The sequence below is a fragment of the Acinetobacter sp. Ac_3412 genome, from assembly GCF_013072675.1.
In the GTDB taxonomy this organism is placed as follows: domain Bacteria; phylum Pseudomonadota; class Gammaproteobacteria; order Pseudomonadales; family Moraxellaceae; genus Acinetobacter; species Acinetobacter higginsii.
In genome coordinates this window covers 288,358-346,028 of record NZ_LXUJ01000012.1, presented here as the reverse complement: position 1 = coordinate 346,028, position 57,671 = coordinate 288,358, and the positions used below count along the sequence as shown (strand labels likewise).

53 protein-coding genes, 1 tRNA gene and 1 pseudogene (1 of these 55 running past the window's edge) are annotated in these 57,671 nt (G+C 40.0%); 40 read left to right on the top strand and 15 right to left on the bottom strand.

What is annotated here, in order from left to right; genetic code table 11:
* From bamB to A7P54_RS16805, 22 genes and pseudogenes are all read left to right on the top strand, one after another.
* Nucleotides 1-555, top strand: partial view of an outer membrane protein assembly factor BamB gene (bamB, locus tag A7P54_RS16905; protein WP_171550268.1) — the end only. Its footprint begins 588 nt before the window's first position; the window shows 555 of its 1,143 coding nt (coding positions 589-1,143); its start codon lies off the left edge, out of view; it ends in the stop codon at nucleotides 553-555.
* 176 nt (nucleotides 556-731) lie between these two features.
* Nucleotides 732-2,141, top strand: a complete 1,410-nt coding sequence (gene der, locus A7P54_RS16900; protein WP_004802653.1) for a ribosome biogenesis GTPase Der — start codon at nucleotides 732-734, stop codon at nucleotides 2,139-2,141.
* A 250-nt stretch (nucleotides 2,142-2,391) separates the two neighbouring features.
* Nucleotides 2,392-3,006: a beta-ketoacyl synthase chain length factor gene (locus tag A7P54_RS16895; protein WP_171550267.1), complete on the top strand. Its 615-nt coding sequence runs from the start codon at nucleotides 2,392-2,394 to the stop codon at nucleotides 3,004-3,006.
* Entirely contained in the window at nucleotides 2,991-3,812 is an 822-nt protein-coding gene (locus tag A7P54_RS16890; protein WP_085942831.1) for a lysophospholipid acyltransferase family protein, read from the top strand. The genes A7P54_RS16895 and A7P54_RS16890 overlap by 16 nt, the downstream gene beginning before the upstream one ends.
* Nucleotides 3,796-4,056 (top strand): phosphopantetheine-binding protein, encoded by a 261-nt coding sequence (locus A7P54_RS16885; RefSeq protein WP_005206340.1) that lies wholly within the window; start codon nucleotides 3,796-3,798, stop codon nucleotides 4,054-4,056. Before A7P54_RS16890 ends, A7P54_RS16885 begins: the two co-directional genes overlap by 17 nt.
* Before the next feature lie 11 nt (nucleotides 4,057-4,067).
* Nucleotides 4,068-4,316, top strand: a complete 249-nt coding sequence (locus A7P54_RS16880) for an acyl carrier protein (protein ID WP_004802664.1) — start codon at nucleotides 4,068-4,070, stop codon at nucleotides 4,314-4,316.
* Nucleotides 4,313-4,864 carry a septation protein IspZ gene (locus A7P54_RS16875; protein ID WP_171550266.1) on the top strand — a complete coding sequence of 184 codons (552 nt, stop codon included), beginning with the start codon at nucleotides 4,313-4,315 and terminating at the stop codon, nucleotides 4,862-4,864. Before A7P54_RS16880 ends, A7P54_RS16875 begins: the two co-directional genes overlap by 4 nt.
* Before the next feature lie 6 nt (nucleotides 4,865-4,870).
* Nucleotides 4,871-6,544 carry an AMP-binding protein gene (locus A7P54_RS16870; protein ID WP_171550265.1) on the top strand — a complete coding sequence of 558 codons (1,674 nt, stop codon included), beginning with the start codon at nucleotides 4,871-4,873 and terminating at the stop codon, nucleotides 6,542-6,544.
* Nucleotides 6,545-6,551: 7 nt separating this feature from the next.
* Complete coding sequence (locus tag A7P54_RS16865; protein WP_227505298.1) at nucleotides 6,552-7,295, top strand: glycosyltransferase family 2 protein; 744 nt, start codon at nucleotides 6,552-6,554, stop codon at nucleotides 7,293-7,295.
* Nucleotides 7,295-8,227, top strand: coding sequence for an acyltransferase (locus A7P54_RS16860; RefSeq protein WP_171550264.1), 933 nt, complete (start codon nucleotides 7,295-7,297; stop codon nucleotides 8,225-8,227). Before A7P54_RS16865 ends, A7P54_RS16860 begins: the two co-directional genes overlap by 1 nt.
* A 25-nt stretch (nucleotides 8,228-8,252) precedes the next feature.
* Nucleotides 8,253-9,794: an aromatic amino acid ammonia-lyase gene (locus A7P54_RS16855; RefSeq protein ID WP_171550305.1), complete on the top strand. Its 1,542-nt coding sequence runs from the start codon at nucleotides 8,253-8,255 to the stop codon at nucleotides 9,792-9,794.
* Between the two features lie 9 nt (nucleotides 9,795-9,803).
* Nucleotides 9,804-10,232, top strand: a complete 429-nt coding sequence (locus A7P54_RS16850; RefSeq protein ID WP_004802675.1) for an acyl-CoA thioesterase — start codon at nucleotides 9,804-9,806, stop codon at nucleotides 10,230-10,232.
* A 37-nt stretch (nucleotides 10,233-10,269) separates the two neighbouring features.
* Nucleotides 10,270-10,902: an outer membrane lipoprotein carrier protein LolA gene (locus A7P54_RS16845; RefSeq protein WP_252728632.1), complete on the top strand. Its 633-nt coding sequence runs from the start codon at nucleotides 10,270-10,272 to the stop codon at nucleotides 10,900-10,902.
* Nucleotides 10,877-13,189, top strand: a complete 2,313-nt coding sequence (locus tag A7P54_RS16840) for a hypothetical protein (RefSeq protein WP_171550262.1) — start codon at nucleotides 10,877-10,879, stop codon at nucleotides 13,187-13,189. The genes A7P54_RS16845 and A7P54_RS16840 overlap by 26 nt, the downstream gene beginning before the upstream one ends.
* Before the next feature lie 31 nt (nucleotides 13,190-13,220).
* Nucleotides 13,221-14,510, top strand: a complete 1,290-nt coding sequence (locus A7P54_RS16835) for an NAD(P)/FAD-dependent oxidoreductase (RefSeq protein WP_171550304.1) — start codon at nucleotides 13,221-13,223, stop codon at nucleotides 14,508-14,510.
* Nucleotide 14,511: 1 nt separating this feature from the next.
* Nucleotides 14,512-15,066, top strand: coding sequence for a DUF3261 domain-containing protein (locus A7P54_RS16830; RefSeq protein WP_171550261.1), 555 nt, complete (start codon nucleotides 14,512-14,514; stop codon nucleotides 15,064-15,066).
* A pseudogene (locus A7P54_RS16825) lies at nucleotides 15,063-16,250 on the top strand (beta-ketoacyl-[acyl-carrier-protein] synthase family protein); the annotation flags it as partial. The gene A7P54_RS16830 and the pseudogene A7P54_RS16825, both read left to right, overlap by 4 nt.
* 6 nt (nucleotides 16,251-16,256) lie before the next feature.
* On the top strand, nucleotides 16,257-16,688 hold the full coding sequence (locus A7P54_RS18860; RefSeq protein WP_216077155.1) for a 3-hydroxylacyl-ACP dehydratase: 432 nt from the start codon (nucleotides 16,257-16,259) through the stop codon (nucleotides 16,686-16,688).
* 14 nt (nucleotides 16,689-16,702) lie between these two features.
* Entirely contained in the window at nucleotides 16,703-17,428 is a 726-nt protein-coding gene (locus A7P54_RS16820) for a 3-ketoacyl-ACP reductase FabG2 (RefSeq protein WP_005322351.1), read from the top strand.
* Nucleotides 17,428-18,651: a beta-ketoacyl-ACP synthase gene (locus A7P54_RS16815; RefSeq protein ID WP_005206318.1), complete on the top strand. Its 1,224-nt coding sequence runs from the start codon at nucleotides 17,428-17,430 to the stop codon at nucleotides 18,649-18,651. Before A7P54_RS16820 ends, A7P54_RS16815 begins: the two co-directional genes overlap by 1 nt.
* 18 nt (nucleotides 18,652-18,669) lie before the next feature.
* Nucleotides 18,670-19,104, top strand: coding sequence for a hypothetical protein (locus A7P54_RS16810; RefSeq protein WP_004652495.1), 435 nt, complete (start codon nucleotides 18,670-18,672; stop codon nucleotides 19,102-19,104).
* Nucleotides 19,105-19,126: 22 nt separating this feature from the next.
* Complete coding sequence (locus tag A7P54_RS16805) at nucleotides 19,127-19,780, top strand: 4'-phosphopantetheinyl transferase superfamily protein (RefSeq protein ID WP_171550259.1); 654 nt, start codon at nucleotides 19,127-19,129, stop codon at nucleotides 19,778-19,780.
* 22 nt (nucleotides 19,781-19,802) lie between these two features.
* Here the strand turns inward: A7P54_RS16805 and A7P54_RS16800 are convergent, their stop codons facing one another.
* Entirely contained in the window at nucleotides 19,803-21,269 is a 1,467-nt protein-coding gene (locus A7P54_RS16800; protein WP_171550258.1) for an NCS1 family nucleobase:cation symporter-1, read from the bottom strand.
* A 192-nt stretch (nucleotides 21,270-21,461) separates the two neighbouring features.
* Here A7P54_RS16800 and A7P54_RS16795 point away from each other — a divergent pair, with 192 nt between their 5' ends.
* Nucleotides 21,462-22,175, top strand: a complete 714-nt coding sequence (locus A7P54_RS16795; protein WP_171550257.1) for an aspartate/glutamate racemase family protein — start codon at nucleotides 21,462-21,464, stop codon at nucleotides 22,173-22,175.
* 121 nt (nucleotides 22,176-22,296) lie between these two features.
* Here A7P54_RS16795 and secF read toward each other — a convergent pair whose 3' ends face one another.
* The 7 genes from secF to queA all read right to left on the bottom strand — a co-directional run bounded on the left by secF (nucleotide 22,297) and on the right by queA (nucleotide 30,084).
* Nucleotides 22,297-23,265, bottom strand: coding sequence for a protein translocase subunit SecF (gene secF, locus A7P54_RS16790; RefSeq protein ID WP_004802697.1), 969 nt, complete (start codon nucleotides 23,263-23,265; stop codon nucleotides 22,297-22,299).
* A gap of 10 nt (nucleotides 23,266-23,275) precedes the next feature.
* Nucleotides 23,276-25,177 carry a protein translocase subunit SecD gene (gene secD / locus A7P54_RS16785; protein WP_171550256.1) on the bottom strand — a complete coding sequence of 634 codons (1,902 nt, stop codon included), beginning with the start codon at nucleotides 25,175-25,177 and terminating at the stop codon, nucleotides 23,276-23,278.
* A 51-nt stretch (nucleotides 25,178-25,228) separates the two neighbouring features.
* Entirely contained in the window at nucleotides 25,229-25,558 is a 330-nt protein-coding gene (gene yajC / locus A7P54_RS16780; RefSeq protein ID WP_004802702.1) for a preprotein translocase subunit YajC, read from the bottom strand.
* Nucleotides 25,559-25,666: 108 nt separating this feature from the next.
* A complete protein-coding gene (gene tgt / locus A7P54_RS16775; RefSeq protein ID WP_004802704.1) occupies nucleotides 25,667-26,797 on the bottom strand; it encodes a tRNA guanosine(34) transglycosylase Tgt in 1,131 nt (376 codons plus the stop codon).
* 441 nt (nucleotides 26,798-27,238) lie between these two features.
* Nucleotides 27,239-27,808 carry a LemA family protein gene (locus A7P54_RS16770; RefSeq protein ID WP_004802705.1) on the bottom strand — a complete coding sequence of 190 codons (570 nt, stop codon included), beginning with the start codon at nucleotides 27,806-27,808 and terminating at the stop codon, nucleotides 27,239-27,241.
* A 31-nt stretch (nucleotides 27,809-27,839) separates the two neighbouring features.
* Nucleotides 27,840-28,868 carry a hypothetical protein gene (locus A7P54_RS16765; protein WP_171550255.1) on the bottom strand — a complete coding sequence of 343 codons (1,029 nt, stop codon included), beginning with the start codon at nucleotides 28,866-28,868 and terminating at the stop codon, nucleotides 27,840-27,842.
* Between the two features lie 178 nt (nucleotides 28,869-29,046).
* Nucleotides 29,047-30,084: a tRNA preQ1(34) S-adenosylmethionine ribosyltransferase-isomerase QueA gene (gene queA / locus A7P54_RS16760; RefSeq protein ID WP_171550254.1), complete on the bottom strand. Its 1,038-nt coding sequence runs from the start codon at nucleotides 30,082-30,084 to the stop codon at nucleotides 29,047-29,049.
* Between the two features lie 180 nt (nucleotides 30,085-30,264).
* On the opposite strand from queA, the gene A7P54_RS16755 reads away from it, so the two are divergent.
* A tRNA-Leu gene (locus tag A7P54_RS16755) sits at nucleotides 30,265-30,351 on the top strand.
* Between the two features lie 157 nt (nucleotides 30,352-30,508).
* Nucleotides 30,509-31,807, top strand: coding sequence for an integrase arm-type DNA-binding domain-containing protein (locus A7P54_RS16750; protein WP_171550253.1), 1,299 nt, complete (start codon nucleotides 30,509-30,511; stop codon nucleotides 31,805-31,807).
* 3 nt (nucleotides 31,808-31,810) lie between these two features.
* Here the strand turns inward: A7P54_RS16750 and A7P54_RS16745 are convergent, their stop codons facing one another.
* Nucleotides 31,811-32,212, bottom strand: coding sequence for a hypothetical protein (locus tag A7P54_RS16745; protein ID WP_004775576.1), 402 nt, complete (start codon nucleotides 32,210-32,212; stop codon nucleotides 31,811-31,813).
* A 148-nt stretch (nucleotides 32,213-32,360) separates the two neighbouring features.
* On the opposite strand from A7P54_RS16745, the gene A7P54_RS16740 reads away from it, so the two are divergent.
* The 3 genes from A7P54_RS16740 (at nucleotide 32,361) to A7P54_RS16730 (ending at nucleotide 34,425) form a co-directional block, all read left to right on the top strand.
* The gene (locus tag A7P54_RS16740; protein ID WP_171550252.1) at nucleotides 32,361-32,960 is read left to right on the top strand and encodes a hypothetical protein; all 600 of its coding nucleotides are present in this window, start codon (nucleotides 32,361-32,363) and stop codon (nucleotides 32,958-32,960) included.
* A 308-nt stretch (nucleotides 32,961-33,268) separates the two neighbouring features.
* The gene (locus A7P54_RS16735) at nucleotides 33,269-34,210 is read left to right on the top strand and encodes a phage/plasmid replication protein, II/X family (protein ID WP_171550251.1); all 942 of its coding nucleotides are present in this window, start codon (nucleotides 33,269-33,271) and stop codon (nucleotides 34,208-34,210) included.
* Nucleotides 34,207-34,425 (top strand): AlpA family phage regulatory protein, encoded by a 219-nt coding sequence (locus tag A7P54_RS16730; RefSeq protein ID WP_171550250.1) that lies wholly within the window; start codon nucleotides 34,207-34,209, stop codon nucleotides 34,423-34,425. The genes A7P54_RS16735 and A7P54_RS16730 overlap by 4 nt, the downstream gene beginning before the upstream one ends.
* 49 nt (nucleotides 34,426-34,474) lie before the next feature.
* Here A7P54_RS16730 and A7P54_RS16725 read toward each other — a convergent pair whose 3' ends face one another.
* A complete protein-coding gene (locus tag A7P54_RS16725) occupies nucleotides 34,475-34,804 on the bottom strand; it encodes a pyrimidine/purine nucleoside phosphorylase (RefSeq protein ID WP_171550249.1) in 330 nt (109 codons plus the stop codon).
* 242 nt (nucleotides 34,805-35,046) lie between these two features.
* On the opposite strand from A7P54_RS16725, the gene A7P54_RS16720 reads away from it, so the two are divergent.
* Genes A7P54_RS16720 through A7P54_RS16710 form a run of 3 tightly spaced genes read left to right on the top strand, consistent with a single transcriptional unit; the run spans nucleotide 35,047 to nucleotide 43,649 of the window.
* Nucleotides 35,047-36,750 carry a ShlB/FhaC/HecB family hemolysin secretion/activation protein gene (locus A7P54_RS16720; protein WP_171550248.1) on the top strand — a complete coding sequence of 568 codons (1,704 nt, stop codon included), beginning with the start codon at nucleotides 35,047-35,049 and terminating at the stop codon, nucleotides 36,748-36,750.
* 32 nt (nucleotides 36,751-36,782) lie between these two features.
* Nucleotides 36,783-43,283 (top strand): DUF637 domain-containing protein, encoded by a 6,501-nt coding sequence (locus A7P54_RS16715; protein WP_171550247.1) that lies wholly within the window; start codon nucleotides 36,783-36,785, stop codon nucleotides 43,281-43,283.
* 18 nt (nucleotides 43,284-43,301) lie between these two features.
* Nucleotides 43,302-43,649, top strand: coding sequence for a hypothetical protein (locus tag A7P54_RS16710; protein WP_171550246.1), 348 nt, complete (start codon nucleotides 43,302-43,304; stop codon nucleotides 43,647-43,649).
* Between the two features lie 88 nt (nucleotides 43,650-43,737).
* Here A7P54_RS16710 and A7P54_RS16705 read toward each other — a convergent pair whose 3' ends face one another.
* The 3 genes from A7P54_RS16705 to A7P54_RS16695 all read right to left on the bottom strand — a co-directional run bounded on the left by A7P54_RS16705 (nucleotide 43,738) and on the right by A7P54_RS16695 (nucleotide 45,626).
* The gene (locus tag A7P54_RS16705; protein WP_171550245.1) at nucleotides 43,738-44,319 is read right to left on the bottom strand and encodes a hypothetical protein; all 582 of its coding nucleotides are present in this window, start codon (nucleotides 44,317-44,319) and stop codon (nucleotides 43,738-43,740) included.
* 16 nt (nucleotides 44,320-44,335) lie between these two features.
* The gene (locus tag A7P54_RS16700) at nucleotides 44,336-44,845 is read right to left on the bottom strand and encodes a hypothetical protein (protein ID WP_171550244.1); all 510 of its coding nucleotides are present in this window, start codon (nucleotides 44,843-44,845) and stop codon (nucleotides 44,336-44,338) included.
* 190 nt (nucleotides 44,846-45,035) lie between these two features.
* Nucleotides 45,036-45,626, bottom strand: a complete 591-nt coding sequence (locus A7P54_RS16695; protein WP_171550243.1) for a recombinase family protein — start codon at nucleotides 45,624-45,626, stop codon at nucleotides 45,036-45,038.
* A gap of 337 nt (nucleotides 45,627-45,963) precedes the next feature.
* On the opposite strand from A7P54_RS16695, the gene A7P54_RS16690 reads away from it, so the two are divergent.
* The 4 genes from A7P54_RS16690 to A7P54_RS16675 all read left to right on the top strand — a co-directional run bounded on the left by A7P54_RS16690 (nucleotide 45,964) and on the right by A7P54_RS16675 (nucleotide 49,890).
* Entirely contained in the window at nucleotides 45,964-46,449 is a 486-nt protein-coding gene (locus A7P54_RS16690; RefSeq protein ID WP_171550242.1) for a hypothetical protein, read from the top strand.
* Between the two features lie 128 nt (nucleotides 46,450-46,577).
* Complete coding sequence (locus A7P54_RS16685; protein WP_171550241.1) at nucleotides 46,578-46,817, top strand: hypothetical protein; 240 nt, start codon at nucleotides 46,578-46,580, stop codon at nucleotides 46,815-46,817.
* A gap of 198 nt (nucleotides 46,818-47,015) precedes the next feature.
* Nucleotides 47,016-49,217 (top strand): ATP-binding domain-containing protein, encoded by a 2,202-nt coding sequence (locus A7P54_RS16680; RefSeq protein ID WP_171550240.1) that lies wholly within the window; start codon nucleotides 47,016-47,018, stop codon nucleotides 49,215-49,217.
* Nucleotides 49,198-49,890, top strand: coding sequence for a DUF2290 domain-containing protein (locus A7P54_RS16675; protein WP_171550239.1), 693 nt, complete (start codon nucleotides 49,198-49,200; stop codon nucleotides 49,888-49,890). Before A7P54_RS16680 ends, A7P54_RS16675 begins: the two co-directional genes overlap by 20 nt.
* Here the strand turns inward: A7P54_RS16675 and A7P54_RS16670 are convergent.
* Together A7P54_RS16670 and A7P54_RS16665 are read right to left on the bottom strand one after the other, a co-directional pair.
* Nucleotides 49,870-50,256, bottom strand: a complete 387-nt coding sequence (locus tag A7P54_RS16670) for a hypothetical protein (RefSeq protein ID WP_171550238.1) — start codon at nucleotides 50,254-50,256, stop codon at nucleotides 49,870-49,872. The two genes, A7P54_RS16675 and A7P54_RS16670, sit on opposite strands and share 21 nt — an antisense overlap.
* A gap of 17 nt (nucleotides 50,257-50,273) precedes the next feature.
* On the bottom strand, nucleotides 50,274-50,468 hold the full coding sequence (locus A7P54_RS16665; protein WP_171550237.1) for a hypothetical protein: 195 nt from the start codon (nucleotides 50,466-50,468) through the stop codon (nucleotides 50,274-50,276).
* A gap of 346 nt (nucleotides 50,469-50,814) precedes the next feature.
* On the opposite strand from A7P54_RS16665, the gene A7P54_RS16660 reads away from it, so the two are divergent.
* The 5 genes from A7P54_RS16660 (at nucleotide 50,815) to A7P54_RS16640 (ending at nucleotide 57,504) form a co-directional block, all read left to right on the top strand.
* The gene (locus tag A7P54_RS16660) at nucleotides 50,815-51,039 is read left to right on the top strand and encodes a transcriptional regulator (protein ID WP_171550236.1); all 225 of its coding nucleotides are present in this window, start codon (nucleotides 50,815-50,817) and stop codon (nucleotides 51,037-51,039) included.
* Between the two features lie 27 nt (nucleotides 51,040-51,066).
* Nucleotides 51,067-52,113 (top strand): hypothetical protein, encoded by a 1,047-nt coding sequence (locus tag A7P54_RS16655; RefSeq protein WP_171550235.1) that lies wholly within the window; start codon nucleotides 51,067-51,069, stop codon nucleotides 52,111-52,113.
* 342 nt (nucleotides 52,114-52,455) lie between these two features.
* Nucleotides 52,456-53,727: a HAMP domain-containing sensor histidine kinase gene (locus A7P54_RS16650; protein WP_171550234.1), complete on the top strand. Its 1,272-nt coding sequence runs from the start codon at nucleotides 52,456-52,458 to the stop codon at nucleotides 53,725-53,727.
* Between the two features lie 72 nt (nucleotides 53,728-53,799).
* A complete protein-coding gene (glnE, locus tag A7P54_RS16645) occupies nucleotides 53,800-56,547 on the top strand; it encodes a bifunctional [glutamate--ammonia ligase]-adenylyl-L-tyrosine phosphorylase/[glutamate--ammonia-ligase] adenylyltransferase (protein WP_171550233.1) in 2,748 nt (915 codons plus the stop codon).
* A gap of 30 nt (nucleotides 56,548-56,577) precedes the next feature.
* Nucleotides 56,578-57,504 carry a branched-chain amino acid transaminase gene (locus A7P54_RS16640; RefSeq protein ID WP_004652473.1) on the top strand — a complete coding sequence of 309 codons (927 nt, stop codon included), beginning with the start codon at nucleotides 56,578-56,580 and terminating at the stop codon, nucleotides 57,502-57,504.
* The last annotated feature ends 167 nt before the right edge of the window (nucleotides 57,505-57,671 follow it).

Below are 57,671 nucleotides of genomic sequence, written 5' to 3'. Positions count from 1 at the left end.
TTAATTGGTTCTGCCAATGCCTATGTTTATGCTTTGGATATCATCAGTGGTGTACCGCGTTTCCAACGTCGTGTGGCGATCAGTGAAGGTCGTTCTGACATTCAGCGACTAGTGGATGTTGTGGGTGATCCAGTGGTTTCAGGTCAATATTTGGTGACGACTAGCTTCCAAGGTCAAGTGACCGTGACTGATCTTGCGACACAACGTGTGGTGTGGAGCGAAGATGTGAGCAGTACCAATAGCGCTGAAGTTGCGGATGATAAAGTTTTCGTTGCGACCACAGATGGCAAGTTGAATGCATATAACTTGGCAACAGGTGAGCTAGTTTGGCAAAATGAAGAATTGTTGAATCGTAAGCTTAGCAATCCTGTGATGCTAGGACAAAACCTTGTTGTGGGTGATTTGGATGGTGTGATTCATCTGATTAATCCAGCCTCAGGTAAGCTAATTGGTCGTGCAAAAACCAGTGGTGAAGTTCGCTCATTACGTGTGATTGACAATCAGCTTTATGTCGCAACACGAAAAGGTGCATTAACCATTTGGCAGAATCGTTAATTTTGTCTTAGCTTGTGGTAAAATGCTCAATTAGCTATTGCTAATAAAAGAATGATCGGGGTATTTGTTTAAACAAAACCCCGAATTTTTATTGTGATTACTTGATCACCAAAATCTTCCATACTGTTTCTGATACGATGTCATCAACGATGGCTCGTCTGAATTAAGGTTAATCTATGAAACCCGTTATTGCGCTCATTGGTCGTCCAAACGTCGGAAAATCAACGCTATTTAACCAAATCACCAAAAGTCGTGATGCTTTGGTTGCTGACTTCGCTGGTTTAACTCGTGACCGCAAATACGGCGATGCGGTTTATCAAAATAAATCGTTCATTGTTGTCGATACGGGTGGTATTGGTGAGAACGAAGGTGGTATCGACTCTTACATGGCCGAGCAGTCGAAAACTGCGATTCATGAAGCAGACATCATTGTTTTTGTCGTCGATGCGCGTGCTGGTCTCTTGGCGTCAGATGAGCAAATCGCTCGTGAACTTCGTACTTTAGGCAAGAAAGTATATCTGGTTGCCAACAAAGTAGATGGTGTACATGCTGAAGCTGCTCTGGTTGAGTTTTATAAGCTTGGTATGGGGGAGCCATTACAAGTTGCGGCGAGCCATGGACGTGGCGTACAACAGATGCTCGAAGATGTCTTGGCTGAGGTTCCAGAAGATGAGAATCCAGAAGAACATGACAAAGCTACAGGTTTACGCTTAGCCATTATTGGTCGTCCTAACGTCGGTAAATCAACCTTGGTTAACCGCCTATTGGGTGAAGATCGTGTCGTTGCATTTGACCAACCGGGTACAACACGTGACTCGATTTATATTCCTTATGAGCGCGATGGTCGTCAATATACTTTGATCGATACAGCAGGTGTACGCCGTAAAGGTAAAGTAGAGGAAATGATTGAGAAATTCTCAATCGTGAAAACCTTACAAGCGATTAAAGATGCGCATGTGATTGTGGTGGTACTAGATGCCCGTGAAGGGGTGGTCGAACAAGATTTACATTTGATTGGTTATGCGCTTGAAGCTGGCCGTGCCATGGTGATTGCAATCAACAAATGGGACAACATGACCGAGTATGATCGCAAGCAATGTAAGTTGGATGTAGACCGTCGTTTTGACTTTATTCCTTGGGCCAAAGTTCATTTAATTTCGGCATTGCATGGCACTGGCGTAGGTGAAATGTACCCAACCATCCATCGTGCTTATGACTCATCACATTTAAAAGTTTCTCCTGCGAAACTGACTCAGATTTTGAATGATGCGACTGAAGCGCACCAACCGCCGATGATTGGTGGTAAACGTATTAAAATGCGTTATGCCCATATGGGTGGACAGAACCCACCAACCATCGTGATTCATGGTAACAAGGTAGACAAAACACCTGCGGATTATCGTCGTTATCTTGAGAACGTGTTCCGTAAAGTTTATAAACTGGAAGGAACGCCGGTTCGTGTAGATTTCAAAACATCGGATAACCCATTTGAGGGGCGTAAATCTCAAGTCGATGAGCGTGTAGCGGCACGTAAACGTCGTTACGTTCAGAAGTTCAAGAAAGCGGAAAAGAAATTCAAACGTTAAGCTAGTCTTGATGATACAAGCCCAAAGTTTGCTTTGGGCTTTTTTGATGCTATTCTTTTATTAGTTAATATAAACAATGCATATTTTTGTTTAGTTTGGCTTGGTTTTGGGTTTTATTTAAAATAAATAATATAAGTTGTTGAAATGTAATAAGAATTATTTTTTGTTAAATTTCGCACCAGTGCTATAATGCCACCGCAAAATTTCTACAAATTGATTATTTTTTAAACCATATTGGATTGTGCATTGCATGTTGAAACTCCATATAACGCAGCCTCAGTTGATTGATGCACAGCAAAACTATGCTGCGTTGGACGCTATTCCAGCCATGCAGCGTCGCCGTCTATCTGCATTGGCAAAAATGGCATTAAGCAGTGCTTTGACAAGCTTAAATGGTCAACATGTTGATTATATTGTATGGGTTTCCCGATTTGGGGATGAACAAAAAACCTTGGATATTCTCCAAGACGTATTACAACAACAAACACCATCACCAACACAATTTTCAACCTCAGTTCATAATGCAATTGCAGGCTTGTATTCGATTCTATGTCAGGATGCGACGCCCTCGACAAGTTTAAGCTGTGAATGGACGGAAGCATTGATTGAGGCTTATGCAATTTTAAAGTCAACAACTACCGCACAACGTGTGTTAGTGGTGGCATATGATCAAGCTTTACCGAATGTTTATGCTGATACGGTTGAGTTTCCCGCATTTGCTTTGGCGACCGTTGTGAGTTTAGAAAATCCCAATCTGGAAGTTTTACAGCTCAGTGGCTCGGAATCATTAGAAAGTTTAGCTTTTTACCAGTTTTGGCAGGCTACAGAAGTAGGTCAATCTGTGTTGAGATGGAAAAAATGTTAAAGCTGAATCAGATTAAACAGAAAGCCAATTATGCTTGGCGTGTTGCAGCAACAGGTTTCAGCTTTGCCAGTTTTGGTGCCGGTGGGGTTGGGATTGCAACCATTGTGGCACCCTTGGTTCATTTAAGCAGCCGCAATCCAGTTGTACGTCAGCAACGTGCACAGCAAGTCATTCATTACAGCTTTAAGGGCTTTACTGAAATGATGGTCAAACTTGGCGTCATGACCTATTCAGTCGAGGGGCTGGAAAAACTGCAACATAGCCGCCAAGAGTTGGTAATTGCCAATCATCCGACCTTGATTGATGTGGTGGTGATGATTGGATTGATGCAGCAGGCCAATTGTGTGGTGAAGCAATCGCTTTGGTCAAATCCGTTTACTCGTGGTCCAGTACGTAGTGCGGGTTATATTTTAAATGCGGGTTCGCAGCAGTTTATTGAAGACTGTGTGCTTCGATTAAAACAGCAAGGTGCAGCTTCATTACTGATTTTTCCTGAAGGAACGCGAACCGAAAAAGGCGAATGTCTGAATGAGTTCCAACGCGGCGCTGCAAATATTGCGATTCGTGCCAATGTGCCGGTACGTCCAGTTTTGATTAGATGTACACCCTCGACCTTAACCAAAAATGAAAAATGGTATCATGTGCCCGCACAGCCTTTTCATATCGAGATTAAGGTACTGGATGCAATTGAAGTCCAAGATATCTTGGCAGATTCAGACGTATCACCGAAACAGGTGCGTCAGTTGAATCAAGGTTTTTATCAAATTTTTAATAATGAGTTATCGAAAAATGAGCAATCTTGCTGATGAATTAAAGCAAATGATTATTGATGTTCTCGCGCTTGAGGATATTGGCATCAGTGATATTGAAACTGAAGCACCATTGTTTGGTGAGGGTTTGGGCTTAGACTCAATTGATGCGCTCGAGTTGGGCTTGGCATTGAAAAAACGCTATAACATTCATTTGAATGCAGAATCAGATGAAACCAAACAACATTTTAAATCAGTTCAAAGTTTAGTGGCTTTGGTTGAAGCTCAGCAAGCAGGTTAAGGAGTAGATCGATGTTAACTCAAGAACAGGTGCTGGCAAAGTTAAGAGAGTGGATGCAGGATTTATTCGAAATTGAACCTGATGATATCCAACTTGATTCCAATTTATATGAAGATCTCGATGTAGACAGTATTGATGCTGTCGATCTGGTGGTTAAAATTAAAGAACTGACTGGTAAACAAGTCAAGCCTGAAGATTTTAAAGCAGTCAGAACCGTACAAGATGTTGTTGCTGTCATTCAGAACATGACCGCTGAATGAGACATCTCATTAGAGGGGGATTGATCACTTTTTTTGTGTTGTACCCCTTTATTGTTGGATGGAGCCTGTCGCATGGACAGTTCATCTGGGTCAGTATTTTACTGATCGTTTTGGGTGTGAGTCGCTTGCTGAGCGCCAAAAGAGATTTGATGTTACCACTGACTGGTTTAGCCATTATTTGTGGTGGATTGAGCCTGATTTTAAAAGATCATGCTTGGCTCAAGCTTTATCCTGTGGGTATGAGTCTTGGTGCGTTGATCATTTTTGCACTGACACTGTATCGACCACCGTCCATGATTGAGCGTTTTGCGCGTCTGGTTGAGCCTGATCTGCCAGCCTCTGGTGTAGTATGGACACGGAAAGTCACTGTGGTTTGGTGCTTCTTCTTTGCAATAAACGCCATGATTGCACTGGCAACGGTATTTGCACCCATGAAATATTGGATCATTTATAACGGCTTTGTGTCTTACCTATTGATGGGGATCTTATTCCTCGGTGAGTACATCTTGCGAAAAAGACATCAACGTTTAAATCAAACGACCCCTTAAAATATTATGCCTATTTCTTTTTATAATGATGCTGATTCAGCGAATGCGTTGTGTATTAGCTCTGAATTAACAACAATTTCTTATGCCGATTTTTGGCAAGACGTCGCTGAACAAACCGCTGCAATCAGGGGATTGAGCCAAGAGACTTGGGCATTATGGGAACAAGATAGTTACCAGTTTTTGCTATTATTTTTTGCAGGCTTATTGGCCAATAAAAAAATCATTTTACCTCCCAATCGTGTTCGAGATTTAGAACAACAATTGGCCCAGCAACAGATTTACTTTCTGAGCCGTCAACCTGTTGCTGCGACTGTGAATGTAGACGAAAGCTTTTCGCAACTGATTCGTATACAAGATGATGATTTTTTAAATCAGGCTGAGATCATATTCTTTACCTCGGGTTCAACAGGCGAACCGAAAAAGATTGAACGTACTTTGAAGCAACTGCTCAATGAAGTGGTTGGCTTAGCCAGTAGTTTTCAGTTCAAGCAGAAAAGCGTTGCCATTGCGACAGTCAGTCACCAGCATATTTATGGCTTACTGTTCAAACTGCTTTTACCACTCGCAACAGGACGTCATTTTTTTAATCCGCAATTGGCTTTTCCTGAAGATGTCATTCAAGCTCAACAGCGTTTAGCCCAACAAGGGTGGAGCAACTACTTGATTTCCAGTCCAGCTTTATTGAAACGCTGGACGCAGGATCTGATCTTGCAGCAGTGTGAACTGGTGTTCAGTTCGGGTGGCAAATTAGATGCAGGCGTCCGACCACATTTGAATGTTCCGATTGTTGAGGTACTCGGGAGCTCAGAAACCGGAGGCATTGCACATCGTCAATATGATGATGCGGCATGGACGGCTTTTAATAATGTTGAGATTCAGATTGCTGCAAATACCCAACTCATGGTGCGAAGTAACCATGCAGGTGAGTCTGGCTGGATCATCACGGGCGATGCTGCTGAGTGGATCAAGATCGACAATAAGCAATTCAAACTTTTAGGTCGCTTGGACCGTATTATCAAGTTGGAAGAAAAGCGCTTGAGTCTGGATGCGATTGAGCACAGTTTGAATACCTTGCAGGAAGTAGAGCAAAGCCACACACTCTTACTTGAACATCAGCATCGACAAATTCTAGCGGCGATTGTGGTGCTCAATGCTGAGGCTCAACAGCAATTAATGACGATAGGTAAAGCCGCTTTTGTCAAACAGTTGAAGCAGCAGTTACAGTATCAGCTGGAAAGCATTGCCATTCCTCGACAGTGGCGTTTTTTGAGCCAGATTCCACAAAATACCCAGTCAAAACGCGATAAAAATTATTTAAAAGCATTATTTAGCCCGATGTTACAGCCTGTCGTGTTATCGCAATGGCAACAACAGGATGAGCAATATTTCAGCCTTGAGTTTCCTGCTGAACTGGAATGTTTTAAGGGGCATTTTCCAACTCAACCGATTTATCCAGGTGTGGGACAAATTGGCTTTATTCAGCAGTTTGCCAAGAATAGTTGGTCTGATTTACAGTGGTGTCAGGGGTTTGAGCAATTGAAGTTTCAAAACCTGATTCGTCCTTATGCTGTGGTGCAATTAAAATTAAGTCGTAAATTACATAAAATCAGCTTTGAAATCACCTCAGAGCAACAGGTCTTGGCTTCAGGGCGCTTATTGTTTGCGCTTGAACAGGTTTAGGAGTCCGCTGATGTTGAACTATGGCATTGTTATTCCTGTGTATAATCATCCGCACTATCTTGCTGATCTTGTTGAGTATCTGGAACAATTTCAATGTCCGATTATTCTCATTAATGATGGCAGTGATGCCGAATGTACGGCGATTCTGCATCAACTGGCACAACAGCATCCATTGGTTGATCTAGTGGAACATCAGACCAACCAAGGCAAGGGGCAAGCGGTCATGACTGGGCTGCAACATGCTTTCCAGTTAGGAATGACACATGCACTGCAACTAGATGCGGATGGTCAGCATTGCTGGGAAGATGTGCCGAAATTTATCGAACAGTCGCAGCAACATCCCCAAGCGATGGTGATTGGACAGCCGATCTTTGATGATTCAGTGCCGAAAAAGCGTCTGTATGGACGTTATGTCACGCATTTCTGGGTCTGGTTAAACAGCTTGTCTTTCGAAATTAAAGACAGTATGTGCGGTTTCCGGGTCTATCCCTTGGCGAAAACCATAGCTGTACTCAATGCTGCTCAATTCCAACCTCGAATGGGTTTTGATAGTGAAATTTTGGTCCGCTTAAAATGGGAAGATACCCCTTTTGTGAATGTGCCTACACGGGTAATTTATCCTGAACATGGTGTGTCACATTTTAATGTGTGGCGTGATAATCTAGGCTTAAGTCAGGCACATGCTCGATTATTTGCAGGGATGCTGCTGCGCTTTCCAAAACTGATTTGGCATAAGTTTAAGGCGGACTGATGACGATACCGCAAACTTCGCAGGACACATGGCATCAGATTAAGGAACGAGGCGGACTGTTGCCGCTGATGCTGATGCTTGGATTTTATCGCTGTGGCGGACGTTGGTTATGCCGTGTGGTACTGTATTTTATTATTATGTGGTATTGGCTGTTTGCGGTAACAGCTCGACAGGCTTCTTTACAATATTTACAGCGTTTGCATCAATTTGCAGGGTCTCAGTCACCGTTTGCAGCAATGCCGAACTGGATGAATAGCTATATGCATTTCATGCAGTTTGGTGAGTGTATTCTGGATAAGATTGAGGGCTGGTTAGGGCATATTCCCGAGCAAAAACTGCAATTGTTTGGGCATGAGCACTTCCAGCGACACTACCAAAAAGGTGCGATTATTGTGGTGTCGCACTTTGGCAATATTGAGCTACTGCGGGCGCTAAAGTCAGAGCACCCACAAAAAATTAATGTACTGGTGTATCAAAAGCATGCCTCACAATTTAATCAGTTTTTAAAAAAAATTAATGATAAGGCTGATGTCAATTTAATTGCAGTGGATGAACTGGGAATTGAAACAGCGATGCTGTTACAGGAAAAGATGGAGCAGGGTGAGTGGGTGATCGTGGCGGCGGATCGGATTCCTGTGCAGTCGGATCGAGTGCAAAGCATCCAGTTTTTGGGACATGAGGCTGTATTACCACAAGGGGCATGGATTTTGGCCAATTTACTCAAAGTTCCTGTGCTGGCGGTCTTTTGTTATCGCGCCCAGCAGAAGTTTCAGGTGCATATTCATGCGATTGCCGAGCAAGTGGATTTACCGCGTAAAACCCGATTAAGCAGCATGCAGCAGATCACCCAATCCTATGTCGCCGTATTAGAACAACATTGCTTACGGGCACCGTATCAATGGTTTAATTTTTATCAGTTTTGGACAAAATAACGTGAATGCAAGTCAAAGTGAAGCAATGCTCAAGCCGGTTCTGATTGTCGGCGAGCAGCCACTCAGTATTGAAGATGTGGTGGCGGTTGCTCGACAACAGCGTCAAGTGGCTTTACCGACAGCAACAGCTTGGCGTGAATTGATTCAGCGTGGGGCTGACTTTTTAGATCAGCTGTTGCTGGATGAAGGCGTGATCTACGGCGTTACCACAGGCTATGGGGATTCATGTCTGGTTGAAATTCCGATGCATCAAGTCAATGAATTGCCTTTGCATCTGTCTCGTTTTCATGGCTGCGGTCTCGGTGAAAATCTGGATTTGATCACTGCCCGTGCAGTGGTGGTGACTCGTCTTTGTTCACTTGCACGAGGTTATTCGGGGGTGTCTTTGGCCTTGCTGGAGCGTCTGGTCTGGATGCTGAATGAAAACATTATTCCAGTGATTCCATCGGAAGGCTCTGTTGGGGCAAGTGGTGATCTGACGCCTCTGTCCTATATTGCAGGTGCTTTGGTTGGTGAGCGTGATGTCTATGCACAAGGCAAGATTGTACCGATTGCACAAGTCTATGCAGAGCAAGGCTTGGACGCCTTGGTGTTACGCCCGAAAGAAGGCTTGGCACTGATGAATGGTACCGCGGTGATGACGGCGATTGCCTGCTTAAACTATAAAAAAGCAGAGCAGGTGGCATTGGCCAGTACCTTGATCACCGCTTTAAATGTCTTGGCCTTAGAAGGTAATCCAAGTCATTTTGATGAAGTCTTGTTTGCCCAAAAACCGCATCAAGGTCAGCAGCAGATTGCCCAGCAATTACGCGAATGGCTGAACAGTGAAGTGCAGACAGCACACCAAAGTCCACGTTTACAGGATCGTTATTCTTTACGCTGTGCGCCGCATATTATTGGTGTGTTTGAAGATTCAAAAACATGGTTGCGTCAATTTATCGAAAATGAATTAAATTCCAGCAATGATAACCCATTGATCGATCCTGTGAATTTACGGGTGCTGCATGGTGGTCATTTCTATGGCGGGCATATTGCGCAAGCCATGGACAGTTTGAAGATTATGATCGCCAATATTGCCGACTTGATGGACCGACAAATTGCACAGCTGGTCGACCATAAAATGAATCATGGTTTAGCACGCAATTTAACGGGTGCCAGTGCCGAGCGCCTGCCTTTGAATCATGGTTTTAAAGCGGTACAAATTGGGGTTTCGGCTTGGACCGCAGAAGCCTTGAAACATACCTTGGCCGCGTCTATTTTCTCACGTTCGACCGAATGCCATAACCAAGACAAAGTCAGTATGGGGACCATTGCCGCCCGAGATGCGACTCGGGTCATTACCTTGACACAGCAGGTTTTGGCGGCCTTATGTTGTGCCAGTGTGCAGGCTGTACATTTGAAAGGTGTTGAATCTCAATTAAGCCCGCCTCTAAAGGCCTTTGTCGAGTGGACCTTACAAAGTTTTGCACTACTGCAAGAAGATCGTCCTTTACAAACTGAACTACAACAGATTATTGATCGTTTCGACAACTTTGAATTGTTCAATCAATTCCAGCAACAGGTCTAGGAGCGACAGATGCAGGCAGATGTAATCATTGAAATCCCATTTCATGATGTCGATACCATGAATGTGGTCTGGCATGGACATTATTTAAAGTATTTCGAAATTGCGCGTTGTAAGTTATTGGAACAGTTTAATTATAACTACAATCAGATGAGAGCATCGGGCTACGCATGGCCTGTGATTGAAAGCCATGTGCGTTATGTACAAGGCATTGAGTTTGAACAGAAAATTAAAGTTCGCGCGATTTTAAAAGAATGGGAAAACCGTTTAAAAATTGAATATCTGATTCTTGATGCAAACACTGGACGACGTTTAACCAAAGGCTATACCACGCAAGTGGCTGTGAATATGGAGACCCGAGAAATGTGTTTCCAGTCTCCGCAAATTTTACTGGATTGTTTAAATGCATGGGATGCGTTTAAGGAGCACCCGCATGGTTAATTCTGGTTTTCTGAATCTCAATCGCCTTGTTGCATTGATGCAACAGCGTGCTTGCTGGTTATTACTTAGTGTTGTTAGTGTATTGTTCAGCTTGAGTGTTTCCGTATCGGCACATGCGGATCAGGTCTCGACAATTTTTAATCAGCTTGCTAAAAGTGAACTCATCCGCGCCGATTTTGAACAGCAAAAAAAGTTGGCAAGTTTAAACAAGACTTTTGTTTCCAATGGCACACTGACCTTTGCGAAATCAAATGGTGTACTTTGGCAAATTAAACGACCTGTGCAAGCCGATTTGATCGTAACCCAAAAGAAACTCATCCAGAAAACACAACGAACCTATAGCCAGATCCAGATTGACCAATCGCCTTATAGTTCGGTTGCGACCTTATTTTTGCAACTGATGTCGGGTGATGATAAAGCTTTGGCGAAGAATTTTAATGTGTTATTCGCCAATTACAGCCCGACAGGCTGGAATATCGCGTTAACACCTAAATCAGCGCTATTTAAAAAGTTGTTCCTGAGAATTGATGCGCAAGGACAACAGTATGTGAATAAGATCGTGATTCAAGAACAGGCCAATAACAGCACCACGATTTTATTCCGTAATCAAACCACTCAACCGAATCAACTGACGGCTGCTGAAGATGCGCTTTTCCAATTGGCAAAATAAATTTACTGCCATTTGGTTAGTTCTTTTAACCATTGTTGGACTTGCGCTGGCAGTGGCATGGGTCAAAAAAGAGATCCATATCCAGACCAATATTTTTGCTTTGCTGCCTGAAACGCAAAAAAATCCTGAGCTTGCTAAAACACAGCAATATATGAGTGATCAGCTCAATGAAAAAGTCTTTGTTGTTTTAGAAAGTCAGGATCAACAGGCCTTAGCGCAAGCCACTCAGTTGTTTCAACAGAAGTTACTACACAGTGACCTGTGGCAACCGCTTCGACCACAGTTGGATTTAGCACAGTTTTCCAAACAGCTATATCAACATCGGGCAGGTTTGCTGAATCAACAAGACCGACAGTTTTTGCAACAGCAGGATTATGAGGCACTGACCGAACAAAGCCTGATGCAGTTAATGAGTGTCGGGATGCCGATTACCGCGACCTCATTACAGCAAGACCCTTTATTGCTGTTTCCACGCTATATGTTGAGTGTGGCCAATCAGCTTTCAAGCAATGTTGAGCTGGAAGATGGTTTTGCAACCATTCATGATGAGCAAAAGACCTCACGCTTATTGGTTCTGCAATTAAAACAGAGTCCTTATAACATTGATTATCAGGAACAGGTCAGCGCTTGGATTGAACAGTTGCAGCCTGAGCTGAACAAGTTGCAGGTTCAATCGCATTGGACGGGGACCATTTTATTTTCTAATTATGGAACCCAGTCGGCCAAGCAGGAAATTTCAACCATTGGCCTCGGTTCGACCTTGGGCTTAATCCTGTTGGTCTGGTTTGGCTTCCGTTCATTCCGACCGCTCATGACTGAATTTATCGCAGTGTCGACGGGGAGCTTATTGGCATTTGCGGTGACACATCTGGTGTTTGGTGAAATCCATCTGATGACTCTGGTCTTTGGTGCCAGTCTGATCGGGGTGTGTGTCGATTTCTCTTTCTATTTTATGGCAATGCAATCGCAGCACCGTAAACTGGATGGCTTTAGGATTCTTAGACCGCTGTTGCCAAGCTTATTTATGGGCTTAATGACCACGGTTGTGGCCTATATTTTTCTGAGCTTTACGCCGTTTCCAGCCTTTAGGCAAATTGCGGTGTTTTCAATTGTCGGTTTGATTGCTGCCTGGATCACCAGTGTATTGCTCCTACCGCGCTTAGCTCCGCTGAATGCACAAGCTGCAATTCGACGCTTAGCTTGGATTGGAATGGCCAGACAATGGTTTCAGCAACATCAAAAACTACGCTATGGCTTTATTTTGGGTATCTTGCTGATTGGAGGAGGCAGTCTATTTGCTCTGCAATCCAATGATGATATTCGAAACTTGCAAAGTATGGATGCCAAGCTGAAACAGGAAGATCAATATATTCGTTCCTTGTTTGCCCAGCAGCAAAGCAGTGATTATTTTGTTGTGCGTGCACACTCCAGTGCTGCGCTTGAGCAGCAAGAAGCACAATTGATTGATCAATTGCAGCAATTGCAGACTCAGGGACAGATTGACGGTTTTCAAGCTTTGGGACAATGGATTCCTCCTTTGGCTCAGCAGCAACAAAATGTGCAGCTACTTCAGCAGATTCCTGCCACGGCACTGAAAAAGTATGCGGAAAGCATGGGGTTGAATTTTGCTGATCTACTGCAATGGCAACAACAAATGCAGCAGCAACCTTTACTCACGGAACAGGTGTTTCAACAACATCCTTTGGCATTTTTACAGCTCAGCCCTACTGAGCGTCTGGTCATGGTGCGTGGGGTTAAACAGGCGCAGCGATTACAGCAACTTGAATCCGCACAGATTGATTTCCAACAACCTGTCAGTACGCTGTCTAGTGCGTTTGCACAGCATCGTCAGCAAGCGCAGCATTTATTGATCTATGCCTTATTGGGATTGGCGCTAGGTTTGGGCTTGGTCTATGGCAGGCGCTCGATTATGCCGCTGGTTTTACCTGTGACTTTGGCGCTGATCAGTACCTTTGCGGTACAGGCATGGTTGGGTGTGGAAATTAACTTATTCAGTATTATGGGAACCTTCTTGATCATTGGGATTGGTGTGGATTATGCGATTTTCTATCGGCATGGACATGACCATCCTCAGGTGGTTGGCATGGCGCTGTTTTTGTGTATGATGTCGACCTTATTGGGCTTTGGACTCTTATCATTGAGTCATACTTATGCGATTCATTGTTTTGGTCTAACCGTTTTATTGGGTGTGATTTTTTCATTTGTTTATGCGACTTTGCTTACACCAGCTGATCAGCACCATATTGTGAATTTAGAAGAGCATTAAAAAAATCTAATTTTTAGGGGCAATAATGAAGATGATACAAACAGCCGATGTGGTAATTATTGGTGCTGGACCTTCTGGTAGTTCAGCCGCAGCCTTGCTTCGTCAAAAAGGCTATGCGGTCACGGTGATTGAAAAACAATATTTTCCACGCTTTTCGATTGGTGAATCTTTATTGCCGCAGTGCATGGTATTTTTGGAAGAAGCGGGCTTATTAGAAACTGTACGGGAACATGTTCAATCTCGTGCATTTCAGTTTAAAAATGGCGCGGCATTTTTGTGTGGTGAAAAACGTAGCCATTATGATTTTACTGAAAAATTTAGCACGGGGCCTGGTACTACTTGGCAAGTTCGCCGTGCTGACTTCGATCACTTACTGGCTCAACAAGCACAGCAATATGGTGCAGATATTCGTTTTGGACATGAAGTTGTTGCGATCGATGTTGAGGTGGAACACCCTGTTTTAACCGTGCTAGATGAGGCACAGCAGCACTATCAGATTCAAGCCAAGTTTTTATTGGATGCCAGTGGTTTTGGCCGTATCTTACCGAAGTTTTTAGATTTAGAAAGCCCATCCAATTTCCCAGTGCGTCGTGCCTTGTTTACCCATATTGAAGATGGGATTGGTGATCGTGCTGATTTTGACCGTGACAAAATTTTAATTACCGTGCATGAAAAAGACCGTCGTGCTTGGTATTGGCTGATTCCTTTTGCTGATGGTCGAGCTTCCTTTGGTGTGGTGGCAGAGCAGGATTTCTTTGATCATTATCAGGTTGAAGATGCCGCTCAGAATGAACCAGAGCTGTTATTGAAACGGATTCTGGCAGATGATGCTGCATTATCTCAGGTCTTAGCACAGGCGAAATTTGATACGCCTGTACGTACCTTGGTTGGTTATTCGGCAAACGTCAAACATTTGGCAGGTCGGAATTATGCCTTGCTCGGCAATGCAGGTGAGTTTCTCGATCCTGTATTTTCATCGGGAGTGACCATTGCATTAAAATCTTCCAGTCTGGCAATTCCTTTAGTTGATCGAGTGTTGCAAGGTGAACAGGTGGATTGGATGCAGGAGTACGAATTACCGCTGCGTAAAGGGATTAAAGTGTTTCGTGCTTATGTCGAGTCTTGGTACGAAGGCGAGTTTCAGGATGTGGTATTCGCAAGTAATCAAAATGACAACATTCGTCGTATGGTTTCATCATTATTGGCAGGTTATGCATGGGATGATCAAAATCCGATTCATAAAAATGCCAAACGCCGTTTAAGCACCTTGGCCGAGTATTGCCGTGAAGGCGTCGCGCAAGAGAAAGCCTTAGAGGTTTAATATGCAACGGATCTGGATCAACTTATTATGCTGTAGCATGTTGCTGTTGAGTGGCTGTCAGCTGACGCCCCATGCACAGGGACTGAAAAGCAGTCATTGGCCAGCACAGCAATATCAACGGCAAGATCAAGTTGAAGTGCAGTGGAAGGATAAAAGCTTTAGCTTCTTACTGTATCAACAGCAGCAAGGTCAGCAACTCAGTCTGCTTGCTTTGGGTTTAACTGGACAGCCTTTGTTCCAATTACAGTTTGATGGGCAGCAGGTCAAGGTACAGCAACGCATTGATCAGATGCGCCTACTGCCTTTTGAGTTTGTGGTTCGAGATCTGTTATTCGCAACCTATCCTCAGTTTGCTCAGTTAGGACAACAGTCTGTTCGGGTACAACAATCGGCAACGCAACAGCAAGTTTTTATTGCTGAAAAGGCGGTATTAGCGATTCAAACGCAAGACAAGAGCATTGAGCTTGATAATCTGCAGGTACCGTACCGCATGACCTTGAGCCCGATTGAAAATACTTTGAATGGCGATCAATCTGAGCAAGGAGTGCAGCCATGAGTCAATCTTTATCTCAGTTGCAAGCAGTCGGTATTCCCCTAAGTGTTGGGCTTTCTGCATTAGGTCAGGATATTCAGCAGATTCGTGAAGGTCTAACGACTCCTGACAATACCCTGACACTGGAAGCAGGATTTTTAGCCGATCGTGCTGTTTGGGTCGGACGCTATGCAGAGGCATTGATTGAGACTGTGCCTGAATCGCTAGCTCGATTTGACTCGCGTAATCTACGCTTTGCTTTGACTGCTTTGCAAGAAATTGAGACTGAACTTCAACAGCAGATTGCCAGCATTGATTCAAAACGTCTCAGTATTGTAATGGGGACTTCGACTTCGGGAATATCCGACAGTGAGCTGTTATTGAAACAGTATTTTGATGGGAATGCTGCCATTGAAATTATGCATCAACCGCAAGAAATGGGCTGCCTAGCCAATGCTTTACAAATTTATCTCGGCTGGCAAGGGGCGGCTTATACCATTTCGACGGCCTGTTCTTCCAGCGCCAAGGCTTTTGCCGCAGGACAACGTTTAATTCAGGCTGGCTTAGCTGATGCGGTATTGGTTGGTGGTGTCGATACCTTATGCCAACTGACCTTAAATGGTTTTAACAGTTTGGAAAGTTTATCGGCAGATATTTGCCAACCCTGCGGTGTCAATCGAGATGGCATTAACATTGGCGAAGCCGCGGCTTTATTTTTACTGACCAAAGCCTCCGCACCGATCATGTTATATGGTGTGGGTGAATCGATGGATGCATGGCATATTTCTGCGCCGCATCCTGAAGGTCTAGGTGCAGCGACCGCGATGCAGCGCGCCTTGGACAGTGCGGCGATAACAGCGCAAGAGGTGGGATATATCAATTTGCATGGAACTGCCACACCGCAAAATGATGCGATGGAAATCAAGGCTGTTCGACAAGTCTTTCAAGGCTTGAATGTGCCCTTAAGTAGTACCAAGCATAAAACTGGACATTGTTTGGGAGCGGCGGGTGCGATAGAAGCTTTTATCTGTACCCAATTATTAAAAGATCAAAGCGGCTTGCCTTTGCATCAACAGGTTGAGCTTGATTCTGAGCTGGCGGATCAAAACTATGTCACAGATGCTCGGCAGACCGAGAACATTCGCTATGTATTGAGTAATTCTTTTGCCTTTGGTGGCAGCAATATCAGTTTGTTATTTGGGGTACAGCACCAAATGAAATTAGATGCGATTGAATATATTCCACATCAACAACCTATGGTCTTTATTGATCATTTGGTTGAGGCCAATGAGGGTTATGCGATTGCTGAATTGACCATTCGTCCTGAATTAATGTTTTGTGAGGCGGCGGGTTTACCGACGTGGACAAGTATTGAAATTATGGCGCAAACCATTAGTGCCTATTCAGGTTGGATGGGGCAACAATTACAGCAAGCACCAAAAGTGGGGTTTTTGTTGGGAACACGCAAGCTACATTTACCCTTTGCGTATTTTGCGCTTGGACAGACCTTGAGGATTCGGGTCGAGCAGCAATATCTGCATGAAGGTCTGGGGCAGTTTTCTTGCGAGATTGAAGGGGCTGAGCAGGTGATCAGTGCCTTACTCAGTGTTTATGAACCGGCTGATCAATCGACATTGGCATTATAGTTTTAGGAACAACAATGAATAGAAGAATATTGGTCACGGGTTCAAGTCGTGGCATTGGTAAAGCAATCGCATTGCAATTGGCTCAGGCAGGTTTTGATGTGACCATTCACGCCCGTTCACGTGAGGCTGAGGCAGCTCAGGTGGTTGAGCAGATTCAAAAGCTTGGGCAAAACAGCCATTATTTATTATTTGATGTGAATGAACGTGAGCATGTCAAAAGTTTATTAGAACAAGATGTAGAACAGCATGGTGCTTTTTATGGGGTAGTACTAAACGCCGGTCTTACTCATGACGGTGCTTTCCCTGCATTAACTGATCAGGACTGGGATGAGGTCATTTCGACCTCTTTAGACGGTTTTTATAATGTGCTTAAACCCTTGATCATGCCGATGATCCATTTACGCAAAGGTGGGCGAATCGTGACGCTTTCTTCGGTCTCAGGCATTATGGGTAATCGTGGACAGGTGAATTATAGTGCAGCAAAAGCAGGCTTGATTGGGGCAACCAAGGCATTGGCTTTGGAATTGGCCAAGCGCAAAATCACGGTGAACTGTGTGGCACCTGGTCTGATTGAAACGGAAATGGTCACCGATGAAGTCAAAGAGCATGCATTAAAAATGATTCCAATGCAGCGCATGGGGCAGGTGGATGAAGTGGCGGCTGTGGTGAAATTTCTCTGTTCAGATGAAGCCTCTTATATTACCCGTCAGGTGATTTCGGTCAATGGAGGACTGATTTGATGAAGCGTGTTGTGGTTACAGGCATGGCAGGAATTACCTCGCTGGGTGAAAATGCGGATGACATCTTTGCTCAATTCCATGCGGGTAAAAGCGGTATTTGCTATATGTCCGAGTGGGAGCAATATCCAGATTTAAGAACCAAGCTTGCAGGCCCAGTGACAGATTTTCAAGTCGCCAAGCATTTTAACCGTAAGGTGACACGAGGCATGGGACGTGTCGCGTTAATGTCGGTCATCAGTGCTGAGAATGCCTTGCAAGATGCAGGCTTAATCGGTCATGAGATATTGAGCAGTGGTGAGGCTGGTGTGGCCTTTGGCTCATCTGCAGGCAGTGTGGATGCGGTACGCGAGTTTGGCAATATGCTGATTGATCAAGACATGAGTAAGATCAATGCCACCACCTATATCCGCATGATGTCACATACCAGTGCTGTGAACATGACCGTTTATTTCGGTCTGAAAGGGCTTACCTTGCCAACCTCGAGTGCATGCACCTCAGGTTCAATGGCGATTGGTCAGGCCTATGAAGCGATTAAATACGGTAAACAAACGCTTATGCTTGCAGGCGGCGCGGAAGAGCTGAGTGCCGCAGGTGCTGCCGTTTTTGATGTTTTATTGGCGACCAGTGGGATGAATGATCATCCTGAAAAATCACCACGACCGTTTGATACACGACGAGACGGCTTGGTGATTGGCGAGGGCGCTGGTTGTTTGATTCTTGAAGAATATGAACATGCCAAGCAGCGCGGCGCCACCATTTACGCGGAGATCATTGGCTATGCGAGCAATACCGATGGACAGCATGTGACCAAGCCTGATAGTGAGCGGATGGGGCAATGCATGCAAATGGCATTGAAAGATGCCCAACTGGATGCCAGCCAGATTGACTATGTCAATGCGCATGGTACTTCAACCGATCAAGGAGACATTGCTGAAAGCCAAGCTACGGCAAGGATTTTGGGGCGTAAACCCATCAGCTCACTAAAGAGTTATTTTGGACATACCTTGGGGGCGTGTGGGGCAATTGAAGCTTGGTTGGGTATAGAAATGATGCAGCGTGGGGAATTGATTCCAACGTTGAATCTGGATGAAATTGATCCACAATGTGGTGATTTAGATTATATTACTCAGCAAGTGAGAGCGAGTGAGATCAATATCATGATGAGCAATAACTTCGCTTTTGGTGGGATTAATACCTCACTGATTTTTAAACGAACAACATAACAAGCAAGGGGCATCATAATGTCAATCAAACAATTATTCTTAGCAACTGTATTAACGACTGGTTTTGCTGCATCTGTTCAAGCTGCGGATACCGTGCATAATCTGGATTTTAAAGCGGCGGTAGACCGCGCAGTTGCTGATGGAACCCTCGATGGAACAGTAAAGTTTTATCTTAAAGGTACTAAATCAGGTGGAAAAGTATTAGAACAAGATATCGTCACCAATCAGAAAACCAATGGTTTTGGTAAGTCAGCTGAAAAGTCATGTGATTGGGTGCTTCGTTCGGCATTAATCCAGTTAGACAAAGCAGCAAAAGCGCGTGGTGCCAATGCAGTGACCAATATCGTGAGTTATTTTAAAAAGAATGAATCACAAAATTCGACCACTTATCAATGCTATAAAGGTATGGCAGTGGCCAGTGTTGCACTGAAAGGCGATATTGTGAAGTTTTAAGTGATTTGATCAGGTTGAGCCAATGACGCTACGTGAAATTGAAATCCATGTTCAGGCATTGGCACAACTGCTTGAAAAGCCTAAAACCGATTTTGCTGATTTAAGCAGCTTTAACCATTATAAAAAACAGCAAATCAGGGACTACCGTAATCATCTGTTGGCGCAACGACTGCAAAGTGATGTTGCTGCGCTCAGTTTTTCCAAACATGAACATGGTAAGCCCTTTCTAATTTCGCATGCATTACATTTTAACCATACCCATAGCCTGCAATATTATGCCTTGGCGATGAGTGAACGGGTCAAAGATCTTGGGATTGATGTCGAAGAACTGGATCGTAAAGTGCGTTTTGATGCCTTGGCAAAACATGCTTTTCATACCGAAGAATACCAAACTTGGCTGCAGCAAGATCAGGACCCAGAATATTGGCTGCGGGTCTGGACCACCAAAGAGGCGGTATTGAAAGCGTCAGGTCTTGGTATTCGTTTAGACCTGAATAGTTTGAATACGCAGGTGCATCCCTCTGATCAGGGCGGCATGTGTTCGCATCCATTGATTGGCACTTTTGCTTACCAGAACTTTATCCTGAACCAGAAAATCGTGGTCACCATTGCATGGCGGGCAGAGCAGTCTTGCCGAGGTTTTCAGTTTCCAAAAATTCAGATCATTCAGCATTAGAGACCAACTACCATCAATGCAGTTATTGATGGTTTTGAGGAAGATTTAAGCTTTGCTGATGATGGATACTCTTTGCTTTTAAAACGACACTTTCCCGAGAGAGGCGATAGTAAAAACTGCTGCCAAGCATAACGCCAATAAACCAGTTGAAGGGCGCCAAAAACTGAAAACTCGGAATAAGAACCAACAGCAGGCCGATACTGACTGCTGCCACTAAGCTCATCACCGCTTTTTTATTGATGCCTTTTTGATAGTAATAGGCTGCAGTGGGTTGATCGCTGAATAAGTCATCGACCCGTACTTTTTGTTGGTTAATCAGATAAAAGTCAGCAAGTAGAATACCAAACAGTGGACCGATAAAAGCCGCTAAAGTATCAAGGGTATAGTGAATCAGTTCTGGGGAATTAAATAAATTCCATGGGGTGATAAAGATGGAACCGATCGCTGCAATCATGCCTGCTCTGCGAAAATTAAGAAAACGAGGCGCGAGATTAGAGAAGTCAAAACCTGCTGAAACGAAATTCGCCACAATATTAATGCCAATGGTCGCAGTTAATACCGTCAATAAACCGAGCACCACCACCAATCCGTTATCGATCATGGCAACCGTTTCGAGTGGATCATGTACCATTTTTCCAAAAACACTAAAGGTACCAGAAACAATCATCACCACAATGATGGCAAAGAAAATAAAGTTAAACGGCAGTCCCCAGAAGTTCCCTTTTTTAACCTGTTGCATATCTTTGCCATAACGGGAGAAATCACCAAAGTTGAGTAAGGGACCTGAGAAATAAGACACCACCAATGCAATGGCCACAATGGTTTGCATGATCTGCTGATTGACGCTGAGCTGTTTATCACTGAGATTAAAGGAAATATTATGCCAACCCGCTTTCCACACCAACCATAATGCCAGCGCTAACATCACCACATAGACCATTGGACCTGCCCAATCGATGAAGACCTTGATGGTGTCCATGCCTTTCCAGAAAACCAATGCTTGTATCGCCCAAATAAAACCAAAACAGATCCAGCCAATCGTACTTAGACCTGCAAACTCTGTCAGTGTAAGCGGGTGTAAGGCTGGATAGAACTTAAGTAGAATCATCATCAGGGCATTGGATGCCAACCAGGTTTGAATGCCGTACCATGAAACTGCAATCAGGCCGCGAATTAAGGCAGGAATATAGGCCCCATAAATCCCGAAGGCTTGGCGAGAGATGACGGCATAGGGAACCCCTGAAATTTGACTGGGCTTTGCGACCAAGTTCGCCGCAACTTGAACAATCACGATACCAATGAGTAAGGCAAGCAGAACTTGCCAGCTGGCAAGACCGAGTGAAAATAAGCTCGCTGCGACCACATAGCCGCCCATACTATGCACATCGGACATCCAAAAGGAAAAGATGTTGTACCAAGTCCAATTTTGTTGAGCAGGGGTGAGATCTTCATTGGAGAGTTTAGGACTATAGTTCGGGTTATCGCTCATGACGGGTCTTCAAGATAAACAACTGTTCAGACCAGTGATGCAGAAATTAAGCCAACTTCTTTTTATTGGTTTAAATTTATTATTAATTAATTGATTATATTTGTTTAAATATTTAATTTTAGATTTTAACTGTTTAGACCAGTTGGATTGAAATATGATCAATCTTATTTTTTGAATTAAAAATGTGCAGAAATGAGAAACGCGACTCGAATTCAGATCATTAATCCAAATACCTGTGTCGAAATGACCGCATCGATTGCTGAGGCTGCACGTCGGGTGGCCGCGGCAGATACCGAAATTATAGCCCAATCTCCAAAGAATGGTGTTCCTTCAATTGAAGGGCATTATGATGAGGCAATGTCTGCCATTGGAGTGCTGGAGTTAATTCAACAAGGGAAAGCACAACAGGTCGATGGGCATATTATCGCCTGCTTTGGTGATCCAGCCTTGCATGCGGCTAGAGAATTGGCTCAGGCGCCTGTGATTGGTATTGCCGAAGCAGCATTTCATATGGCCAGTTTGGTGGCAACAAAATTTTCGATTGTGACTACCTTAGCCCGAACCAAAATTATTGCTGAACATTTATTGCATCAATATGGATTTGAACGAAAATGCGCACAGATTCGATGCATAGATCTCCCCGTATTGGCATTGGAACATGATAAGCAAGCGGCATATGAAAAATTATTGGCAAGCTGTCAGCAAGCTAAAATGCATGATGGGATTGGTGCAATTGTATTGGGTTGTGGCGGCATGGCCGAGATGGCAGATCAGGTCAGTCTAGAGCTTGGTATTCCGATTATTGATGGGGTTCGGGCTGCGGTAAAACTGATTGAAAGCTTGCATGGTTTAGGCATTCAAACCAGCAAGTGGGGAGATTATGATTATCCATTAATGAAAGGATAATTCAGTGCAACTGTATGTGAAAACATGGATGATAAACGTCTGTTTAAGTTCTGATTTGCTTTGATACCCATACAAAAATGCCAGCATTTCGCTGGCATTTTTAGTTTCAAGAAGATCAGATTTAAGGAATCTGATCTTCTTCAAATTCAGGTTTAACTTGAACAATAAAGTCCTGACGATTCAGACCACGCCATAAAGCGTATGCTGTACCGATATAGATCGATGAGTAAGTACCAACAAAGATACCGACAAACATTGCCATAGAGAACCAGTGTAAGCCATCACCGCCTAAGAACATCATGGCAAGGACCACGAGTAATAGGGTCATCGAGGTATGGATGGTACGACGTAAAGTTTCTGTTAAGGCGATATCTACGATTTCACGAGGTGTAGCACCGCGAATCTTACGGAAGTTTTCACGGATACGGTCTGAAACAACGATGTTATCGTTGAGTGAGAAACCAATCACCGCAAGTACAGCCGCAAGTACGGTTAAGTCGAATGGCCACTGGAACAGCGCAAAGGCACCAAAAATGATGATAATGTCATGGAATAATGACATTACAGCGCCGACTGCCATTTTAAACTCAAAGCGAACGGTGACGTAGATCAACATTAAGATCAATGCCAGTGCAACCGCACCCGCAGAGCGGACATAGAGTTCATTACCCACTGCACCACCGACAGAGTCCACTTTGTGAACTTCTACGGTGTTGTTCGGTAATTGAACCGCTTTGGTGATGCTATTGCTCAGGTCTTCAACATTCAGGTCTTCTTGTACTGGCATACGTACGATGAGGTCAGTACTACTGCCTAAAGTTTGTACCACAGCATCTTTAAAGCCTGCACGATCAAGTGCTTGAACCACTTGCGCAGGTTGAACTCCTTGCTTGTAGTTTAATTCAGCCGAGATACCACCAGTAAAGTCCAAACCAAGATTGAGACCTTTCGTTACGATAAAGAAGATACTGGCAATGGTAATCAGAATCGAGAAGATAGCCGCAGGTTTGGCAATCTTCATGAATGGGATGATTTTTAGATCATCTGGGCGACCGTATTGCTTTGAGTCTTGTTGAGTCAGATCAGTCATGTGAATCTCCTTAAATACTCAACTTGTTCAAATTACGGCGTTTGCCATAAATGAGCTGTACGATTGCACGGGTTACTGTAATTGCAGTAAACATCGAACAAATAATACCAATCATCAAGGTGACTGCGAAGCCTTTGATCGGACCTGTACCAATCGCGAATAAAATAAACGCAACAATGAACGTGGTTAAGTTCGAGTCAAGAATGGTGTTATAGGCCCGATCATAACCGGCCACAATCGCCTGTTTGGGCGAGGCGCCCCAGAGCATTTCCTCTCGTATTCGTTCACAGATCAGGACGTTGGCATCAACCGCCATACCAATGGTAATTACGATACCTGCAATACCCGGCAAGGTGAGGGAAGCTCCAATCCAAGACATTACCGTTAAGATCATGGCAAGGTTAAAGACCAAGGCAAAGTTCGCGATTAAACCGAATAGACGGAAGAACACGATCATCCAGATCGCAACCAGCAAGAAACCGATTTGGGTCGATAATACGCCCTTATCAATGTTTTCTTGACCAAGGCTTGGACCCACGACACGTTCTTCAACGAAGTACATTGGCGCAGCCAAAGCACCTGCACGAAGCATCAAGGCAAGCTCAGCCGCTTCTTGTGGTGAATCTAGACCAGTAATACGGAATTGTGAACCCAATACCGCTTGGATCGTCGCAGCGTTGATTACCACAGATTCGGTATATGGGGTGCGAACTTCGGTTTGAACACCTGTATTTGGATCAGCAACATAAGAGATCTTTTGTTTATTTTCGATAAACAAAACGGCCATGCGCTTGCCGACAGCACCACGAGTGGCATCTGCCATCAACTTACCGCCAGAAGAGTCTAGGGTGATGTTTACTTCAGCACCACCAGAGTCTTGGCTAAAGCCAGAACTTGCGTTTTGAACACGTTCACCCGTCAAAATACGGTTACGTTGTAACAGCAATTGACGACCACTGTCTAACGACTGATAAGCAAAGACTTCAGTACCCGGAGGAAGCGGCTGACCATTATATTTCCCTGTATATGGGTCAATATATTGATCATTACTATCCGCGACTAAACGGAACTCTAAGTTCGCCGTACGACCCAAGACACGTTTTGCTTCTGCGGTATCTTGTACACCCGGTAATTCAACCACAATACGGTTGCTACCTTGGGTTTGTACCAGTGCTTCAGCCACACCGAGTTCGTTAATACGGTTACGTAAAGTGGTTAAGTTTTGATTCACTGCATAAGATTGAATTTCCTGACGACGAGTGTCGGTATAATTCAGTCTTAAGGTTGCACCAGATGAGGTTGCAACTGCTTGCTGAGTAAATTCATTGCCATTACGACGTAAAAAATCGGCCGCTGCATCACGGTCTGCATTGCTGGCAAACTGGACGGTAATGGTATTGTTATTTAAAGCAAGGTTGTTAAATTTGATTTTGTTATCACGGAATTGACGACGCAAATCAGTCGCAGATGTTTCCATACGCTGACTAATTGCTTTATCCATGTCGACTTCGAGCAAGAAGTGTACACCGCCACGTAAGTCCAAACCGAGTTTCATCGGTTTTGCCCCAATCTTTTGCAACCATTCTGGTGTGGTCGGCGCAAGGTTGAGGGCAACTACATAGTCATCACCTAAATCACGGCGTAATACTTCTTTGGCTTTTAACTGTTCTTCAGAAGAGTTTAAGCGTAATAAGGCCGCGTTATTGGTAAAGCTATTGTCGTGACTGCTAATGTCGGCAGTTTTTAAAATCTGCTCAGCTTTTTGCACGATCGTCTGATCAATTTTGGTGCCTGCTTTTGCCCCAGAAATTTGGACAGCAGGTTCATCTGGATACAGACTTGGAAGTGCATATAACGTACTGATCACAAGTACCACAAGGATCAGTAAATATTTCCATGCAGGGTAACGCATTCGCTTTCTTCTTAAATGAAAAAGTCGTGCTGAGGCACGACTATTTTATGATTAAAGGTTATTTAATGTGCCTTCAGGTAATACTGAAATGACACTCGCACGTTGGATTTTTACCTCAACACCGCGAGTGAGTTCAACTACTGCAAAGTCACCTTCAAGCTTGGTAATTCTCCCCATTAAACCACCAGCAAACACGATTTCACTGCCTACACCCAAGCTTTCGATTAAAGAACGATGTTCTTTAGCACGTTTTGCCTGAGGTCTCCAGATCAAGAAATAGAAGATTGCGATGAATACCGCGATCATCAATAAGTTTGCCATGAGGCTTGGACCTTGTGTCGCAGCAGGAGCCGCGTGAGCAGTAGAGATGAAAAAACTCATTTCGATTTCCTAAAATTAAAAGGCAAAAAATTAACAATAAATTCCAATTCGTTTTGCAATGTACCTTGTCTTGCGATCAGGCGCAAATCTTGATGCAAATCGTTCCGCTTAGTCCTCTGGACATGCTGGAACTTCTAATCCACGACGGGCATAAAAGTCCTGAACGTACTCATCAAATGTGCCATTATCCAATGCATCACGCATACCTTGCGTCAGGCGTTGGTAGTAACGCAAGTTGTGGATGGTGCCAAGCATTGATGCCAGCATCTCACCACACTTCTCTAAATGATATAAATAGGCACGAGTAAAGTTTTTACAAGTGTAGCAGTCACAATGTGGGTCTAAAGGCCCTTTATCATGGCGATATTTACTATTACGGATTCTGACCAAACCATCGGTAACAAAATAATGACCATTACGGGCATTACGGGTTGGCATCACACAGTCAAACATATCGACACCACGGCGAACCGCTTCCACGATATCCTCTGGTTTACCCACGCCCATTAAATAACGCGGTTTGTCCTGAGGCATTTTGTTAGGTAAATAATCAAGCACCTTGATCATTTCTTCTTTTGGTTCGCCGACTGATAAGCCACCAATCGCATAACCATCAAAACCAACTTCTAACAAGCCTTTGAGTGACTCGTCACGCAGGTCTTCGTACATGCCACCTTGAATAATGCCGAATAAGGCATTTTTATTGTTAAGCTCATCATGGTGATGGGTTTTACAACGTTTCGCCCAGCGTAAAGAAAGCTGCAATGATTTTTGCGCTTCTTCATGCGTGGCAGGGTAAGGGGTACATTCATCAAAAATCATCACGATATCTGAGTTCAATACATGTTGGATCTCCATTGAAATTTCTGGAGACAAGAACACCTTTGAACCATCAATCGGAGAGCGGAAGGTGACACCTTCTTCTTTGATTTTACGCATTGCGCCCAAGCTAAACACTTGGAAACCGCCTGAGTCAGTCAAAATTGGTTTATCCCATTGGATAAACTCATGCAGACCGCCATGCTCTTTAATCACTTCCAAACCTGGACGTAAGTAAAGGTGGAAGGTATTTCCTAAGATAATTTGTGCCTGAATTTCTTCAATGTCACGCGGGAGCATGCCTTTAACCGTACCATAAGTACCCACAGGCATAAACACAGGGGTTTCAACCACACCATGTTCTAAAGTAAGTCGACCACGACGGGCGCGCCCCGACTGGCCTAATTTTTCAAATTTCATGTAATAACCTGAGCAAGATCGAAGTGCTACTTTGATTGCAGCGCAAGGAGGCGAAAAAACAGTTCGCTGATCGAAAGCGGCTATTTTCCCCGATTATGGCGTGTAGTTCTACTACTAAATGTAGCGAGAGATAAAATAGATTTAGTTTAATAAGTTTTGATTGATATTTGTTTGAAAGTTGAGAAGTAAATGCTTATTTACGTTAATAAGGTTTTTGCATTTTGTAATGCGAAATTTGTGAGGAAATTTGCTATCGGAATGGCGGCATGGATGCCGCCGCGTTAGGCTGCGGTAGCAGGGATGTACAGTCAGTCTATGAACAGCGATTAAAGCTGTGCAAGGGTTTTGGTTACTTTTGCCAAAACAAAAGTAACTCCAACCGAAGGTTTTTGCTGAAATTAGTGAGATAACGGTAAGATGCTAATGTGTATAACTACCGCACTAAAAATTCGGCTTATAGTCAAAATTTTCAGTCGCCAGATTATCCTTAAACGGGCGAATGGCTTTCTTGGATAAAGTCAGCGTATTGATCAGATTATTCGGGAACACTTCGATTTGGTTATTAAATAATTCTACGTTGCGGTTAAAGATGGTAATGGCCGCACCGACATTTTCGTTTTGTTCCTGAATATCATCCATCATCTTGCTATACAGCGCGTCGGCTTTCAGTTCAGGATAATTTTCGACTACCACATTCAGGCTACGAATCAGTTCCTTACTCATTTTCTCAATCTGTTGTAACTGTGAAATATCCGTGTCATTCACATTCAGGTTGAGAATCTGTTGACGTAACTCAGTGACTTTTTCCAAGGTGGATTTTTCAAATTGAGTATATTGATCCAGCGTTGCTTCCAAGGCCTCTAAGGTCTTTACTTTTTGACGTTCAAAGTTAGCCACTTCTGACCATGCCCGTTTGGTGGCATTAAAATAACGCACGATATTATTACGGATAGAAATGCCCCACACGATCAGTGCGACAAAAATTCCCAAGAAGATCAGTAAACCTGTCATCGCCATTCCCCTTATTGTTATTGCTCAATGATTAGCGAATTAAATTCAGCATCAATTGTTGAAACTTATGATATTGCGGCATGGTCATGGTTCTTAAGTGTCCACGTAATGCGGGAATATCCTGAATGTCACTGCGTTTACTGGCGGTCTGGAAAAGATTTTGTTCGCCGACGTAACACATGATTTGCTCCTCATGATGATAAATTAAATCGCCTGTAAAATGTTGAAAAAAATCATGTAATTTTAAGGTCAGGCTAGGGCTGACTTCTTTTGCGAGTCGGTGTTGATCTAAGCCAAAAATATTCAATTCTTGGTTAATCAAAATATCGCTGCTTTGCCATGAGCTAGTATAAGGTTCAAAAAAACGAGAGCGTTGATTGCTGACGGCAATCCCTAAGGCTGGCATTTGAAAAATAAACGCGCCCCACAAATCTTTATGGATTTCTTTAACGATTTTTTTATCACTATTCTGATCTGGAAGGATCGGCATTTCACTGACATAGTGATACTGAAACACTAGAACCTGATGTTCTGTGTTGCCATCATGCCATGTGGTTGATGCGTATTGGGTAATTTCGTTGGCTTCATTGCCGCGATTGAATAAGGGGAAATGTTGCTTTAACTTGCTGATCACCAAAAGAGGTTGCGCTTGAATCGGTAAATAAGCAGGCAATTGCTGGAACTGCAAACCATAACGCAATACGGTCATACGTTCTTCTAAATAATGAATGACGCGTGTTAGTGGTTCTTGTGGTTCATAAAGCAGATAGGCCAGAAAACCGGTTAAAAATGCCCCGAGTAGACTCCAGATATATTGAATATGCGGATGGAGAAAATAACCAAACACTAAGGTGCCAATACTGATCAGTGCGAATAAATAGGGTAGGACATTAAAAAAACGCAGGCTGTGATCGTCACGCCAAGGATGCAAGGCATCTAATAGAGCTTGATCACTATGCGCTTTCTGTCCAACATCCCACAGTCGTGCAATATTGCGAAAAACCTGCGCATTTTTTTTACGTCTGATATGCAGCGTTTGTTGTACAGTGTCGATCGGCATGGAAATAATCGTTTCATTATAATGGGGTGGTCTTGTTTGAATTATGCGTTAAATTTCAGAAACTAAGAAGTCTATAATCTGCATTTAGCTGTGTTTTATTATTTTGAATGAATGACTTTTACCAAAGCATTTTATTGAGAAAATCGACTAAACCGTAATTTAGTCGATTAATCACTTTTTAAGCGTCGATCTTATCCACCAGCATCGCATCGCCATAACTAAAGAAGCGATAACGTTGTTCAACTGCATGGGTATAAGCAGCCAAAATATTGTCTCGATTCGATAGTGCTGAAACCAACATCAGTAAGGTCGATTCAGGTAAATGGAAGTTGGTAATCAAACGATCCACGATACAGAACTGATAACCCGGATAGATAAAGATTTGCGTATCACCAGTCCAAGCTGCAATTTTGCCTTGATTGGCTTGTGCTGCACTTTCTAAGGCACGGGTCGCTGTAGTGCCTACTGCAATCACTTTATTGCCACGCGCTTTAGTTGCCAAAATCAGGTCAATCGTGGCTTGTGGTACATCACACCATTCACTGTGCATAATGTGGTTGGTAATGTCTGTGGTACGCACAGGCATAAATGTGCCTGCACCGACATGTAGCGTGACAAAGGTTTTTTGTACGCCTTTGGCTGCTAGTTTTTCTAATAAGCCTTGGTCGAAATGCAGACTCGCTGTTGGCGCAGCCACACTGGCAATTTTTTCAGGGTCGTGGAAAACAGTTTGATAACGTTCGGTATCAATCTCTTCGGCTTCACGGTTGAAATAAGGTGGAATCGGGAGTTGGCCGTATTGATCCAGTACCGACAAAATCGGTTGTGAAAATTCCACCACAAACAGGTTTTCATGGCGACCTTGTACCGTGACAGGAACCGCATCTTCACCGATATACAGTTCTGCACCTGCTTTGGGTGAGTTGCTTGATTTGATATGGCAATGCGCAGTGTGAGTATCTAACATGCGTTCAACCAGAACTTCGATTGCGCCACCTGTGGCACGTTTGCCTTTTAAGCGTGCTTTCATGACTTTGGTGTCATTCAGTACCAGCAAATCACCGTCTTCAAGTAGATCGAGAATATCGGTAAAGGCATGGTCATGATATTGGCCTTTGGCATCGATATGTAGTAGGCGAGAGGCGCTACGGCTGTCTAATGGATAGCGAGCAATAAGTTCATCGGGGAGATCAAACGAAAAGTCGGAGAGTTGCATACATCTAAAACATTGCAAAAATTGGGCGTAGTATAGTCTTTTTTGCATTTTCTCGCTGAGTTCGCGTGTTTATAAGCAGAAAAATATCTGAGTGATTTAAAAGTGAGCAATAAGCGTGAGTTAGTGTTTGACAATAAAATCAAACAGGTTATTATACGCAACACAAAGCATCGCACTCTTCCCGAGGTGGTGAAATTGGTAGACGCGGCGGACTCAAAATCCGCTGTCAGAGATGACGTGTCGGTTCGAGTCCGACCCTCGGGACCATATCTTTCAAGATATATTAATTATTATAATAAAATGTCTTTAAAAATTCCTAATTTATCTGAAATTCCCATATTTATATCACCTTATATACCTTGATACACTTGTGTTAAATGAGTACCTTTAAGAGCACCTCATCGTATAGGCATGTTTGTATTCAATGGCAATAAAGGTTAAACCGCTTTCAGATACCAAATGTTCTTCTGCAAAGCCTACGAATAGAGAGTACTCTTTACATGATGGTGATGGTCTATATCTTCTTGTAAGAGCTTCTGGTACAAAGAGTTGGCAATTCAAATACAAAAATAAAATTACAAATAAGGTGGTTAAGCTTAGCGTAGGGACTTACCCCGATTTAAGTTTAAGTAAGGCTAGGGAAAAGAGAGCAGAATTTAAGAAGTACTTAGCAGAAGGATTAGATCCAAAGCAGCAAAGAGAAATACAGTTTCACAAGCAAAATAATTCTTATTCTTTAGAAAATGTAACTAGAAGTTGGTTAGATTCTTATGCTTTAAAGTCATCTTTAAGTGCGGATACCAAACACAAGCGTTTAAGAAAGTTTGAAAATCATTTATTTCCGAAATTTATAAATAAGACAATTGATCAAATTGGATTAAATGAGTTACGAGCTGCCCTAAACCAAATTTATACAGACTCACCTGATAATGCTCAAAGGATTAGATCTGACCTTATTTCAATCTTTAGTTATGCTGTGCAGCATAATATTATTGGCTTTAATAGTGCTCGGGAACTAGGGGGCATGGACTTGTCAGCTCAAAAAAATCATAGGGCTACATTTAAAGAACTAGAATCTATACCTGAACTGATGAATAGAATAAAAGCAGATAATGGACGTGGCCTTACTAAATTATTTTTACAATTTGCTTTGCATACCTTTGCAAGATCTAGTGAGTTAAGATTTGCTAGATGGTCAGAGGTTAATTTCGATAAGAAACAATGGGTAATACCTGCTACTAGAGATAAAGTTGAGGGGATTAAGCATTCTTCTCGAGGGGCTAAGATGAAAAGTAACCACATTGTACCTTTGTCTCCTCAAGCTATAATTTTACTTGAGGAAATACAAAAATATAGTGGTAATTGTGATAAAGTTTTTCCAAGTTTAAATGATAAAGATAATTTTCTTAGTGAGAATACACCAAATGATGCTTTACGCCGTATGGGATATTCCAAAGATGAAATTAGTTTGCATGGCTTTAGAGCACTTGCAAGATCAGCATTAGGAGAAATGTCTGTTTTTCAAAAAGATGCTCTTGAAAAGCAAATGAGTCATGAAGAGAGGAATAATACAGTTGGGGCTTATACTCATATTGCACAATATATTGAAGAAAGAATAAAAATTATGAATGCTTGGAGCGATTGGTTAGAGACTATCGAGCAAAAAGCTTATATCACGCCTTATGAGTATGCGCAGCGAAACTTTATAGACAAACAAAATTGAATCTCAATATTTATTTTGATTGGATAGCGCAATAATTAACTCTCTAACTAGTTTTTTATGGTGAGAGGGGAGATTGATAAAGGCTTCAAATACTTCTTTATCTTTATATCCAATATCTTGTTTCCAACGCGCTTCACGTTGAGCAATAGCTTTTTGAATATCTTTTTCGAAGGCTAATTCTTCTGGTGGAACTTCTAACCATTTAGCAAGCGTAAGGAGTTTGTCACCTGATGGAATAGATTCCCCGATGAGCCATTTTCTAACTCCATGTAGTGTCATGGGTTTGCCAGAATAGTTCAAATTGAACTCTCTTTCTAGAACAGAAGCCTTAGCTTCATAACCTTTAGCTTGCATAGCTTTTATCAAACGATTTGCAAATAAGGTTTTTTCATCATCATTTTTCATTCCCTCAAAATAAGCAGCTTAACTAATAGTTACGTAATATTTGATTTTAATTACGTAAATTATTAAACTTTAGTTACGTTTGTTGTTTAACTTTTTAAATCTAATCACATGTCGGAAAAGAGTTTATTGAGTATGTTAACAACGAGTTATGACTAATAATGGTGGGGTAAATATGATCAAAAAGTCGTTGTATTGCAGTGTAATGGTGACATCTCTATATTTTGTAATAGGATGCAGTGAATCTAAAAATACGCAAGCAGTAGGAGCTCAAACGGCACAAGCCGAAGCAGAAGAAGCTGTTGCTTCTGCTGAAGATGTTGTTGGTATTTTAGCTGATGCGAGTGCTAAAGCAGATGAAGGTGCAGCTATAGAAAGTGGTGATGCAAATATAGAAAGTGATGAGGGATATACAGATGAGGGTAGCGTAAATCCTGTTAAACAACTATTAGAAGGGGAGCCTGTAGAGGTATCATATAGTCCTAATCAATTTATGACGCAAATGTATGAAAGACTAGTATATGATATTGTTATTCAGGCAAAGGCAGATCAAGTCACTGTAAATGACATCATCATTAATCGTGGGAATAACTGTCATATAACTAAATATGATCGTGATAAGAAGTTACCAGCTAATTTATCTTTTGGTCGTATGATTAAATTATCTATTGGTTGTGAGCCTAATTATGTTCGGGAGGTTGAAGTTAAAACCAATTATGGTAACTATAAGTTTGGTAGTATAAGAAATTAAAATACTTTGCGGGATGTATAGAGGCTTATCATGTGATAAGTCTTTTTTATTTTTAATAACGGTTAGCTGTTTAAGCTAATAGTATGGAACTTGACTTTTTATAAAGTTTATGTAATACTAAATACTAGTTATTAATATTAACTATACATTTGTTCAAATTTTGAAAATAAAATAACTATAATAATATTGCTTCATTCATAATGGTAATCAATCTTTATGCCAAACACTTTAAGCTGTAGCTTATTGTGGATTTTTTATGTTTGAATTTTAGTATTAGTAAAAATAATTAAACTATAATAGGAGTAAAAATGAAGAAAATAAATAAAATTCAAATAGATTGGTTAGATGTGGTTGTAGATGTAACCCATGATCCGAAAAAAGTATCTAGTGGATTGACCTTATATTTAAATGAAAATTTGGATTATGATCAAGCACAGTATTCATATCGTCCAAAAATTATAGAATCAGATAATAACCATAAATTAGAAGTTAAATCTGTAAATGAAAAATTAAAAATTAGTGGTAATTTTTATAAATGGCTGAACGGTCAAAATATTGAAGGTTGTGATAGTGTTTATAATTTAGTTAGTGAGGTGCTTCTGAAACTTGAAGAAATGAGTGTGATCCAGCCAACAATTGATCAGTATGAAATAATTCGTCAAGGGAAATTCAGAATATATAAAATTCATGTTAAGCAAGATATAGTTTTTGATAATAAGAATTTAGCATTAAATTATTTAGAGCAAATAAAAAAGGGTGGGTATTATCCATATAGAAGTAAAACTATTTATCAAAATGGAGTTTACTTTGGTATGAAATCTAAAAGATGGATGTTAAATTTTTATCATAAAGGCAAAGAGATAGAGCAAGCAAAGAATAATAAATGTATTGTGACTTCTGAACAAAAGGCACTTGCTGATATGATGATCCGATCAGAAATTAAGATTAATCCACCACAACTTACTGATTGGGATTTGAGATTTGCTTGGCAATGGTTTGATATAGATAATTTGGATAAATTTTTCAAACAGCGGTTAAGTGAATTACAGTTACCAGATTTTAGTAGAGTAATCGAGCTAGATAAAATAACTAACAACGCAGATAAGAAGTTTTATTACAGTTTGAAAAATGGGAATGAGGAAATTTTCTACTGTAGGAGTAGTATTCATCGTATGAGAAAAAAGTTTATGAAAGAGTATAATATTGATATAGATAGTATTTATAATAATAAATTGGAGAATAATATATGATAAAATTAAGATTAACAAAGAAAGAAGTATGTACATTTTTATCAGTTACAGCAAGTAAACTAGATAAAATGATGCAAGAAGATGACTCATTTCCTAGAAAATACAAAGATGGAACGGCTAGGCAGGCTGCCGTGTATTTTGACTATCAGGAGATAATTGATTGGTGGAATAGTAAGAAAGCTGCAAATGATCAAAATGCCATATTGGTGGCATAAGGTTTTACCATTCTTGATATAGAATTATTTATTAATTAGCCTAAGCAGTTTATTTTTGATCATCAAGATGACAAACATAATTCACAATTTCATTCGTATGAATGCTAAATTGACTATTTGAAGGAATATAAAAAAATTCACCTGAGCTATAGATGTGTGCCTCAGGTGCATTGCCAATTTGAACTGTACATTGCCCTGAGATGATTTCAATACGTTCAGCTAAATGTGTCTTAAAGGTCAAAGGTTCTTCTGAAGGAAGTATAACCCCTAAGGTCTTTTTAGTACCATCTTTTAAAACAAGCATATGACTTATGGATGCACCACCAAAATGCACATACGCTTTCTTTTTAATAGACACATCATCAAATTGTTCAAGCACTTTTGATCCTCTAAGTTTTTGTGCTGCTTGGGTTACATCTTAATAAATTGATCTAACTAAACTTAATTCTTTTTTAACAGAAAGGTATTCTCACTTTCTTGGTGCTATGAATTATTAGCTTTAAATGCGATAAATTTAACATTTAATAAAAAAAATTGTAAATAGAACTCATTTTTATTGAACAATTTAAATTTTAAACTACAATACATCCCTGTCTGTATTATGTACAAAAAATGTAGAAAATGTATAAAAAATATTTAATAATTCCTTTGCTCATTCATTCAGGCTTTATCCATGCCGAAGATCAGGTGAGTCAACAACAGACTAGAGATTATCTTTCGCAGAAACAGCAGATTGATCAATTAACGCAATCTGTTGCACCTTTTATTCAGTTACAACAAACGAAGGTTGATTCAAGCTATCCTTGGTTACAAAAGGAACCAGTTTGCTTTGGTATCACAACTTTAGACGTTGATATTCCAACCACACATCCCAGTATAAAAACTTCAGACTTTAATCGCATCTTTAAAGAACTCAAGTATTCAGACAATAAAGTTCTAGGCCGCTGTATTGGCGAAAAAGGGCTTTCGGGCCTTGTGAATTATATCAATGAGCGATTGGTGCAATTGGGCTATGTGTCAACTCAAGTGATTTTACCTGAGCAGGATCTTGCCACAGGACATTTACGCTTAACTTTAATCCCCGGGTTGATTGGGGAAATCCGACTCAAAAACAGTAAAAACCAAACTTTGAATTATCGTTTACCCATGCACGCAGGCGATATCCTCAATATTCGTCAACTGGAACAAATTCTAGAAACCTTCGCCCGTCTACAAGGTATGCAGACCAGTTTCGATATTCTACCCAGCCAAAAAAGTGCTGAAAATGCAGGTTATAGCGATGTCGAGATTGTATGGGATATTCAGGCGCGAAATTTTATCACTGCTGGGCTCAATGACGCAGGCAGTAAAAGTTCTGGAAAATACCAAGGCTATGCCAGCTATGCTTTAGAAAATCCGCTTAATTTTGCGGATAGCCTATTTGTTTACTATACCAAGTCACTGAATGACTGGAATGCCGACCATACCGATTTTAATAATGTCTTTGTTTCCTATGAAGTGCCTTATCAAAACTGGCTGTTTAATATCAATGCCAGTCAATATACCAATACCCAAGAACTAGAAGGCTTTGATCAGTGGTTCGATTATAAAACCATTAACAAGGATTTTAACTTCCAAGCACAACGCGAACTCAGCCGCAGTAAATCCTACCGTCTGTCAGGCTATGCCCAACTGTACCGCAAATCGGCATCCAGTTTTATTGAAGATGTCGAAATTGAAGTACAACGCAAACGCACTGCAGGATGGGAGCTGGGCAGTAAATATCAATTACGGCTTGGACAACAAACCCTCAATGCCCAATTCAGCTATCGCAAGGGTACAGGCATCTTAGGGGCCAGCCAAACGGCTGAAGATATTACTGGTGAGGGCGATTCTCGCGCTGGAATTTGGAATGCTGCTTTTCAATATGCAGTGCCGTGGCAGACCGTTAACAATAACTTTATGTATCAGCTGAACTGGCAAGGGCAGTGGAGTCCGCAGAAAGTGGTCAGTCAGGAGACTTTCAATATTGGTGGGCGCTACAGCATTCGCGGTTATCGACCTGAGCAAAGCATTGTGGGCAGTAATGGACATTATTTACAACAGACTGTGCATTGGCTTAACCCTATTCCTAATTTCTCACTCTACGCAGGTCTAGATCAAGGGCTGGTAACGGGTGAAGGCACTCAATATTACTCCGACCGTTATCTATTAGGCAGCGTGGTGGGGATAAGAACTCAATTCAAACATATCAATGGCGAGTTTTTCGTGGGTCGGGGGCTGGTTGCACCTCAACATATCCAGAAAGACCTCATCACTGGTTTTAATCTCTCATTTAACTATTAAGCAAATCTATTCATAGAAATATAGGTATAAAGATGAATAAGCAATTTTACCGCACAAAATTTAACGCCAAACTGGGGACTTATGTCGCTGTATCTGAATTGGCAAAATCCCATCAGGGTGATACCTCTCCACGCATTAAAGCTTCAATCCACAATGATGATGTGACAGCATCAAGCATTGCCGCAACTGGGCAACGAACATTAAAACAATTGGTGTTGGCGCTTTCAGCCTTGATGGCGATTAGTCCGATTTATGCCAATGTTGTGGTGAATAATGCTGCCGCTGCAGCGCATAAAGCGACCGTGCTCAAAGAAGGCAATGCAGCCAATGTCTGGATTACGGCACCTTCTGCATCAGGCGTGTCACGTAATAGTTATACCCAGTTTGATGTGAATCAAAATGGTGTAATTCTGAACAACTCACGCGGTGCAGCAACCAGCCAAATTACCAAAACATCAATAGCAGCGAACCCGAATTTAGCCAAAGGCGCTGCGACGACAATTGTCAATGAAGTGGTTTCAACCAACCCAAGCTTATTACAGGGTAATCTTGAAGTCTTAGGATCCAGAGCAAATGTAGTGATTGCCAACCCAACAGGCATTACCGTGAATGGTGGTGGTTTCATCAATGCCAATCAGGTCACGCTCTCCACAGGGATACTGGGTTATAACAGTGATGGTTCAATTAAAAACCATACCGTTAAACAAGGTACAATCGCGATTAATCCAGATGCGAACAACCGAGGACTAGGTGGCAATGCCAATAATCCTGTTGCATTAGAATTATTAGGCCGCTCCCTTGCTATCAATGCACCTGTCAATGCCACTGCACTTACTGCTGTTACTGGTGCAAATACCATTGCTGCTGATACTGGTGGAGTTACTGCCACGACGGGAACAGGGACGAAACCCACAGTTGCGATTGATGTCGCACAGTTGGGTGGGCTCTATGCAAATAATATTTACTTACATGCCAATGAAGCCGGAGTTGGGGTTAATAATGCAGGGATTATTCGAGCCCAGAACAATGTGGTACTAAACAGCAATGGCAAAATTGAACATAAAGGCACAATTAGTTCTACTAGCAAAACACAGGGACTCGTGAGTATCAATACAACAGGTATGGGCGTTGCCGGTGATATTAATGCATCTGGAAGCATCAATAGTAATAGCATGATCAGTATTGATTCAGGCAATAACCTAAATGTAAATGCCAAAGAGATTATGATCAATAAAGATGGGGTTGCTTCATCCCCCCTGATCATCAATGCGAAAGGCAATGTAAATTTGGCGACCAATACCCGAATTTATAACGATTCATCAAGTGGAGGGCTATATGTTGATGCAGCGAACATCAATTTAGCTACAAACGCAGGTATTACAAGTAACCGTGGTTCTGCCTACATTCAATCACAAAAGGATATTGTTACAGCACAAGGTGCAAGATTAATTGCAGCCCAAGATTTGAATGTATCTGGTAAAGGTAAATTAGCATTAACAGGCAATACCCTTCAAGCAACTTTAGGTTCAATTAACCTACAAGCAGATTCATCTAATATGCAGGGATTAGTTGATGTCCAGACATCAAGTGTAAATGCAGGTAAAGACTTAAATATATACAGTTCAGGAGATGTCAATTTAAAAAATTTAACACTTGTTGAAGAAAATGCTAAAAGTCGTGTGAAGAATATCAAAGCCTATAGTGGACAGAATTTGACGTGGGACAATTCAGAGGGTTTAAACCCTAATCTTAACGGAAATCTGGGGCTTAAGGCTGAGAAAGACCTGACAATCTTTGGGAAAGGCATTTTTAAAGCAAGTGAAAATATTGATCTAAAAGGTAATAATGTCAATATTAAATCTTTAGGGTTAACAACAAGTTTTGGGGATACAAATATTACATCAAATAGCAATATTGATTTGAAATATTTAAATATTAATTCATTTGGTGGTAATTTAAATTTATTGTCAGAGGGAGGTGAGGTTAATGCAAGTAGTGTTGGACTGAGTGGTAAAAAAAATATAAATATCTTGTCCATGGGGAATCAAAATTTAGATTCTGTAAAAATTTCATCTGGCCAAGATGTTTTTTTAGCAACAAGTAGTGATAAAGGTAATATTAATATTGTTGCGGATAGTTTAAATATGTTTTCTTCAGGTTTGATACAATCGGAAAATGGAGATGTTTTAATAAATTCAAAAGGTGGGCTCAATATTTCAAAAAAAGATTTAATGAATTTTTATTCTATTAATGGAAATAATGTTAATCTTACTTCAGGTGGTGACTTAAAACTTGACTATTTAAATATAAATTCTAAAGAAAATTTAGCCATACATTCAGATAAAAATGTAAGTTTAAATACTGAGTTTCCTAAAAATGGATTTTTTAATGGTTTTCCAAAAGATTTTGCTAAAAGTCAAAAACATATCGCGATTAGCAGTAAAAATGGAAGCATAAAAATAGGTGAGCAAAACCCTAGAACAGATGCATCTATTACAAATTTAAAAGCAGAGGGTGTCATTTCAGTTAAAAGTAAATCAGATCAGAATTATCAGAATGCGACCCTAAGTGCGGGTGCTATTACACTTCACTCAGATGCTGGAAGTATTAATAATAGTGATAATTTTAGAGCGACGACAACAAAATCAACTTTTTTAGATAGCGATATTGAATTAAAGAAAATCAATGGTAACCTAAGTCTGTATGCGAAAAAAGATATTCAGTTAAATGCGATTGATTCACAGGGGCGAGCTTACAACAAAGATTTACAAAATGTAATTAAACCCGTGCTCTCTAGTCAAGGCTTATTAGACATCCGTGCTGATGGGGTGTTGCAGGTGAATGGTAAAGCGCCACCTGTACAAACTGCCACGTGGGATCAAAGGAAGTTAGATAGAGCTTATCTGAGATCAGATAATGGTCTGAATGTTCTGGCAGGTACTGTAAAGTTGTACGCCACGGATTTGACAAATACTTCAACTACAGCTCCTATCAATATTACCTCAAGTACGGGTGATATCCTCATTGATGCGATGCGTTATGATGTCGGTCGGGGTCAATTAGATCTGATTATTCCTATTCAAAATAGACGAGACCAGCTTGAAGCAAGTGGGAAAAAAGATGCAGCTACACTAAATGAAATTCAGCAATTGAATGGAGAAATTGCATTTTATTTGTCAAGTGATCTTAATGGTGCAAGACATCAAAGTAGTAATATTGATTCAGGACATAATATTAACCTTGTTTCGAAGAAAGGTACCTTAATCAGAGCATCAGAACTTTATGCTAAAGGCAGTGTAAATCTTGAAGCTCAAGGATTATTGGCTAAAGATCAAACAGGCGCTCAAGCAAGTGATTATATTGATACCTCTATTTTGGTGGATGGAGTACATGATATTTATAAAAATGGTGTTGCAACCAATCCAAATTATGAAGAGCGTTCAGATTTTTATAATTCAGTCATTAGTGGCGATAAAGGGATAAACATTAAATCGACTGGTTCAGCTCAATTAAACTGGTTTGACAATCCTGCATTATTGCCGAACTATGCCACTGTAAGTTCAGCAAAGCCATTACAGTTGAAAAAGAAACTGAACGATGGAAAACATAATATCGTATTGAACGGTGCTGAACTTATTTCATCAGGAGGTGATGTTAATATTCAATCAAATGCTAACATTATTATGGAGTCTAGCCTAGATGAAATTTATAAACATAATACAAGTCAAGTCATAAAAAAATATTGGTATGGTCGGAAAAAAACGACTGAGACGTATTCACAAAGTCAAATCGGTACAGCAGTACCAACGACTATTTTAGCAAAAAATATTAATTTGAAAGCCTCTGGTGATATAGACTTTTATTCTACACTCATGAAAGCAAATGGTGGTAAAGTCAATATTGTAGGTGAAAATCTTTATTTTTTAGCTTCTAATAATTCTGCTAGCTCAAATAGTACAACCAAGAAAAGTTCATCCATCTTTGGGATTCCACTGAATAAATCTAAAACGACGAGTAGCCGAAGTCAGATATCTCAACTCCCTGTAAAACTGGTTGGTGATTATCTATCAACTGAATCGAAGAATGATACTGTATTTGTGGGAACGGAATTTAACTATTTGAAGGAAGCTACGATTAAGGCTGGTGGAAAAATCGCACTTTTGGGAGCCACTGATACAGTCAATCAAGCATTGAAAGTTGAAAAGAATAATATTGTATGGCAGTCAATGCAGGATAAAGGTTCTATCACTGAAACAGCTAAGCTCCCAAATTTTAATGGGCCTACACCGCCAAGTTTTAAAGCAGCAGGTGGTTTGGTTGTACAAATACCAGTAAGTGAAAAAGACCAGAATAAGGTTCAACTCAAAAACGAGATTTTAAAACTTGCAAATCAGCCTGGTAACCAATACCTAAAAAATCTTATTGCTAGAAATGATATTGATTGGCAAAAAGTGATTCTTACAGAAAAGGACTGGGATTATAAATCACAAGGACTCACGGCAGTAGGTGCTGCAATTATTGCTATTATTGTAGCTGTGGCAACAGCGGGCGCGGGTGCTGCTGCATTAGGTACAACCACGACAGTTACTTCTGCAACTACAATTACGGTCGGAGGAGCCCAGGTTGCTGTTGCGGCAGGTGGTTCAATTACGACATTTGGTGGGACTATTCTCGGCTATACAGCTGCATCTGGAGCAGCAACAGTTTTTACAACATCTGGGCTTATGATTAATGCAGCTGTTACAGCAATTGCTTCACAAGCATCTGTTGGTTTGGTGAATAATCAAGGAGATATTACTAAAACCTTACAACAATTAGGAAGTAAGGACAGCATAAAGAGTTTAGCAACCTCTGTTATCACTGTAGGTATTTTAGATAAAATTGGTGGTACAGAATGGATGTCTCAATTTAATGATACTGGAATTACAGGTCGATTAATTACTGGAACTGTGAATTCAGCTGGATCAGCCTTGGTGACAACTGCGATTAATGGAGGTAGCTTAAGTGAGAATATTGAAAATGCAATATTATTCAACTTAGCAAATGCTCTGCAAGGTTCGTTGGCTGGTGAGATTAAGGGATTAGAAGATACTAACTATATATTACATAAAATTGCACATGCTGCAGCTGGCTGCATGGCAGCTACCGTAGCTAAAAGTGACTGTGAAGCAGGAGCGATCGGTGCTGCAATTGGTGAAATGGCAGCAGATTTAGTTCCCAAAAGTAAATCTGTAGAACAGATGACGCCTGCAGAAAGAGAAGAATATAATCGCAAAGTATTAGCTACGACACAGCTGGTTGCAGGGGGGATTGCTGGACTTGGCGGGTATGATGTAAATGCTGCAGTTCAAACTGCGAATATTGCAGTTACGAATAATTATTTGACTTCCCAGCAATTTAAAAATTTAAAAGGCGAACTTGATGCTTGTTCGACAAATGATTGTAAAACAAAAATTTATTTAAAATATCAAACTCTAAGTAATAGTAATGATAATAATTTGAGACAAGCTTGTGCTGGAGTGAACTTTAATGGAGCAGTTTGTAGCACAAAAATAAATGAATTACTTGTTGGTCAAGATACTGCAAAAGGCTTACGCCTTTACAGTGAATATATAAGTTTTAACCAATTCGGAAAGTTTGATCCACAAATACAGCAAAAGGCTCAGGCGGTTGCAGGTATCCATTACTTAAAGAATTGGGAAAATAGTAACTGTAAAGGTTTGACAGATGCCGCTTGTGGACAAAAATATATAGCCTTAAAAGACAATGAAAAAGAAAACCTTAGAAAAGCACTTGATCAGGTTGAAAGTGTTCCTATTTATGGGACGGGAATCCTCGTAGGAGAAAATATTAAAGTTATCGCAACAGGACTAGATTTTACTGATACAGAAAAAAGTCGTTTACTTGCGCTTGCTGAGACTATTAGTCTTGGAGTTACAAAAAGATTAAGTCATATATTAAATCCTGTTGGTTCAACTATTCATATTAAGAACCCAACAGAAAAAGTAATTAGAAATAGTGATGGGATTAATGAAGTTAGACCTCGTCCGACTTCAAGTGATAGAAATGAATTTAACCGATTAAATTATGATGCTGCAAAAAATGGTGAAGGTGATCCATCTCAAGTTATGGCTGCTCTGTATTTGCAACCATACTTAGGAAAAATGGATCCAATAAGAAATGTAGAAAGAGATGTGAATGGCAGACGTTTGCCGAATCCAGACTATCGGATCATTTCTGGTCCAAATACAAATAAAACAGTAGACTTTATGTTTACTAATGAGAATCTAAAAATGAATCCTAAAAATGGAGAAATGGTAGGGTTAAATACTTATTTCCAAAAGAACTTGACCGAATCATCCATTCCCAACCGACTTCCTCCATTGCAGAAGCAAATTCAAGATCACCTTGCTAAGGCTGATATAGTACCTATGGATTTAAGAACATTATCACCATCTAATCAGCAAGCTTTAATTAATTACATTAAGACATTACCTGCTCAACAGCAAAATAAAGTATTATTTATTAGATAACAGTATAGGATCAATATTATGGGAATGGGTTATATTATCGGTTGGAATAAATCTCAACCAGAGGATAAACAATGGACAGAACTTGATTTTAATTCCTATGAAAATTCTCTTATAAGCTGGTTAATAACCAATGCATTAGAGAAAAACTATCCTGAATTGTATTTTAATATAACAAAAAAGGAATCTATACATTTGATAGAGTTTTATGAGCTCAGTCAAAATGATTTTATGACAGCCGTTACTGCGATTAGAAATTTAATAAAGAATGGTGATAAATCGATTGCTGAAAATGCTGAGCTCTGGAATCTTGATATTGAACCTCTTGTTATTATTGATGAACGTTATGATCCAAACTTTGAGCTTTGATGTTTTTTAATTAATTATTTTTAAATTTTTTATTTTTAGTCTGATTTCAATCAGACTAAAAATGGAGAGTTATCTTGGAGCATAAATTTTAATTATGCCCCATCTTATTTATCACTCGGATAGGAATATTTAAATTTTGTTTCGTTATTGATTGGGATTCAAGCCTGTACAATAGGGGGCGAACTTTATTAGGGTCAGTATACTCTCCAACTTCTATGCCTTGAACGAGCTCTCCAAGAGCTTGTTTTGTTTCTAAATCATAAATCCAGAAAAAACAATTGTTTTGATTGTTAACATTCATTTCAAAGCCAATTTGATAATTTTTATTTGCTTCAAAATTCGCTTTGACAAGATTTGTGTATTTGTAACCACCGCGCTGGCACCAAATCTGTAGATCATGCTCTCCTGCAGTTATATTTTGAGGAATAGATAGTTGTGCTCGACCATTAGGAATTTTTTGACGATCAATTGCAAAAACGTAGGAAATTTTATCTGCTTTAATTGACTGGCTTTTTTCTATGCTACCGATAATAGTTGCAATATTTTTTGAGATTGTTGGCTGAGTATAATATTTTACAGCCTCTGGAGTTACTTGTTCTGCTAAACTTATACAGCCTGTAAGTCCAGTAATCAAAAAGCCTAAGCCGAATAATTTAAAAAAAAGTTTCATCAAATAGCCCTTAAAATTATTTATTCGTTATAACTGGTATAAGATTAATATTTGTGGATGACGGTGAACCATTTAAAATTTCTTTTGGAGTTACGATTTCCCCCGTATCCATGTTTTCTACCCAAAATAAAATAGGTTCTCTATTCATTTTAATATCAGCTTGATTGCTCTTTACTTGATAATGTTGTCCAGACTTAGCAGTAAAAATTATGTGACCATGAGCAAGGAAGTTTGGTGTGTCTGATATGATACGTACTTCTGTTACTGTTGGTTCAATTTGAAACGGTTTGTTCCATTCATTTGATTTACTTAGAGTTGCTTTATTATTGATATAGCTTATGTAAATACGAGCTTTAATAAATCGAAGTGCTGTACTAGTTATTTGAAAACCTTGGATAGTCGTTATTTTCTGATCATCTGAAATATTTGGATTTTGGTGTATGAGTTCTGTCGGAATTTGAGCTTGCGCCGCACCCCAAAGTATCATGGATGAAAGTAAGAGAGTGCATTTAGCTTTAATATTCATAACCTTAAAGTGTTTATTAGGCAGTTAACCAAGCAATTATAGCAATAAAATCAATTTATTTATTAAAATCTACCTATTTCAAATTAATACATTGTAAAAATCAATGTATTAATTAAATTCAAAAAAATTAACGTCAATAATAAGTTTGTTAGCGATAAAGGATATTTTATCCTTAACACTTTTTATTGAACTATTTCAGTACCCTATAAACAGTGGCGATACCACATCCAACCGCTTTAGCTATTTCTTCTTTTGTTAGCCCCTTTGCATTCAATTCTTTAATTCTTGCATGTTTAATGATATCTGCTTTTTTTCCAGAGGGTTTATAACCTTTTCTTTCTAATCCTTGTTTAATACGTTCTCTGCGTTTGTCATTGTCTAATCTAGCCATAGTCGCCAACAAATCTATGAGCATGTTATTAACCAGATTAAGGATAGAACTGGTGATGGTGTCAGTTGAGCTAACAAGCATGTGTGTAGTAGGGAGATCTGCAACTACTAATTTTAAACCCTTTTCTTTTAAACGTCCTTTCAAAATTTCAAAATCAGGTTGAGTTAGTCTAGATAAGCGATCCACGCTTTCAACTAAGAGAGTGTCACCATGATTTGACTCATCTAATAAGCGATTTAAAACGGCGCGGTTAAGCTTTGTTCCAGACTCGTTTTCTATGTATTCCTTAATATCAATTTGGAGGTTTTTAGCAAACTTTCTTAAATCATCTAATGCTCTTTCAGCATCTTGATCTTTGGTACTAGCCCTTACATAAATTCTAGCCGTCATTTCTTATTTAACTATATTTGTTTAAGTACAATGATAATACTATCATTTAATTGATTTTTAAACTCTATTGATAGGGTTTTTATCATTTAATTTTTTTGTCTTTTAGGTATAGTTCAATGATAGGGTATTTTTAATAAAAATACGAATTGACAATAAAAATTAAATTTACTAGCATTCATATGAGTCAATATGTGATATCGAAATATCTGAATATGTTATCTTAATATTGAAATATTGATTTAATATTGAAGTTAACCAAAGCTGTATCAAATCATTTTGACGAAGGATTGATACAACCTTGATTAACATTAGTTAACCCTAGACAGGATCAACTGTTATGAATAATAGCATTTCAAACCCTAAAGCTCTATTAGAGTGTGATTTAGTCGTACTAGCTCAGTTTTTTGATTTTATTAAAAAGGCTGGTTTTGAAACTTTTGAGGAATATTTTCAGTTTACAATGGATGAAAGTGCTAAAAATGAGCTAATTACTCTAAGTAAAATAGATATTTCCCAAATTATTAATTATTTGAGTGAATATCTATTAGATGCTGATAGCTCATGGATAGACAACTTTAATCCATTTAAATCAACGAATTCCTTTACTTTTGTCTATCTATACAAATCTGCTCAGAAGAATGATGAAAACTTCCCTTTCGCGGATTGGAGCTTAATAAGTAGGCACAGTAAAATTACTTTAGGTAAGGAATTCAAGGAGTTCGTTCAGAAAACTGAAGATAGTGCTGAAAAAGGTGAGTGGTATATCAAAAAAGATGGCTTGAATATGAGTAGTGCAGCACTGTACAAGCTTATTCAAAAATAACTCTTAGATCGTACCAAAAAGAAAGCTCTTAGATAGAGCTTTCTTTATTACATAAATATCAACTGTATAAGCTATCAATTTTATAGTCAAATAAGATGAATTAATTGCAAACATATAAGGAAGACTTCGTGGAACTTAAAGATAAACTGCAACTTAAACCTGATGAAAAGTTGGTGGAAGTGAGCCATCGTATGAAGGGCTCAATGCAAGAAATGGATATTTACAAATATGAAATTATAAACTCTAGTGGGGATGTTGTGGGCTATGTTGATTACACTGACCATACTTCAATTAGAGGCTTTAGTAGAACACAGACTGCTACTCAGTATGATGTTAATTATAAGAAGATTGTTGATATTGATTGGTAGGTTATCTTAAATCATACTTTGGATGAGATATCTCAAAATATTTGGCTATATCTCATCTACTCTAAGTGGAAGGTCGCATTTAATAAAAATAAAAGCAAAATTATTCAATTTTTGCTATTATTCGATTATTACTAATTTTGATGTTGAGAAATAAATTTTATTTTAATTCAATAATTTATTTCTATTGGGCTTTGTGAAATGACAGAAATTATTAAAGGTACTAACCAAAAACCAAATGCTAGTAGTGTATTGGTTGAGCTGTTTTCTCAAGCAGATTTGGGGGGTGTTCTCTATGTTGGTTATCCTTTGATTTCTACCCCTCATGGTAAAGAGGGTATTGATGCTGTTTGGATCTCTGAACAAAAAGGTCTAGTTATCTTCAGTTTGCTTGAGGGGCAAAATCCAATCGAACAAGAAGACTTAGAGCAAGTACAAGATAATAGTGCTATTCTGCTTGAGTCAAAATTGAAAACTAGTGATAAAAGGCTTTCATTTAAACGAAAATTACGCATCCCGATAAATACACTAACTTTTGCGCCTGCATATTCCTTACATATGCTCTCAAATTATTCCGATTCTGAATATGTAATAGCTAATGAAGAAAACTTATTAGAGGAAATATCAGCTTTTGAGGAGTGGACTGATAAAGAAGATAGTATCTATGAGTTAGTGCTATCTTCACTACAGAATATTTCTAATGTAAGAGCAAATGGTAATACACGTCATATAACAAATCAAAATTCTAAAGGCTATAAGCTAAAATCTTTAGAAGATTCGATTGCTACTTTAGACGTAAGGCAAAGTAAGGCAGTTATTGAAACTGTAAATGGGGTTCAACGAATTAGAGGCTTAGCTGGATCAGGAAAAACAGTTATTCTTGCATTGAAAGCAGCATATATTCATGCTCAACACCCTGATTGGAAAATAGCGGTTACTTTTAACACTAGATCTCTGAAAGGACAATTAAAAAAATTAATCCATAACTTTACTATATCTGCTGCTGGTGAAGAGCCAAATTGGGAAAATCTTAAAGTTATTAACGCTTGGGGGGGAGCAGGTAATGCTGATCGCTCTGGCCTATATTATGAATTTGTCTCTAAAAAAGGTTTAGAGTATTTGGATTTTGGTTTAGCTTCTAAAATGTACGGATCGGATTTGGCATTTAGTGGTGTTTGTCAAAAAGCTCTTTCTGATTTGAGTATTGAAGGTAATGACGAGTCTAATTATTTATATGACTTGATATTGGTAGATGAAGCACAAGACTTTCCTCCTGAATTTTTAAAGATGTGCTATTTAGCATTAGGGGAAGAAAAAAGATTGGTCTATGCATATGATGAATTGCAACAACTATCTAGCCATTCATTACCTAGTCCTGAAGAAATTTTTGGTAAAGATGCTAATGGTCAACCTATAGTTTCTTTGGAGCCAAATTCTAATCAAGATATTATTCTCAGTACTTGTTATAGAAATTCTAGACCTGTATTAGCAACCGCTCATGCAATCGGATTTGGTATTTATCGGAAGCCTAATCCCAGAATTGGTACAGGTATTGTTCAGATGTTCCAGAATAAGCAACTGTGGATGGATGTAGGTTATGAGATCCAAAATGGAAGCTTAGATATGGGAGAGCATGTAAGATTACAAAGAACCGATAGAAGCAGTCCAAAATTTTTAGAAGAAAATATTGATTCACCGACAAAATTAATTGAATTTATTAGTTTCCCAACAAAAGAAGAACAAGATTTTTGGGTGGCTGAAGAAATTAAGAAAAATTTAAGTGAAGAAGATTTATTACCTGAAGATATTATTGTAATTAATCCTCATCCATTAACTGCTAAAAATAACTTAGGTCTAATACGCCGAACTCTATTTGATAATAGAATAACAACACATTTTGCTGGTGTAGATACTAGTGCGGATATCTTTTTTAATAAAGGTTCTATTGCTTTTACTGGTATATATAGGGCTAAAGGTAATGAAGCAGGGATGGTGTATATTGTAAATTCTGATGAATGTGTTAGTCCATCCAATCAAGCAACGCTAAGAAATAGGTTATTTACGGCAATTACAAGAAGTAAGGCTTGGGTAAGAGTTCTTGGTGTGGGTGCTAGTATGGATGAACTTAAACATGAATTTGATCAGGTTGTGGCTAATCAGTTTACTTTAGATTTCGTATACCCAACCGAACAGCAGATTAAAGATATTGCGGTTATTCATAGGGAAATGACACGTGTTGTTGAAAACGAAGTTAAGCAAGTAAACCAATCATTAGATGAAGCAATTGAACAACTTAGAAAGCTTCAGCAAGGCGATACTGCTGTAACAAGACAAGATATTGATGAGAAATTGTTTCTTCTTAAAGATTTATTTAAAAGTTTAGATGAAAATGGCAAATCATAATCATATTCTGAATGAAATTGAGCGTATTCAAGGCTTTTTAATTGAGAAAGGCTATGCATCTAAAGCAAAATTTCTTACTGCGAAGCAGATAGCAAGAGACTCTTATGATATAGAGGTTGATCTTGGTGATAAGTTGTTTTTGAGTGATGCAAATGATTGTTTAAGCTACGAAGAGCTCTACTTTTTTTATTTAGAAAAGGAAGTATATACATGCCAATTTATTGATGGGGCCCTGCTTCAAATTGAATATAGTATAAGAGGTGGAGATTTGTGGTCATATAGGTTAGGTTTTTTTCCTCATCCTAAATTAGCTGCGCAAGAATTCTCACCTGAATTCTATGATTCCGAAGATTTGTTTTTCGTAGATATGCTTAATAAGCCCGTAGTTCATCCAGTACTAAGGTTTGATTTTGATAATGACCCTAAAAATTTTAAACCTTGTGTTCATTCACGATCACACTTAACTATTGGGCAATTAGACTCTTGTCGAATAACAGTTAATAGACCTTTAACCCCTTTTTCTTTTTTACATTTTATTCTTAAGAATTTTTACTCTAGTCTATTTAATAAAATCTCCAAAGATTTTTTTGCAAAATGTAAACATCATCAATTGAGTTTTGATGAGTGTATTGAAGTTGAAGAAAAATTGGAACTACATATGGTTTTCCAATAATTTTTTTAATTTTTCATCATTTAAGAGGGCTTCAGCAAATGCTTTATTTTTCCTGTAATCTAACTCGCTAGATTTAATGTTTCTCAAATTAAAACTTATACTTGGATAAAGCTTTTTTAGTTTTACCTCAACATGTCTTAAGAGTTTCTCAGCTAAAGTCTTATCATGAATAAATTCGCATTTTTCCTTTTTTAATCTACCATTTAAGCTGATGTAGACATGGGCTTTTTCCTCATCATTAATACCTTTTTCTTCGAAATGAAGACCATAATTTGGTGACCAACCTTCTCTAAATGTATTAGGTAAATCTCCATAATCAAGGAAAGCTTCAAGAGTATATAATTTTCCTAACTCGTTATCTTTCATGATCGATACCTAAAATCTTATATTGACTCGATAGTGTAATCTTCACCTAAGACCATCTGTCCAGACCATGTTTCTGCTGTTTCTTTTGCTTCCTCGTAATCAGTAAATTGCCCATTAGCTATAGCTTCTTCTCTGGAAGGGGTGATATCAATGTCATCCTCACCTGCGGTGAAATAATTTCCTGAATCAAGTAGTTTTACGATGAATCCCATGTGATACCTTATATAATTTAGAGTTTATATTTTTTACGTTACAATATTTTATGGGAAGGTACTACTCTCATTTGACTAAAGTTATTGTATTAGATTACTTTTTACTAAACATAATGAGCGCCTATATAAGAACCTTATTGATTTTTAAAATGAAAACATGTATTAAAACAAATATTTATGAATTACATGTGATTCCGACCCTCGGACCAAGATTCAAAGACCCCAAGCTGGTATTAAAGGCTTGGGGTTTTTTAATGCTTATTATTTGTATATTTATTATTAGATTTGCGCTTCAAAAATTTAGATAAAATTTGCTGAAATATTGCAGGTTAAAAAGAATTCTGTGGTGCGTTATGAAAAGCATAGTGCACCGCTGGATATGGACCAGTTAGATCGTCTTGAAGATCGTGGCTTTAATATTCCATTTATTCTGTGGGGGACAACAGAAGTGAAGGGAAGTGAGCTGTCAGAACAAGAACAGAGGCTGGCACAGTTTTGTAGACAGACGCGTGAAGAAATGCGTGGGGGCTTAGTTTCACTTGTTGAGACTTATGCGAATCAATTTAAATAATTAATTTATAATTTAAGAAGAATTTTCATGCAGAAGGTATGTTTAGTATTAATTTTGGGTATTGTTATTCTTGCAATATGGATATTTTTTCCAATTATCTTTAAATATTGGGTACTTCATTTGTTAGTTAACCCTCCATTTACGACGGAGGTTTATGCTTCATTAGGACCGATTGGTGATATTTTTGGTAGCTTAACAGCTCTTTTTACATCTGCCACATTAATTATTGTGATTTATTCTGCTTACTTGCAGCGCCAAGCCAATGAAGATGCTAGAAAGGCAATGGCTCAACAACTTCAGCAAGCTAGAGATGCGACAGCGACTCAATTGAATCAAGCAAGAAAGGCTCTAAAGCAACAATTAGATCAAGCTCGAGAGGCAACAGAGAGGCAAATTGATAATGCCAAGGAGTTGTCTAAAATTGAGCTTCAGCAGACGCGTGAAGCGACACAACAACAGCTAGATTTAGCTCAAGCAACTCATGATGCTCAGATGAGAGAGTCTAAACATGCTATTTTTTCTAATATGTTGAATATTTTATTGAATCAAAAAAATCAAGCACAAGAACGATTGAGCCTTAGATTAGGCACAACTAACTTACAGTCTCTATTTGTACATTTGTCTAATAAATTTGAAGAATTGTTAAGTGATGAGTGGAAAAATTTCAAAATTTCTAAAGATAGTGATCAAACAATAATGGCTAAAAGATTTGTAAAAGAACTAAAGGAATTTACTGGTCAAACAGGAATATTCGATGAATTACAGAGCTATTTTTATAATTATTATTCTTTGATTGCCTTAATAAAAAAGGATGAATATAAGGAGTTTGATACAAAATTCTATATTAGAATTTTAAGTAATTTGATGACTCAATCTGAACAAGAAACCTTATTATGGTGTTGCTCAACAGTAGATTATATTAAAGAAGCAATAGAAGTATCCGAGCTTCTAGATGCCCATTTTTCTGATGAAATAGCCTATTTTATGTTTAGAAATTTTAAAAAAACAATTTGTGATCATCCCACAATTTTAGAAAATTGGGATAAATATTTAAAAGAACAAAACCCAGCATAAGCTGGGTTTTTCTTATTTGGCTTGAACCGCTCTGGATATGTTGCACACTTGATGATGGATTGTGTTGATGATCGCCGAAAATTCCTTTTCTGTTAGCCGACATTTTTATGGCTATTTTGTAATGTAATAAATGTTCAAACAATGAGAGAGTGACGTATTACTTAGAAGTGTCTTTCAAAATTTACTCTAAATTAAAATTTAATGAAATTTCACGTTTTGTTGCGAATTGATTGAATCAACAATTGCCTTTTCTGTTAAAGTTTGTTAATACTAAGTGATAGTTTTCACATTTTTTTTATAAAACGTAAAGAACCGTATAACGAAAATATTCGAGAGGCGGGAATGACGATTCAATTATTAGAACTACAACAAGCCGAAAAGTTAAGTGCTTGTAAAATCTCTCTTTCTTTGGGGCTAACTTCAGAGCAGAATCTGCTTGAGCAATTTTTACAGTTCAACCGAAAACTGATGCAAACCAGTACCGCATTACTGTCATTTCACCAAGAACCTTACCTGTGGCATCGTTGCCCTGAAAAACTCAAAGCCATTGATTCCGCAAAGATTACCAAAAGTCTAAATACGCTATTTGTGAATGGTGATCTAGTCGATAGCGACCATCCGCAATACTCAACCTTACTGGCATTTCTCGCACCACTGAAAAAGAAAATTCAAACTGCGGTCGCTCTACATCTTAGACATCCAGACCAAACCTCACTTGGCTATATCATTCTGTTTGATGAAGCTGCACAAGGCTTTAGCGATCTACAAAAACAACTCCTGCAAGAACATTGCGTCAACTTCATGCAACAACTGGAATTGAAGTTTAACCATGACGAATTGAAAGAACTATACGAACAAGAAGCTGCACTCAATTTTAGTAAAACCAAATTCTTTTCGATTATTTCCCATGACTTACGTGCACCGTTTCATGGTCTGTTGGGCTTCTCAGAAATATTGGCAAAAGAACGTGAAACCTTAGATGAATCCAGTATCCAGAATATTGCTGACTATCTTTACGATACATCACAGTCGACGTATAACTTATTAGAAAGCTTACTCAATTGGGCAATGGCTGAGGGTGGACGTTTTGTCTATCACCCGATCAACTTTAAGTTGCGTCAGATCACCAATATCGTGACCGATATTCTGAAAACTTTAGCCATTAAGAAGAATATTCAATTGATTAATGAAGTCGATGAAAATCTTAAAGTCTATGCCGATATGAATATGATCACCTCGGTCATTCAGAACTTGGTTTCTAATGCGCTGAAATTTACCGATGTCGATGGTACGGGTAAAGTTTATATCCAAGCACAACATAAAGGCACCTATGTTGAAATCTATGTCAAAGATACTGGTCTCGGCATGACCCAAGAACAAATCAAAGACCTATTCCAACCGCGGATTACCATCAGCTATAAAGGCACCGCAGGAGAGAAGGGGGCAGGTCTGGGCTTAAGCTTGTGTAAGCGCTTTGTAGAAATGAATTTGGGTGAAATCAATGTCACCTCCAATGAAGGCGAAGGTACAGTGTTTACCGTGTTATTGCCGATCGAACGTGAACAGGTTGATTTATGTACGGATCAACAAAAAAGCAAAGCGAAATTAGTCTAAAGAGATTTTAAAGATAAGCTTGTAACTGATATAACTAACCTAGATGACATGACATCAGTCGAGCCTTTTTATATGAATGCGCAACAGCTACAAAAAACCTTAGTTGCAAGCCAATATGCTGAACAAGTTTTAAATTTATATACATTACAATTAGAACAAGACTATTCCGAAGATCAATTTCTTGACTCACTGTCGACTGAGACCATCTATCAAAAAGTGCAATCAGCTGTGGCTGAAGTCAGCGATGAACAATCATGGATGAAAGCCTTACGCGTACTCCGTGCCAAGCTGATGTTTCGCTGGATTTGGCAAGATGCCAATCAACTCACCAATGTGGTGACGTTGACACGTGAGCTATCCGATTTTGCTGATGCCAGTATTTGTGCAGCCAAAGCTTTTGCATTACCGCCTTTATTAGCCAAACATGGCGAGCCAATTGGTTATTCAGGTCAGTTGCAGGATCTGATTGTGATTGGTATGGGCAAGCTCGGTGCCCAAGAGCTGAATCTTTCTAGTGATATTGACCTGATTTTTGCCTTCGATGAACAAGGCGAAACCAATGGGCGTAAATGTATTGATGTACAGCAGTTTTGTATTCTGTGGGGACAGAAGCTGATTTATCTGCTTGATCATATTACTGCAGATGGTTTTGTGTTCCGTGTCGATATGCGCTTGCGTCCGTGGGGTGATGGTTCAGCCTTGGCAATTAGCCATAGCGGATTAGAAAAATATCTGAGTCAGCATGGGCGTGAATGGGAACGCTATGCATGGATTAAGGCGCGCGTGATTACTGGTGGCAAAGCTGGCGAAGAATTGCTAGACATGTCGCGTCCATTTGTATTCCGTCGTTATGTTGATTATTCCGCTTTCGCTGCTATGCGTGAAATGAAAGCCATGATCGAACGTGAGGTCATGCGTCGTAATATCGAAGAGGATATTAAGCTGGGTGCAGGTGGGATTCGTGAAATCGAATTTATTGTGCAGGTGTTCCAGTTGATCTATGGCGGATCGAAGCGTGAACTGCAAGATCGTCAATGTCTAGTCAATTTGCATCATTTAGGTGAAGCGGAGTTGCTGGATCAGCAAGCAGTGATTGATCTGGAAGATGCCTATCTATTTTTAAGACGTGTCGAACACGCGATTCAAGCCTTGAATGATCAGCAAACTCAATCCTTGCCAACCGAACCTGAACTCAGACAACGGATGTTGGATACGCTTGGCTTTGCCGATTGGGCTGCCTTCTTGGATGTGTTGAATCAGAAACGTGACAAGGTCAAAGTCCAGTTTAAGCAGTTGATTCAGGAAAAAGAGTTTGCTGAGCCAGTTGATGATTTTGTGCAGCTTGAGCAAAAACTCAATGCCGTATTGGATGATGATGCCAAGAATTTAATTCAAAACTTTTGGCATGGTCAGGCATTACGCAAAATCCCAGCCAGTGCCTTAGAGCGTTTAAAGAAATTCTGGCCACATTTGATCGAAGCGATTTTACAGTCGGATCAACCACAAATGGCGCTGTTGCGTTTGATGCCATTGGTTGAATCGGTGCTGCGTCGTACCGTCTATCTGGTCATGCTGATGGAAAGCCGTGGCGCGTTACAGCGACTGGTGAAAATGGCAACCGTCAGTCCATGGATTTGTGAGGAGCTGGCACAATATCCAGTGCTGTTGGATGAATTTCTGTCCATGGATTTTGGTCTGCCGCAACGTAAAGATCTGGAAGATTCACTGCGCCAACAATTGCTACGAATAGAGATTGATCAAGTTGAAGATCAGATGCGGGTACTGCGCTTATTTAAAAAGAGTAACGTGCTTACCGTAGCAGCCAGTGATGTGCTTGCAGAAAGTCCGTTGATGAAAGTTTCCGATGCCCTGACTGATATTGCCGAAGTAAGCGTGCAAGCGACCTTACGCTTGGCGTATGAGGCAGTTGCGCAGCGTCATGGCTATCCAGTTGGAAATGATGGACAGCGTTGCAGTCTCGATAACAAAGGTTTTGCCGTGATTGCCTATGGCAAATTGGGTGGCATTGAGTTGGGCTATGGTTCAGATTTGGATTTGGTGTTTATCCATGCCTTTGAAGAGCAAAGTGAAACCGATGGCCGTAAGGGCATTAGTGGGGCTGAGTTTGCCATTCGTGTGGCACAGAAATTTATGTCCTTGATGACCACACAAACCTTGGATGGGCGTGTCTATGAGATTGATACCCGTCTGCGACCATCGGGTGAAGCGGGGATGTTGGTCACCAGTTTAAAAGCTTATGAGCAATATCAACAAAAGAGTGCCTGGTTATGGGAGCATCAAGCCTTGGTGCGTGCTCGCTCTATTGCAGGAGATCGTGGATTATGCACGCAATTTGAACAGATTCGCTGTCAGATCCTGACCCAAGTACGTGATGAGAATGTGGTGCGTGAAGAAGTGTTGAAAATGCGCCAAAAGATGAAAGATCATTTGGGATCATCTTCTGAGCAAAAAAAACATGGGATTTTTCATTTAAAACAGGACTCAGGTGGTATCGTTGATATCGAATTTATGGCACAGTATGTTGTGCTTGCATGGAGTGGGACGAATACAGATCTCGCCCATTTTTCCGATAATGTAAGAATTCTAGAAGATGCTGCTAAAGCAGGCTGCTTATCCAGTGAAGATGCCACAGCATTAATACACGCTTATCTCCGTGAACGAGCTGAGAGCCACCGTCTAGCGCTTGCAAATCAATCTATGCAAGTCAATGCTGCGGATTGGCACGATACCCGCGAGATCGTTTGCAAGTTATGGCAAAGATTAATTGATCCAACTGCGCAAGCATTGGAAAGTGAATAATTGTGTAAAAAAGAAAATGGAGTATGTGCGATGAGTTTGGCTGATCGTGATGGTTTTATTTGGCAAGATGGAAAATTAGTTGATTGGCGTGATGCAAAAATTCACGTCTTAACTCACACACTACACTACAGCATGGGTGTCTTTGAAGGCGTCAGAGCTTACGAAACCCCGAATGGTACAGCAATCTTCCGTTTGCAAGATCATACTAAACGCTTATTAAATTCAGCAAAAATTTATCAAATGAATGTTCCATTTGATCAAGCGACACTAGAACAAGCACAAATCGATGTGGTGCGTGAAAATAAATTAGCATCTTGCTATTTACGTCCATTGATTTGGATTGGTTCTGAAAAACTCGGTATTGCCGCAACAGACAACACCATTCATGCCGCAGTTGCAGCATGGGGCTGGGGTGCATACCTAGGTGAAGAAGCAATGGCCCGTGGTATTCGTGTGAAAACCTCTTCATTCACGCATCACCATCCAAACGTGACCATGTGTAAAGCAAAGGCATGCGGTAACTATACCGTGTCGATCTTGGCACATCAGGAAGTGGCACGTTCAGGTTATGACGAAGCAATGTTGCTTGACCCACAAGGCTTTGTTTGCCAAGGCGCGGGCGAGAACGTATTCCTGATCAAAGATGGCGTGTTGCATACCCCTGATTTAGCCGGTGGCGCGTTAGAAGGGATTACCCGTCAAACCGTGATTACCATTGCTAAAGACCTGGGTTATGAAGTGGTTGAACGTCGTATTACTCGTGATGAATTCTACATTGCAGATGAAGCATTCTTTACAGGTACTGCTGCAGAAGTAACCCCGATCCGTGAGTATGATGACCGTGAAATTGGTTGTGGTTCACGTGGTCCGATTACTACTGTGATTCAAAAGACTTTCTTTGATGCAGTACAAGGTCGCAATGACAAATATGCACACTGGTTAACTTATATTAAATAAGTTGTAATCGTGCACAAAGGCGAAGCTTAGGCTTCGCTTTTTTATTGACGAATTAATACTAAAAAAAACAATCCGCTCTATGCTAAGATGAGCGTATATTCAGTGCATATGATTGAACACTTTTGTTTTTTTGGACAAAGTGTAGCCTCGTATCTCAAGCATTTAAG

What these genes read in the sequence shown, in the direction of transcription:
- der (WP_004802653.1), top strand. Translation starts at nt 732, where the DNA reads ATGAAACCCGTTATTGCGCTCATTGGTCGTCCAAACGTCGGAAAATCA.
- A7P54_RS16895 (WP_171550267.1), top strand. Translation starts at nt 2,392, where the DNA reads ATGTTGAAACTCCATATAACGCAGCCTCAGTTGATTGATGCACAGCAA.
- A7P54_RS16890 (WP_085942831.1), top strand. Translation starts at nt 2,991, where the DNA reads ATGGAAAAAATGTTAAAGCTGAATCAGATTAAACAGAAAGCCAATTAT.
- A7P54_RS16885 (WP_005206340.1), top strand. Translation starts at nt 3,796, where the DNA reads ATGAGCAATCTTGCTGATGAATTAAAGCAAATGATTATTGATGTTCTC.
- A7P54_RS16880 (WP_004802664.1), top strand. Translation starts at nt 4,068, where the DNA reads ATGTTAACTCAAGAACAGGTGCTGGCAAAGTTAAGAGAGTGGATGCAG.
- A7P54_RS16875 (WP_171550266.1), top strand. Translation starts at nt 4,313, where the DNA reads ATGAGACATCTCATTAGAGGGGGATTGATCACTTTTTTTGTGTTGTAC.
- A7P54_RS16870 (WP_171550265.1), top strand. Translation starts at nt 4,871, where the DNA reads ATGCCTATTTCTTTTTATAATGATGCTGATTCAGCGAATGCGTTGTGT.
- A7P54_RS16860 (WP_171550264.1), top strand. Translation starts at nt 7,295, where the DNA reads ATGACGATACCGCAAACTTCGCAGGACACATGGCATCAGATTAAGGAA.
- A7P54_RS16855 (WP_171550305.1), top strand. Translation starts at nt 8,253, where the DNA reads ATGCTCAAGCCGGTTCTGATTGTCGGCGAGCAGCCACTCAGTATTGAA.
- A7P54_RS16850 (WP_004802675.1), top strand. Translation starts at nt 9,804, where the DNA reads ATGCAGGCAGATGTAATCATTGAAATCCCATTTCATGATGTCGATACC.
- A7P54_RS16845 (WP_252728632.1), top strand. Translation starts at nt 10,270, where the DNA reads ATGCAACAGCGTGCTTGCTGGTTATTACTTAGTGTTGTTAGTGTATTG.
- A7P54_RS16840 (WP_171550262.1), top strand. Translation starts at nt 10,877, where the DNA reads ATGCGCTTTTCCAATTGGCAAAATAAATTTACTGCCATTTGGTTAGTT.
- A7P54_RS16835 (WP_171550304.1), top strand. Translation starts at nt 13,221, where the DNA reads ATGATACAAACAGCCGATGTGGTAATTATTGGTGCTGGACCTTCTGGT.
- A7P54_RS16830 (WP_171550261.1), top strand. Translation starts at nt 14,512, where the DNA reads ATGCAACGGATCTGGATCAACTTATTATGCTGTAGCATGTTGCTGTTG.
- A7P54_RS18860 (WP_216077155.1), top strand. Translation starts at nt 16,257, where the DNA reads ATGAAATTAGATGCGATTGAATATATTCCACATCAACAACCTATGGTC.
- A7P54_RS16820 (WP_005322351.1), top strand. Translation starts at nt 16,703, where the DNA reads ATGAATAGAAGAATATTGGTCACGGGTTCAAGTCGTGGCATTGGTAAA.
- A7P54_RS16815 (WP_005206318.1), top strand. Translation starts at nt 17,428, where the DNA reads ATGAAGCGTGTTGTGGTTACAGGCATGGCAGGAATTACCTCGCTGGGT.
- A7P54_RS16810 (WP_004652495.1), top strand. Translation starts at nt 18,670, where the DNA reads ATGTCAATCAAACAATTATTCTTAGCAACTGTATTAACGACTGGTTTT.
- A7P54_RS16805 (WP_171550259.1), top strand. Translation starts at nt 19,127, where the DNA reads ATGACGCTACGTGAAATTGAAATCCATGTTCAGGCATTGGCACAACTG.
- A7P54_RS16800 (WP_171550258.1), bottom strand. Translation starts at nt 21,269, where the DNA reads ATGAGCGATAACCCGAACTATAGTCCTAAACTCTCCAATGAAGATCTC.
- A7P54_RS16795 (WP_171550257.1), top strand. Translation starts at nt 21,462, where the DNA reads ATGAGAAACGCGACTCGAATTCAGATCATTAATCCAAATACCTGTGTC.
- secF (WP_004802697.1), bottom strand. Translation starts at nt 23,265, where the DNA reads ATGACTGATCTGACTCAACAAGACTCAAAGCAATACGGTCGCCCAGAT.
- secD (WP_171550256.1), bottom strand. Translation starts at nt 25,177, where the DNA reads ATGCGTTACCCTGCATGGAAATATTTACTGATCCTTGTGGTACTTGTG.
- yajC (WP_004802702.1), bottom strand. Translation starts at nt 25,558, where the DNA reads ATGAGTTTTTTCATCTCTACTGCTCACGCGGCTCCTGCTGCGACACAA.
- tgt (WP_004802704.1), bottom strand. Translation starts at nt 26,797, where the DNA reads ATGAAATTTGAAAAATTAGGCCAGTCGGGGCGCGCCCGTCGTGGTCGA.
- A7P54_RS16770 (WP_004802705.1), bottom strand. Translation starts at nt 27,808, where the DNA reads ATGACAGGTTTACTGATCTTCTTGGGAATTTTTGTCGCACTGATCGTG.
- A7P54_RS16765 (WP_171550255.1), bottom strand. Translation starts at nt 28,868, where the DNA reads ATGCCGATCGACACTGTACAACAAACGCTGCATATCAGACGTAAAAAA.
- queA (WP_171550254.1), bottom strand. Translation starts at nt 30,084, where the DNA reads ATGCAACTCTCCGACTTTTCGTTTGATCTCCCCGATGAACTTATTGCT.
- A7P54_RS16750 (WP_171550253.1), top strand. Translation starts at nt 30,509, where the DNA reads ATGGCAATAAAGGTTAAACCGCTTTCAGATACCAAATGTTCTTCTGCA.
- A7P54_RS16745 (WP_004775576.1), bottom strand. Translation starts at nt 32,212, where the DNA reads ATGAAAAATGATGATGAAAAAACCTTATTTGCAAATCGTTTGATAAAA.
- A7P54_RS16740 (WP_171550252.1), top strand. Translation starts at nt 32,361, where the DNA reads ATGACTAATAATGGTGGGGTAAATATGATCAAAAAGTCGTTGTATTGC.
- A7P54_RS16735 (WP_171550251.1), top strand. Translation starts at nt 33,269, where the DNA reads ATGAAGAAAATAAATAAAATTCAAATAGATTGGTTAGATGTGGTTGTA.
- A7P54_RS16730 (WP_171550250.1), top strand. Translation starts at nt 34,207, where the DNA reads ATGATAAAATTAAGATTAACAAAGAAAGAAGTATGTACATTTTTATCA.
- A7P54_RS16720 (WP_171550248.1), top strand. Translation starts at nt 35,047, where the DNA reads ATGTATAAAAAATATTTAATAATTCCTTTGCTCATTCATTCAGGCTTT.
- A7P54_RS16715 (WP_171550247.1), top strand. Translation starts at nt 36,783, where the DNA reads ATGAATAAGCAATTTTACCGCACAAAATTTAACGCCAAACTGGGGACT.
- A7P54_RS16710 (WP_171550246.1), top strand. Translation starts at nt 43,302, where the DNA reads ATGGGAATGGGTTATATTATCGGTTGGAATAAATCTCAACCAGAGGAT.
- A7P54_RS16705 (WP_171550245.1), bottom strand. Translation starts at nt 44,319, where the DNA reads ATGAAACTTTTTTTTAAATTATTCGGCTTAGGCTTTTTGATTACTGGA.
- A7P54_RS16700 (WP_171550244.1), bottom strand. Translation starts at nt 44,845, where the DNA reads ATGAATATTAAAGCTAAATGCACTCTCTTACTTTCATCCATGATACTT.
- A7P54_RS16695 (WP_171550243.1), bottom strand. Translation starts at nt 45,626, where the DNA reads ATGACGGCTAGAATTTATGTAAGGGCTAGTACCAAAGATCAAGATGCT.
- A7P54_RS16690 (WP_171550242.1), top strand. Translation starts at nt 45,964, where the DNA reads ATGAATAATAGCATTTCAAACCCTAAAGCTCTATTAGAGTGTGATTTA.
- A7P54_RS16680 (WP_171550240.1), top strand. Translation starts at nt 47,016, where the DNA reads ATGACAGAAATTATTAAAGGTACTAACCAAAAACCAAATGCTAGTAGT.
- A7P54_RS16675 (WP_171550239.1), top strand. Translation starts at nt 49,198, where the DNA reads ATGAAAATGGCAAATCATAATCATATTCTGAATGAAATTGAGCGTATT.
- A7P54_RS16670 (WP_171550238.1), bottom strand. Translation starts at nt 50,256, where the DNA reads ATGAAAGATAACGAGTTAGGAAAATTATATACTCTTGAAGCTTTCCTT.
- A7P54_RS16665 (WP_171550237.1), bottom strand. Translation starts at nt 50,468, where the DNA reads ATGGGATTCATCGTAAAACTACTTGATTCAGGAAATTATTTCACCGCA.
- A7P54_RS16655 (WP_171550235.1), top strand. Translation starts at nt 51,067, where the DNA reads ATGCAGAAGGTATGTTTAGTATTAATTTTGGGTATTGTTATTCTTGCA.
- A7P54_RS16650 (WP_171550234.1), top strand. Translation starts at nt 52,456, where the DNA reads ATGACGATTCAATTATTAGAACTACAACAAGCCGAAAAGTTAAGTGCT.
- glnE (WP_171550233.1), top strand. Translation starts at nt 53,800, where the DNA reads ATGAATGCGCAACAGCTACAAAAAACCTTAGTTGCAAGCCAATATGCT.
- A7P54_RS16640 (WP_004652473.1), top strand. Translation starts at nt 56,578, where the DNA reads ATGAGTTTGGCTGATCGTGATGGTTTTATTTGGCAAGATGGAAAATTA.